This window comes from Streptomyces sp. NPDC059371 (genome assembly GCF_042751995.1).
In the GTDB taxonomy this organism is placed as follows: domain Bacteria; phylum Actinomycetota; class Actinomycetes; order Streptomycetales; family Streptomycetaceae; genus Streptomyces.
The window spans coordinates 39,381-88,989 of record NZ_JBHYXD010000007.1 but is presented as its reverse complement, the minus strand read 5'-3'; the positions used below and the strand labels follow the sequence as shown (position 1 = coordinate 88,989).

The following is a 49,609-nucleotide window of genomic DNA, read 5'->3' as shown; positions in this document are numbered from 1 at the left end:
GTTTTTGTGCCCGGGGGGCGGGGCGGCACTGCGGGGCGGGGGGGGGGGGGGGCCACGGGCGCCGGGGGGGGGGGGGGGGGGGGGGGGGCCGGCGCCCGCCCCGGGGCCGATGGGTGGTGCGGCGGGTCAGCCCAGTGCGAACTTCTGGGCGGCGGCTCCGTTGCAGTCCCAGATCTGCAGCCGGGTGCCGTTGGCCGTGGCGCCGTCGGGGGAGTTGAGGCAGCGGCCGGACTGTGGGTTGAGCAGCGAGCCGTCGGCCTGTTGCTGCCAGACCTGACCCCCGGCCCCGTTGCAGTCCCACAGTTCGACCTGGGTGCCGTTGGCGGTGCCGTTGCCGATGATGTCGAGGCAGCGGCCCAGCGTGTGCAGCCGGCCGTCCGAGCTGTGGAACCAGTGCTGGTCGACCGCGTACGACTGGCAGCTCCAGAGCTGTACGGCGGTCGCGTTGGAGCCGTTGTCGTCACCGGCCACGTCGGCGCAGGTACCGCCGGGCCCGATGACGGGCGCGCCCGCGTTGACCGCGAACCGCTGGGCCGCGGAGCCGTTGCAGTCCCAGATCCGCAGGCGGGTGCCGTTGGCCGTTGCGCCGTTGGGGGAGTCGAGGCAGCGGCCGGACTGCGGGTTGAACAGCGAACCGTCGGCGCGCTGCACCCACTTCTGGCCCCCGACCCTGTTGCAGTCCCACAGCTCGACCTGGGTGCCGTTGGCGGTGCCGTTGCCGATGATGTCGAGGCAGCGGCCGATGGTGCCGAGCGATCCGTTGGCGTTGTGCGTCCAGAACTGGTCCTCGGCGTACGACTGGCAGTTCCAGAGCTGTACGGCGGCGGCGTTCACCCCGGTGTCGTCCGCCGCGACGTCGACGCACTGGCCGCCGGGGCCGCCGACGGTGCTCTGCGGACCGTTGGGGACATTGGTCTGGCCCGCGTAGCCCACGGAGACGATGTTCGACTGGACGGCGTTCTCGGCCGCGTCGGTCGGATAGCCGGAGACCATGACGCCCTCGAAGAACGTGCCCATGTTCCAGTTGCTGTTGTCGCCGCCCGTGCCAAGGATGATGCCGCCTTCCTGCTGCATGGGCCGGTAGCCGCCTCGTGAGGGCAGTGCCCCGTCCCACCAGGTGGTCAGGCCCCCTGACTGCGAGTTGCCTCCCTTCAGCGCGTAGGTGGTCTGCCCGTTGTTCTTGAGGACGGCGGTCACATAGGTGCTGTTGTTGCCCTTGTTCGCGGTGTTGGAGCCGTTGTCGCCCTGGAACATGCCGTTCTCCAGGTCGGCCTCGATCCAGGGCCCGGATCCGCTGCACGGCGCGAAGTAGCAGGTGGTGGCGATGGACACGGCGTCCATGTGACCGTTGCCGGTGTCGGCCGGTGTGGCCTCGGCGTTGCCGTAGTCGAAGCAGCAGGCGGAGCCCACGTGGGTGCCGCTGGCGACCATGTAGGCGCCTTCCGCCTGGCCGTTGACCGCGGTGCCGGACGCGGCGCCGTGCGAGCGGTAGCCGACCCCGGGGGAGATCCAGATGCCGTAGACCTTGTGGCCGCCCGCCGTGACGGACAGTTCACCGGCGTCCGCACCCCGGTCGGCACCCATTCCGGCCGTGCCCGCGGGACCGGGGAACAGGTCGTTGTGACGGGACGTCTGGTCGTACACCTTCGAAATGCTGCACGTCGTGTTCGCGCAGAAGCTGTCCTGCTGGGCGGCGTTCGCGTAGCCGCCGGCCGCCAGCAGCCCGATGTCGCCGGTCGCGCCGTCGGAGACGCGGGTGACTTGATACAGCGGGCCGTTGTACGCCGAGAACAGCGCGCGTGTCGAGCTGTGGGCGGCGACGCACGGGGTGCCCGCGGCGGCGTAGATGTCGCAGGGCTGGGAACCCGCGGCCTGAGCGACGCCGGGCATGCCCACGAGGATGGTCACCAGGAGGCCGAGGACGGCTCCGACGGACAGCAGGGCGCGCTGCAGCCGGGGTAACGCACCAGCCGTGGCGGAGGGGAAGAGACGCGAGGAGGCAGATCTTCTTCTGCGCATGTGTGCTCCCGGAGTGGAGGGTGGAGCTACAACTCGCCCTCGGGACAGCCGAGTTCAGGGCTGCCTGGCGACTGAGACGGAAGTTACAAGCGCTGGTCGATTGCGTCAATATTTGTTGCTTTCCTTTCTGCTCGGCCCTCGACGGGTGTCCGAACGTGTGGCTTTGTGGCCCCCGGTGGTCCACGACGGCCCCCGCGCCGGTCCGCGCCGGCCCGGCCTCCTCACGCCGATGGGATGGGGGGCGAGGAGGACGTACGAGGTGCTACCGGCGCGTATCGCCATCGCGAGGCGACCCGTCAGGGGGGTCGGGTGGACCTACTTCGGCTGGATCATCCCGTTTCCCTCCAGGTCCCCGGCGTTCCTCCTGGACAGCGACGGGTGATCGGAATTTGAAAGGGATACGACGACCGAAAAACGCCGGTGGCGGCCCGCCGGAGTTTTTTCGACCGGCCCTGCTGTGCAACATTCGAGCGAGGTCGAGCACCACCCTCGGAGGGGAAACGCATTGTCGCCCACCACGGGATCCGAACACCGGTCCCCGCACGTCCTCACACCGTCCAGCGACGCATCCCTTATCACCGAATGGGCCGGCGGAAAAGGGAAGAACCTGCACACGCTGACCGCGTCCGGATTTCAAGTACCGCGCTGGTCGATCATCGGCCTGGACGTATTCGCCGAATTCAGCCGCGGCAGCGGACTGGACGGGCACCTGAAACGGCTGCTCGCCGACGGCTGGGAGCCGAAGGCGGGCCGGATCGCCGCCGAGATCGCCGGTCTGATCGAGGCCGCGCCGCTCGACGACCGCCTCACCGACGCCATCGGACTGGCCTACGGTCTGGCCGGCGGCGGCGCGGTGGCCGTGCGGTCGTCCGGAGCCCAGGAGGACGGCGCGCGCCACTCGTTCGCCGGCCAGTTCGACAGTTTCCTCAACGTCCGCGGTCTCGACGAGGTCGTCGCCCACGTCCGCCGCTGCTGGGCCTCGGCCTTCTGTGAACGCTCCCTGCGCTATCGCGAGCGGCACGGGCTGGCGATCGACACCGGCGGCGTCGCCGTCATCGTGCAGCGCATGGTGGCCGCCGAACTGAGCGGCGTGCTGTTCACCGCCGACCCGGCGAGCGGACGCGCCGACCGGCATGTCGTCAGCGCCGTCCACGGACTGGGGGAGGGGCTGGTCTCGGGCGCCGTCGACGCCGACACCGTCGTCCTGGACGCCGTCACCGGCGAGCCGCTGACCACGGTCATCGGCGACAAACAGGAGCGCTACGACGCCGGATCCGGCCCCGGCTGCCAGGTGTCACCCGTCGCCGACGAGGACCGCGAGCGACCCGCGCTGACGGCCGCCCAACTGGCCCGCCTGCACGCGGCCGGGGCGCGCGTCACCGCCCGGTACGGCGCCCCCCAGGACATCGAGTGGGCCATCGACGACGAGGCCCTGTGGATCCTGCAGAGCCGGCCCGTCACGACCCTCGCCGCGGCCGCCGGCGCCACGGCGGAGCCCGAACAGAACCTGCGGCTCTGGGACAACTCCAACATCATCGAGAGCTTCAGCGGTGTCGTCTCCCCGCTCACCTTCAGCTTCGCCGCCGACACCTACGCGAAGGTATACGACAGCTACGCCCGTGCCCTGGGAGTCCGTGGGGAGCGGCTGCGCGAGGTACGGGAGTGGACCCCGTACCTGCTCGGCCATGTCCACGGACGGGTCTACTACAACCTCTTCCACTGGTACCGCATGGTGCGTCTCGCACCGCTGTACCCGCTCAACCGGCGCGTCCTGGAGAAATCCCTGGGTGTCGCCGAGAGTATTTCCGACGAACTCGCCGACACACTCCATCCCTTCACGCCCCGGCCCGGACTGCGCGGTCACGCCGCGCGTCTGACACGTACGGTCATCTTTGCCGGAAGATTTCTCACCATCCGAAAATCCGTCGACACGTTTCATCGAGATTTCTATCGCGCATACGCGGTTTTCAACAACGTCGACTACGACGCATTGCCGGGGGACGAGACCTACCGCCGATTCCGGCGGCTCCAGCGGGAACTCATCGAAAAATGGGGCCCGATGCAGACCCTCGACGCGACGATCCTGCTTTCCGTCGGCCTCCTCGCCCTGCTCACCCGCAGATGGCTGCCCGAGGCGCCCGAGTGGTTCACCTGGGCCGCGGCGGCCCCCGGCGGCGCGGTCGAGTCCGCCGAACCGGTATGGGCCCTGCGCGAGTTGGCGGCCCAGGCGCGTGCCGACGCCGGGATCCTGGCGCTGCTGGAACGCACTCCCGACCCCGAGGCCCGCCAGGCGCTCCTCGACGCCGGGTACGCCGGCTTCCTGCGGTCCGTCGACGCGTACATCGCCGACTACGGCTACCGCAGCCCCGACGAACTCAAGCTGGAGGTCCCCGACCTGCGCGAGAACCCCGCGGGCGTCTTCACGCTGCTGCGCGACGTCCTGCCGGACCCCGGCGACGGCGGGGGAACACCGGACCGCGGCGGCGAGGCCGACGCCTACCTCGACGAGCACCTGAGCCGTCCGCGACGCCTGGTGTACGAACGGGTGCGGGGCAAGGCCCGCATCGCGCTCGCCGACCGGGAACGGCTCAGGTTCTGCCGCACCCGCGCCTTCGGAGCGGCCAAACGCATGCTGCGCGCCCTCGGCCGCGACCTCGCGAGGGCCGGCGCCATCGACACCTGGGACGACGTCTTCTTCCTGCGCCTGGAAGAGATCCAGGGCGCCTACGAAGGCATGATCGCCCACACCGAACTGCGGGACCTTGTCGTGCTGCGCCGCCGGCAACAGGCCGCCGACACCGCGTTGCACGCCCCGTCCCGCTTCACCACCCGCGGCGCGCCGTACTGGTGGGGCAACCTCGAAAGGGCCGGCTGGGGCGGCGGCCCGGCCACCCCCAGCGGAGCCCGCGAACTGCGCGGCGTCCCCTGCTGCCCCGGCGTCGCCGAAGGACCCGCCGTGGTCACCGACACCCCGCGCGACTTCGGCGGCGGCGTCCTGCTCACCTACCGCACCGACCCGGGATGGGTGACCGCGCTGTCCTCGGCCGCGGCCCTCGTCATCGAACGGGGCAGCCCGCTGACCCATGTAGCCGTCGTGGCAAGGGAGTTGGGTATCCCGACCGTGGTCCAGGTCAAGGGCGCCACCACCGAGATCCGCACCGGCACCCGGCTGCGCGTCGACGGGGCCGCCGGGACGGTCACGGTGCTCGCCGACCCGCCGCCCGACAGCACGGTCACCGTCCTCGCCGACCCGCCGCCCGCCGGCACGGCGGCCGTCCTCGCCGATCCGCACCCCGCCGGTACGGCCACCGTCATCGAGGACCCGCCCCCCGACCGCACGGCCGCCGCCGCGGACAGCCCCCGAACGGAGACGCACCCGTGATTCTCACCGAGGAACGGCTGCAGGACCTGCTCGACAAGTCCCTCGCCGAACTCCCCCCGGACACCGAATGGGCCGTGACCCTGGAAGGCTCCATAGCCGAAGGGTTCGGCAACCCCTCCTCCGACATCGACTTCCTGCTCGTGGGCCGCTCCGACGACGAGCTGCCGACCATGCCGTCCCTGCTGTTCGTGGACGGCAGGCGGGTGGAGATCCGCACCCGCTCGGTGCGCCAACTCGCCCACCAGTTCACGGCGGTGGAGCAAGGAGCCGGACGGCCGGGCCGACTCTCCGAGGACCTCCTCAACCGCTGCCAGCGCATCCTGCACAGCCATCCGCTGCGCGGCCACGCCCTCATCGAGGAGGTGAAGGCCCTACTGCCCGTCGAGCGGTTCCGCCGGATCACCGCCGACTGGTGGGCACACCGGGCCCGGCAGTCCCTGCGGCACGCGATGGCCCTGCAGTGCCTCGGCGAGAGCGACGAGGCCGTCGACTGGACCCGCGCCGCGCTCGTGCAGAGCGTCAAGTCCTGGGCGGCCGGCCTGGGCGAGACCTATCTCGAACCCAAGTGGCTGTCCATGCAGCTCGACCGGGCGGGACGGGCGGACGTACGCGACCGCTACTGGGAGCTGGAATCCGCCGTCGTCCGGCCCGGCGACGCCGATGCGGCGCAGGCCCACCTGACCTCCTGCCTCGACTTCGCCGAGGACCTCGGACTCGCCAAGGTCCCCCGGCGGCCCGAGCGGCTCACCGTCGAACGCGTCGCCCAGGTGACCACCTGGCAGACCGGCGAACGGATCCACGTCGTGCGCGGCCGACGCGACGTGTTCGCCCTCGGCGCCGACGCCGGAGCCGTCTGGCGCTCCCTCGTCCTCGGCAGGCCGCTGCCCCGCGTACTGGCCGAGAGCGCCGCCACCGGCGTCACCGACCCCGGCCCGCTGCTCGCCGCGTTCCTGCGCTACGGGCTGGTCCGGCTCGCCTGGAAGGGCGCCGGAACCGTCAGCCCCGCGCTCCCGCTCGCCGCCCCGCCCGGGCCCCTGACCCCGCCTCCCTCCACCGCCCAGCCACTGCTGTCGGTACGCGGCGCGGCCGTCGGCGCATCCCGCTCGGTCGACCTGATGCCCCTGCCCGCCGACCGGTTCGCCGCCGCCGCCATGGCCCTGGTGTGGTCCAACGTCGTGGTCGAGAACGCCGTCGAGGACCTGACCGGAGCACTGCAGCGCGGTCAGCGCCGGGTGGCCGAACTCACCGCACGCCGCGCCGTGCACGCCGCGCTGCGCGGACTGTTCAGCGCCCACGGGGTCAATCCGCTGCCCGCGGACGCCGATCTCGTACGCCGGATGGAGCTGCTGCCCGCAGCCACCCTGCCGATCGGCGCGCACGCCGTGGAACTGCTGGGGCGCGGCGTGGAGTCGGCGGAGGACGGCGACGCCCTCCGCGCGGAACTGCGCCGCTTCATCGCCCGGGTGCGCGGTGCCGTGGGCGCCGACTCCTTCCCGCTCTCGTTCGACTCCGCGTCCACCTGGCGGGCCACGCTGCAACTCGGCCACGACTGGCTGCGCATGGGCGCCCACCTCGGCGCGGAGCTGCCGATCGAGGAGGCCCGCGACCTGCTGGCCGGCAACGGGGCCCAGCCCCATCAGGCCCGGTGACGGCGCCGAGCGCCCGAGCATCCCATCCGACGTTCCGTGCGGAGGATCCACCGATGTCCGATCCGATGAACTCCGAATCCAAGGCGTCTCGTTCGAAGGCGGCCGAATCCAAGGCACCCGGCCCCGCGGTGCCCCACCCGATGGCGTCCAGCACCCCGGTGTCCGCGGCGTCCGTGCCGATGACCGTGCTGGTGACCGGCGCCAGCGGGTTCGTGGGCGCCGAGGTGACCGCCCGGCTCACCGCCGCCGGCCACACCGTCCTGGCCGTGCTGCACCGCAACGGCGACCTCGTCCGCAACAACGGCAGAAAGCTCGACCCGGGGCCGGGCACCCTCACCCGGATGACCGGCGACATCACCCACCCCGGTCTCGGGCTGAGCGGCGCCGACCGGCGGCTCGCCGCCACCGCCGACCGGATCGTCCACTGCGCCGCCGTCACCGACTTCGGACTGCCACCGGGCCGGTACGAGCGCGTCAACGTCGAGGGCACCCGCCACGTCCTGGGCCAAGCCCTGGCAGCCCGCACCCCCTTGGTCCACGTCGGCACCGCCTACGTGTGCGGCGAACGCGACGGCACCGCGTACGAGGACGAGCTCGACCTCGGTCAACGCCCCGGCAACGACTACGAGAAGAGCAAGCTGGCCGCCGAGACCCTGGTCCGCAAGGCGGCGGCGGACGGTCTGCCCGTCACCGTGGTCCGCCCGAGCATCGTCACCGGCGCCACCCGCACCGGCCGGGTCCGCGACCTCAAGACCATCTACCCCGTGCTCCGGGTGCTGACCAGGGGCCTGGTGCGCACGGTGCCCGGCCACCTGGACGCCGTCCTCGACCTGGTCCCGGTCGACCGGGTCGCCGACCTGGTGACCGAGGCCGCCACCCGTTTCCCGGACGCCGAGGGTCGCACCCTGCACGCCGTCGGCCACGAGCTGACCCTGCGGGACATGTCCGACGTCCTCGCCGAGTACCCGTCCCTCCACGTGCCGCGGTTCGTCCCCCCGTCCGCGTTCTCCGCCACGGCCCTGCCCGGCCGCGAACGCCCCTACTACGACCGGGTCGTCTCCCTGTACGCCCCCTACTTCCGGCGCCGCGTCCGCTTCGACACCACCCACGCCGAAGCCTTCGGCCACCGCCCGCCCGCGACGGGCGCGCACGCCTACCTGCGCCGCCTCCTCGACCACTGCCTCGCCACCGGCTATCTCGGCCCGCCCCCGCCCAGGGAGCCGGCCGCCCGACCCGACGGGAGCGCGAACCGATGACCACCGCCCACCTCGCCGAACCCTCGTACGGCATACCCGTCTCACCGCTGCTGACCTGCCACCCCGACAAGCGGCGGCTGTACGGCGCCGACACCTACTACCAGGAGAGCCACGGCCAACTCGCCGCCCTCACCGAAGACATCACCGGCTTCGCCCACCGGCACGCGCTGCTGCTGCTCAAGCCCGACGCCGTCGTGGCGCGCCGGCTGGAGGCGGCCGCGGACTGGCTGGCCGGGCAGGGCTTCAGGATCGTCGGCGCGGCCGTCACCCGGCTGACCCGCACCATGATCCGGTCCCTCTGGTACTTCCAGTGGAACCTCGCCACCCCCTACCGCAGGCGGCTGGCCGCACTCTTCCTGGAGGACGCCGACGCCCTCGTGCTCCTCGTCCGACCCGTCCATGACCTGGACGTGCCCGCCTCGGTCGAACTCACCAGGCTCAAGGGACCCACGGACCCGGACGCCCGCCGGCCCGGACAGCTCCGTCATCTCCTGGGCCGCTACAGCTACTTGCTGAACCTCGTGCACACCCCCGACGAACCGGCCGACGTGCTGCGCGAGTTGGCTGTCCACTTCGACGAGGCCGAGCGCGACCGCCTGTTCCGCTCCGCCCTCGCCGACGAGGACCGCACCGCGCACGCCCGCGAGTCGGCCGCTCTGCTGTACGCCGCCACGGAACCCCGGGACCTCGACTTCGATCCCGCCGTCGCCCGGCTGCGCGGCACCGTGGCCCGGCACCGGGGCGCCGACCCCTCCGCCACCCCGCGCACCCTGCTGGAGACCGCCTGGCGCCTGGGCGTCGACCTCGACCCGTGGGACGCCGTCATCGTCGGCTCGAAGGTGCTTCCCATGCGGCAGCCGGGCAGGGCGCCCGTGCTGGACGGAGCCGACGCCGACACCTGGCGCCACCACCTGGACACCGTCCGCGCCACCGCGAAGTGAGGAGCGGCCCATGCAGTTCACCCGGACACTCCCCAAGGAACTGGTGCACCGCTCGGCGGTCGCGGAGGTCTTCCTGACCGACGCCGAGCGCCGCGGCGAGGACGAGATGCTGCTGGCCGCACGCTTCCCCCGCCGTCACGCCTTCTACGACGACACCCTCGGCCCCGGCGACCGGCTCGACCCCTTCCTGCTCCTGGAGGCGTGCCGGCAGGGCATCTTCGTGGTGGCCCACCGCCACCTCGGCGTCCCGCTGGGGCACAAATTCCTGCTCCGGGCGATCGAGTTCGAGGTGCCGGACCCGACCACCCTCACCCGGGGCGACCGGCACACCGAGGCGGTCGTCGCCACCCGGATCGAGAGGCGGTTCCGGACCCAGGCCGGAGTGCGGGGTCTGCGGCTCCGCTTCGCCCTCTCCATCGGCGGCCGCCAGGCCCTGCTGGCCCGCATCGACTATTCCTGGATGGCGCCCGAGGACTGGACGAGGCTGCGGGCCGGACAGCGCGGCGCGCTCGGTCTGCCGACCGTGCCCGTCGCACTGCGCGGACCCCACGCCGAGCCCGCACTCGTCGGCCGGCGCACCCGGGCCAACACGGTGATCTCCCCGCCGCGCGCCGAGGAGGACGGCACCCACACAGCGCACCTGCTCGCCGAGACCGACCACCCCACCCTCTACGACCACTGGGTGGACCACGTGCCGGGCATGCTGGAACTGGAAGCCTTCCGCCAACTCGCCCTGCGCGCCTGCGTGTCCGCCGGAACCGTCCGCACGCCCAGCGCGCTGCCGGTCGCCCTGGCCGCGCGGTTCCGCCGTTTCGCCGAGATGGATCTGCCCCTGGAGTGCCGGACCGCTCCGGCCCTGCCGGGCGCCGACATCGCGTGCACCCTGCGCCAGCCCGGCACGCTGGCCGCGGAGGCCCGTATCAGGCTCGCCGACGCGGACGCCGGACCCGCGCGTGGCTTCGTGGCGCCAACCACCCACAGGGCCCCATGAGTTCGGCCCACCGAATCGACACGCACCCGACCGGAAGGTCTCCGGAGTGACCACCGTCGCCGCGCCGCACGTCCCCGCCCGACTGGGCCGGTTCGTGCTGCGCATGTTCCGGCCCCAGATCTACGTCACGTACGGACTGCTGTGGGTCCTCGCCCTGGAGGGCACGGCGGTGGCCGCGACGGGTACGGCCTGGCGTCCCTCCGGCGCCGCCGCGATCCGGGTCGTCAGCGTCGTGTTGGCCCTGCTGTTCCTGCGGATGCTGGACGAACAGAAGGACCTCGCCCACGACCGTGTCCACCACCCGGACAGGCCGCTCGTCACCGGCGCGATCACCGCGGGCGAACTGCGCGGCGCGATGGCGGTGATCACGGTGGTGGTGACCGGTCTGAACGCGGCCCGCTCGGCGGTCGACGCCCTGCTGATCCTCGCGGCCCTCGGATACGGGCTGCTCCTCGCCCTGCTGGAACGACTGTTCCCCGCGATGGGCGACCGGCTGCTGCTCGGCCTGGCGGTCACCTACCCGGTCCAACTCCTGCTCAGTGTCTACGTCTACGGGTCCCTCGCCACCGCCGGGACCGTCACCGCCGACTGGCGCGGCGCCGTGCTGCTAGCCCTGTGCGCCTGTGTCTTCCTGCACTTCGAGTTCGCCCGCAAGACCGCCTGGGAGGCGCCGCCGGGCGCCCGGCTGTACTCGGCCGAGCTCGGTCCGGGGCGTGCCGCGGCGGTGACGGTCGGCTTCGCGGCCGGTGCCGTCGTCTGCGAGGTTCTGCTGTTCGCCCCGCGCGGTCCGCTCGCGTTGCTGCCGTGCCTGGCGGCCGTCCTTCCCGCCCACGGCGCCCGGCGGTTCCTGGCCGCCGGGCGCGGCGCGTGGCCGCTGCCCGTCGCGATCGCCTTCGTCGTGGTCACCTATCTCGCGCTGGCCGTCCTGGCGGTGCTGCTGCCGTGACCGGCGAACCCTCCCTCACCTGCGAGGAGTTGCTGACCACCACGCGGTCCGTGCGGTATGGCCTCGACCTGGACCGGGCGGTGGAACCGGCACTCGTCGAGGACTGTCTGCGCATGGCCCTGCAGGCGCCGAACGGCAACAACCGGCAGAACTGGCGCTGGATCCTGCTCACCGACCCGCGCGTGCGGGCGAAGGTCGCCGAGGTGTACCGGACCGCTTTCTACGAACGCAACGCGGCCGGGCTCGACCGGCTGACGGAGTTGCCCGAGGCCTCGCGCTCGGTCCTCACCGGCGCCCGGACGCTGGCCGACCGGATGCACCGGGTACCGGCCCTGGTCATCCCGTGTCTCGAAGTGCCCGGCGGACGGCTGCCCACGGGCAATCAGGCCGGGCTGTGGGGTTCGCTGCTGCCGGCCGCCTGGAGCTACGCCCTGGCCGCCCGCAGCCGCGGCCTGGTCACCGCCTGGACGACCGTCCACCTGGACCGTGAACGGGAGGTCGCCGACCTGCTGGGTCTGCCGCCGACGGTCCGCCAGGGTGCGCTGCTGCCGACGGCCCACCCCCTCCGCAGCACCTTCCACCCGGGCCCGCGGCAACCCCTGGACCAGGTCCTGCACCACAACGGCTGGCAACCCGCGCACCTGAACTGACCCCGAGAAGCCGAACGCGGTCCCCACCGGTCACGCGAGAACGCGGTCGCCCCGTCGTGCGGTCCATCCACGGTCCGTCGCGGAATCCGGGCAGGAATCGGTGGGCATCCGGTGGCTGTCCCGGCACTCGGAGCCTGGCTGTGCCACATGCGCGGTTCCGGCAACGCCGGTGCAGGCGAGTCATCTCGTACCGCACGATGTGTCGGGAGCTGATGGCAGACAGGACGCTGTCCCCGAAATCCGGCACGGTGTCCCAGCGTTCGCCGCCGTCGGTCACAGGGAAGTGGCGGCGCGGACCAGCCCCGCGACCGCCGTTGAGCGGCTGTGTGGGGGCCAGGCGATGACCGTGGTGACGTGGGGGGCGTCGGGGACCGGTACGGCGGTGAGGTCCTCGCGCAGGCCGGTGCGGCCCGACTCCGGCACGACCGCGCAGGCGCGGCCGAGGGTGATGAGCTGGGTGAGTTGCGTGTGGTCGCGCACCTGCGGTCCGGGGCCGTCCTGGAAGGTGCCGTCAGGGCGAGGCCAGCGGGGCAGGGGCAGGTCGGGAAGGTCGGTGACCTCGGCGAGCCGCACGTGGGGGCGGGCGCTGAGAGGGTGGCCCGCCGGGAGGATCGCGACCTGGCCCTCGGAGTGCAGGTCCTCGGTGTCGAAGCCGGCCGTGTCGTCGAACGGCCGATGCAGCAGGGCTACGTCGGCCCGGCCGTCGTGCAGCAACCGTGCCTGCTCGCCCGGCCCGCACAGCACGACGTCCACGGCGACGGCGCCGGGCTCGGCGGCGTAGGCGTCGAGGAGCTTCGCCAGCAGTTCACCGGAGGCGCCCGCCTTCGCGGCCAGGACCACGGCGGGGCGGCCGGTCGCCGCGAGGGCGGCCCGGCGGGTGCGCCGTTCGGCGGCCTCGACGGCGTCCAGCGCCGCACGCGCCTCCCGCAGCAGCACCGCCCCTGCCCCGGTCAGGGCGACACCCCGGCTGCCGCGCTCCAACAGGAGGGTGCCCAGGCGCCGTTCGAGCCCGCCGATCGCCCGCGACAGCGGGGGCTGGGCGATCCCGAGACGCTGCGCGGCCCGGCCGAAGTGCAGCTCTTCGGCGACCGCGACGAAGTACCGCAGCTCACGTGTCTCCACCCCGCCAGCCTAACCGGGACGGCCAGGAGCGATACCCGGGCGGTATCGCCGTCCACCCAGTCGGTCTTGGACGCCCTGCCCGGCGGGGGAGAAGTATCGATGTCATGAGTGAGACGAACACCGTGAACCACCACAAGGTCGCGCTGGTGACCGGGGCCAACAAGGGCATCGGGTACGAGATCGCCGCCGGGCTCGGCGCCCTCGGCTGGTCCGTCGGAATCGGCGCGCGGAACGAGGAGCGGCGCGAGGCCGCCGTGGACAAGCTGCGTGCGGCCGGAGCCGACGCGTTCGGCGTGCCGCTGGATGTGACCGACGACGCCGGCGTGGCAGCGGCGGCTCGGCTGATGGAGGAGCGGGCCGGGCGGCTCGACGCGCTCGTCAACAACGCGGGGATCACCGGCGGTGGACCGCAGGAGCCCACCACGGTCGACGTGAACCGGGTACGGGCGGCCGTGGAGACCAACGTGATCGGCGTCATCCGCGTCACCAACGCCCTGCTCCCTCTGCTCCGCCGCTCGCCGTCACCGCGGATCGTGAACGTCTCCAGCAGCGTCGGCTCCCTCACACTCCAGACCACGCCTGGCGCCCTGACGGGCCCCATCGCCGTCGCCTACGCTCCGTCGAAGACGTTCCTCAACGCCGTCACCGTGCAGTACGCCAGGGAACTGGCCGACACCCACATCCTGATCAACGCTGTGTGCCCCGGCTTCACAGCGACCGACCTCAACGGCTTCCGGGGAGTGCGCACCCCCCAGCAGGGCGCGGCCGCCGCGATCCGGCTGGCCACCGTATCGGCCGACGGGCCGACGGGCCGCTTCTTCGACGACGAGGGAGAGGTGCCGTGGTGACGCGCTTTCAGTTCGTGCCACCCCGGGGAGATGGCGCATGCGCGTCCTCGTGACCGGTGCCGTCACGCCATGTCGGTACGGTCGTCGAGCCCGAGCCGCCGCGGACCACGAGGTGAGGGAAAGGCGCCGAGCGTCTGTGACAAGTAGCCTGCCTTCCAGGTGACAACCAGGCTGCTTCGGCCCGGCCCTTCTGCCGGCCTTTTCGGCTCCGCCGGTGACAACTGTCGAGCCTCGGCACGGTTGGACGGTTCAGCGAAGCGGCGAAGCTCCTGGTAGACGGGTTCTCGATCAAGATGACCCATGCCGCCAGGAGCTTCGCGTGCTTGTTCACCGTCGTCGATCGACCTGTCCCGTCGCACTCCCTCCGGCGATGTCCCCTCCCCGCGCGGCCGCCGTCGCCCCGGTCCCCTCTGCCGCCCGGTCCCGCTCGCCGCGCCGGTTCGTGACCGCCGCCCTACGCTCGGGGCATGCGACGCCGCCCGATGCACATGTCCGCCGAGGCCCAGGACGCTCTGCGCACCGCGCTGGAGGAACTCCGCGCGGAGCTGAAGGTCCCCCTGAGCTTCCCCAAGCGCGTACTCAAAGCGGCCGACAAGGCCGCGGATGAGGCGCGCCTGCCCGACAAGGACGCCACCCACCTGCCGTTCTTCACGATCGATCCGCCGACGTCGAAGGACCTCGACCAGGCCATGCACCTGGAACGGCGGCCCGGTGGCGGCTACCGCGTGTACTACGCCATCGCGGACGTGGCGACCTTCGTCAGGGCGGGCAGCCCTCTGGACATCGAGGCGCACGACAGGATCGAAACGCTGTACTTCCCCGACCTCAAGGTGCCCCTGCACCCGCCCGTCCTCTCCGAGGGCGCGGCCAGCCTGCTGCCGAACAAGGACCGCCCCGCCCTGTTGTGGCAGCACGACCTCGACGCCCACGGCAATCTGACCGACTCGTCCGTGAGCCGGGCCATGATCCGAAGTCGGGCCCAGCTCGACTACGCCGGCGCCCAGCAGGCCATCGAGAACGGCACTGCGGAGGAGTCCCTCGCCCTGCTGCGCGAGATCGGCGAGCTGCGGGAGGTCGTCGAAATCGCGCGCGGCGGCATCTCGGTGAATCTGCCGGACCAGGAGGTCACCCTCGAGGACGGATCGTTCCGGCTGCGCTACGTGGCGGCGCTGCCGGTCGAGGGCTGGAACGAGCAGATCTCCCTCATGACCGGGATGTCCGCGGCCCAGATCATGCTCGACACGGGTACCGGCATCCTGCGGACCCAGAAGGAGCAGGCCGATCAGAACGTGATCAAGCGCCTGCACGACATCGCGAAGGCCCTGGGCATCGTCTGGCGGCCCGGCATCTCGTACGCCACGCTGGTCCGCAAGCTCGATCCCCAGAACCAGCGGCACATGGCCTTCCTCACCGAGGCCACGAGCACGATGCTCAAGGCGGAGTACACCGTCTTCCGCGACAACCAGAAGCCGGCGTACACGATGCACGCGGCGATCGCGGCCCCGTACACCCATTGCACGGCTCCGCTGCGGCGCCTGGTCGACCGGTACACCGGTGAGCTGTGCGTGATGGCGTGCGCGGACAAGGACCCGCCGAACTGGGTGCTCGACGCCCTGTCCTGCATCCCGTGCGACACGGCACGGGGGAAGGGCGGCCTGGCGGACCGGCAGACCGTGGACCTGGCCGAGGCCGCGGTGCTCAAGGACCGAGTGGGCGAGGTGTTCGACGCCGCGGTCATCGACACCGACGCGGAGCGGGGCAGGCCGCGCGAGGGCAAAGTGTTCCTGGCCGACCCCGCCGTGCTGGCCAAGATCGTCTCCACCAACGGCCTGGATCTCCAGCTCGGATCCGGCATCAGGGCCAGGCTCAAGCAGGCGGACCCCGCCGCGGACGAGGACAAGGTCCTCTTCACCGTGCCTTAAGGGGTGTCCCGTAAAGATCTTGGAGCCGCCTCGGGCACGGCGGGCCGTCGTGCCACCTGCGACCTGTCCGGCGAGGGCGAGGTTGTGCATCCGGGCGATGCCGAGCATGGCGTGGTGGACGCCGTCGCCCTTGAGGCGGCAGTCGCGGAGGATCTTCCAGGTCTTCATGCGGGCGAAGACGTGCTCGACACGGGCTCGGACCTGTTTGTGGGTCCTGTTGTGGTCTTCTTTCCGGTGGACCAGATCTGCTCCATCACGCCGCAGCGTGGTCAGCAGCTCGCCGAAGCAGCGCGGGCTCAGCCCCGCGAACGGGGTTATCCAGGACGGCTCCGATGCCGTGATCACACTGGCGACAGCGTGATCATCACTCAGGAGGACCCAACGCCGAGACAATCCCACAGCTACGCGGATCGGGGCAGTCCACGGTGAGCAAGCCCCGGGGGAAACCGTGAACCAACCGCTGCTGTTCCTCGACGTGGACGGACCGCTCAACCGTGACGCGGCCCAGCCGGAGAGGCGCCCCGACGGCTACACCACACTCAGAGTTCCCCGGAACGACGCCCATGTGGACAACAGGGGCCTCTCGTCCCGACTCCCGACGACGCCTTCTACGTGTCTGGCTCAGCCCGGAGCGCGGACGAATCCTGCTGCGGCTCGGCTTCGAGCTGCGCTGGGCCACCACATGGATGGACGACGCCAACCGGTGGATCGCACCGGTCCTCGGCCTTCCGGAACTACCCTTCGTCGACTTCCGCGACACCCTGCTCCAAGAACGCCCTGATGGAGTCCACTGGAAGACCGGACCGTTGGTGAACTACGCCAACGGCCGCCTTCGCCTGGGTGGACGACGAGCAGAGCGAGCTGGAGCAGACGTACATGACCGCCCACCACCAAGGGCCCGGGCTCCTGCACCACGTCAACCTCCTGGTTCCCTCCGTGCTGAGTCCGGCACGGGCATCGTCGACGCACACCGGGGCAGAGGTTCCAGGTTTTGGCGGGGCACGGCACAGGCTCCGGAGTACGGGTGATCACGGCCGCACCACAAGCGCACCAGATCGAGTGGGGGAACGACGGGGAACCACGGTGAAAGCCGCCGAGGCCGAGAGGACAACGCCCAGGACGTTCGCCAGGCCGGCGGACAGGCGGGCCTCGAATGCTCGCAGCTTCCCCAGCTGATGGTCCGGAAGCTCAGTACGGCCGCGGAATCTCGTGCTCGCCCAACACTGCCTCGTACCGTGCCAGCAGAGCATCCAGGTTCGCCAGAAGAAGGCCGGCAGACTCCCGAGCTTCATCCAGGTCGCCCCGCTCGCACGCCTCCGCCACCTCGGCCACGTCACCGCGGAGGATGTGGAGGGAGTCTCCCTGCACCACGACCCCGGGGAACCGCCTACCCGGCATGCGAACCACGGCGTCACTGCCGCCATCTGTGAACAGCTCAGCCTCGACGCGCTCCATCGGCCCATCCAACCTGACATCACCAGTTGACATCAACGGTGCTGGACGCAGGTGGCCTTGAGCGAACCACCACACTCCACCGACAGCACGGCGAGGGCGATCCGAGATACGCGGGAACGAACTCCTGAAGCGGGTGTCGCAGGTTCGAATCCTGCCGGGGGCACAGCCGGAAGGGCCGGCTCAGGAGGGGTTCCTCCCGGGCCGGCCCTTCGGCGTTTCCGGTGCCGTGCCACTCGCGTGCCGCTACGTCCGGGGTTCAGTCGTTGCCGTCCTGGTCGGAGAGGCCTCCCCACCGTCACGGATCACGGCGCCGAGGCCGTGAGCCACCCCGGGGATCGAACCGCGGCTCAGGTCCGCCTCCGGCCCGGTGCCGGTCCTTGCCTGTTGGGACATCTGTGCCCGGCTGAGCAGCCTGGCCCGTCCGGACCTGGTTGCTCAGTCCGCAAGCCAGTTGCCGTGGAAGCCGTACGGAACGCGGGCCGGCAGATGAATGGTTGCGACCGGGGCGGCGGCGAGGTCGCCCGCGTCCAGGATGACCAGGTCGCTGCGGTCGGTGCCGGAGTCGTAGACGTACGTCATGAGCCAGCCGGGGCCGTCCGCCGCGTCGTCGGCCGGGGCGAAGGCGGCCTCGCCGGGCGTGCGGCGGGGCCCGAAGTCGTGCGCCGTCGCCGCGCCACTGCCCAGCTCGTACCGGACCAGTGAGCTGCCGCAGGTCACGTGCCCGTACGCGGCGTCCAGACCGGTCAGCCGGTCGTCGACCCGGGGGAACTCACCGGGACGGTCGTCGCACTGCTCCTCGCGGACCGTCCCGGTGGCCGGATCGATCGTCCACTTCCAGAGCACGGCCTCCTGCCTGCGGTCGACGACGTCGCCGGTGCGCCGCCACAACTCCGGGTAGCGCATGACGTGCAGCACGATGGTGCCGTCCGGCGCGTCGTAGGCGTTGAGCGCGTGGAAGACGTAGCACGGGTCGATGGCGAACCAGCGCACCTCGCCGTACGGGTCGTTGCGGCGCAGCACCCCCAGCCGGGCGCCGTAGCCGTCGTCCCAGTGGTAGGGCATGGTCCCGACCATGGCCAGGTCCCGGTCGAAGACGACGGGCAGGTCCATGAAGACGACGTGCTCCGCGGTGACATTGAAGTCGTGCATCATCGTCGGCCCGGGCACTTCGACCGGCCTGCTGATCACCAGCTCGCCCGAGGCGTCCGCCCGGTGGTAGGTGAGATACGGGGTTTCCAGCATCCCGTAGCCGAAGAAGTGCAGCTCCCCGGTGGCCGGGCACACCTTCGGGTGCGCGGTCACCGCGGTGTCCAGCTTCCCGCCGAAGTCGTATGCGCCGACCGTGTCCAGGTCGCGGGTGAGCTCGTAGGGCAGGGCCGTCTCGACCAGAGCGAGGGTCCGGCCCGCGTGCCGGATGACGTGGGTGTTGGCCGGGCCCGCGGTGAGGTCGCGGTGGCCCTGGTCGTCGTAGGTCCGGGCCCCGTCGGTGAAACTGCGGGTGCGTACCCAGCGGTTGCGGTACGAGACGGCCCGGCCGCCCTCCAGCCGGACGCCGTGGATCATGCCGTCGCCGAAGAACCAGTGTCCGGAGGCGGCGGCGGCCGGGTTCGGCCCGTTGCGGAGGTACCAGCCGGCCAGCTCGGCCGGGATTTGTCCGGTCACCGGCAGGTCGTACGCGGTGAGTTCTTCGCCGACCGGGGCGTAGTTGCCCGCCAGGTGTGGCCGGGCCTGCTGCGCGGAGGTCACCGGGCACCGGCCTTGGCCTGGACGTGGGCGACGTAGCGGACGGTGAAGATCATCGGGAGGGCGAATCCGGTGACCTGGATGAGCGTGGCGAGGGTCGAGTGGGCGTTTCCGGCGTGCGCCACGAAGGCGAGCACGACAGCGGTCAGGGCGAAGGCCGCGGTCCAGACGCCGGTGATGACGACGTTGGTCCGGATGAACGGCTTGAGCCCCCAGACCTCGCGCGGGGTGGTGCGCTTGGCAATGCCCAAGGTGAAGGGCTTGCCGATGGCCAGGGAGACCCCGGCGATGACCGCCAGCGTCCCCGCCGACAGGGCCGCCGAGTAGCCGTGCACGCCCGAGTCCGGGTCGGCGAAGGCGATGCCGGCCAGCGCGGCGAAGAAGACCGCGGAACCGATCTCGATGATCAGCCCGTCCGGTCCGACGCCGGACCGTATCTGCTGGACGATCACGGCCACCGCGACCACTAAGGCGGCCAGCGCCGCCCACTGCCAGTCACCCGAGGGCAGCGCGGCGAAGACGATCCAGGGGAGGAAGGTGCGCAGGTAGGACATGAGGTCTCCGCTTGCTTCAGTTATCTGTTCTGACATGTCGAAAGTAGAAGGTCTAGTAGTGACATGTCAAGAGTGGAATGTAGACTGGAGGCATGAGCCTTCGACACGCGCTGCTCGGGCTCCTCTCCGAGCGCCCCGCCAGCGGCTACGACCTGTTGAAACTGTTCGAGACATCGCTGGCCACCGTCTGGCCGGCGACCCAGAGTCAGATCTACACCGAGCTGACCAAGCTGGCGGGCACAGGACTGATCAAGGTGGCGGCCGAGGGTCCGCGAGGCCGCAAGGAGTACGTCCTCACCGACGAGGGACTGGCCGAACTGCGGCGCTGGCTGACCGAGACCAAGCCGCAGCGGAACACCCGCAGCGACATTCTCCTGCGGGTGTTCTTTCTCGGGGTGCTGACGCCCGAGCAGGCACACGGCTACCTGGCCGAGCTCATCGAGCTGTCCGATCAGGGGTACCAGAGTCTGCGTCGGCTGGAAGAGTCCGTCGACTGGGATGACGACAGTCTTTCGGTCTACGGCCGGATCGCCCTGGAGTACGGACTGCGGTTCAACGCCATGCGCCGCGAGTGGGCCGAGTGGGCGGCCGGCCAGATCACCTGACGACCGGCGGACCGACGGGAGCGCTGCGGGGCCGGACTTCACCGTGGAACCGCCCGCGGCGACGGCGTCGAGCGCATCGGTCATGGACCACCGGCTGAGCTCGCATTCTGCTTCGGCGGGAGTGAGTTCCTGGAAACCGCGTGCGCGTTCATGGGCTGCTTGGAGAAGTCGCACCACAAGCGCGCCGGATCAAGCAGGGAAGTGCGGGGAATCACGGTGAAGGTGACTGAACCCGACGAGGCCGCACCTCGCCCGTCCGCCCAGCCCAGCGCCCCGACCAGCAGTAGACGCGCGCAGCTTCCCGAACTGATGGCGGTAAACCGGGGCCGGCCTCGACGCGGACGAGTCCAACCCCTGCATGGGTGGAGTAACGACGACGGTGGAGAACGGCTCCTCCTCGTCGTGCGCCACCTCGTCGATGAGTTCCACGCCATCGGCCCAGGTGGCCTCCCGTACATCCGTCAAGCCGAGGACTTTCACCACTTCCGCCTGATCGGCGGACTCAACGGCGAGCCATGAGAGCCAACAAGCGCGTATGAGCGGTGTGGAATCAGTGGTTTCGCCTCCAGAAGACTCAATCTTCCCAAGGCGAGAGCTCAGGCCGTTGTGACGGGCCGGCCGTCACGGCTTGCGGTGGTCGACGGCACCGACGGCGTGACTGAGGCCTGTGGGGGCGGAGCGAGGCATACGCGTGCGTAGTCAGGCGGCGCACCCGCCATAGTGGCTGACTGTCTTCGGCTGAGGTTCAGACGGCGCGCATCGAAGCTACCGGCCGTCAGTCGAGCGCGCCAAAGCTGGGCCGTCTCTGGGCCGTCCGAGGTTGCTCAACAGTGGCCAAGGACAACCAACGACGACGACCAGGCGCACGAGCCCACCGCCCCTGAGCTGGGAAGCAGCAGGTCGCCAAGATCCCCGGCAAGACCCAGGGCAACAAGAAGACGAGGCCAGAACAGCAATCGGCCAGCCAGGACGTCTCGTTGCTCCCATGATGGACGCATGGACAGGTTGCAGCACAGCGCTTGGCAGTATGCGGCGGAAATACTCCCATCCGAGGAGCTCCCGATGCTCGCTGCTCATGCACTCGTCGACGGGTGCGATTCCCCCGCCCTGCGCGAACTGGCCGGCCTGCCACGCAGGAGCGACAACGCCGAGATCCGTGAACTGTACGTTCAAGCCCTGCACGAACTCGGCATACCCCTTCCCGATGAGGAGACAGCCGGCCGCTGTCTCCTCGTGAACCTTGCGTTCGGTCTCGTGAACGGCGAACTGAGCCCCAAGGACGTGGCCGACCGGCTGTCGACGACGGTCGCAGCCCGCACCTCGGAGGAGACACACTTCCTCTCCGCCGCAGCGGACTACAGCAAATGGATCAGCTTCGACGAGCTCCCGGCATGGGAGAACGATCTCAGGACCGCGGCCCACTCGTTGACCGCCGCCACCGACCTCGGATCCCGAGCCGTCCACGGCTGATTGAGCAGCCCGAGAACCATCGATGACCTTCCCGCCGAGAGTTCGCATCGAAAGGTGCCGACTGGGCAGAGTGGCTCAGTCATTTTCCGCGACCAGTGGACCTACGCCCCCGCCTCACTCCCCACCGGCCACACGCCGGGTCAGACCGGGCAGCGGTCTTGGACCGTTGCTCATCAGGCCTATGACCTGCGATGATCCGAGGCCGAACCATGATCACGCGGGAGTCCGGGCATGCGCCCTTTGAAGCCAGGCAGTCACCTTAGTGCCTCGTGTCGGAGCAGGAAACGACCGCGCACTTCGCTGATGGCCACGCTGGCCATCGCCGCCATCTCCGTTACGGGATGCGGCAGTTCCGACGACGAAGGACTGCCGGTGCGGGTGGTCAATGAGTCGGTATGGGATGCCCACATAGTTGGCTGTCCGCTGTGTGGAGAGAGCAGCGTTCTGCTCCAGGGGGATCCCGACCGAACGCCGGGCGAGGGCGGCGGTATGTACTTCGGGTGGACCGAAAAACGTCCGTGGCCTGTGACGTACAAGATTGTCGTCCGGGGAGCGGAGTCGGTTTGTCCGGTCATCGATCCCGAGCCCGGCAAGACGGAGGACCCAGACAATGTGGGCACCCGTGACGTGATCTACGTAGTGGACGAGAACGGGAAATGCGTCGCGGGCCCAGGGGACATGGACGCCTTCTGACGAGTGAACCCCAGCGGTTTCTGACCAACTGCGCTCACACCGGCCGCACAGCCCGGTTCCAGGATTCGGGGTCAAGGCCCGTCTAGACTTCCGAGACCGACCGACGGAAGGCTGGCGCTGTGCGGAGACTGCTCTACGGCATGAACCTGTCCCTGGACGGCTATGTCGCCGCGCCCGGCGACGACCTCAGCTGGAGCGAGCCGAGCGACGAGCTGTTCCAGTGGTGGCTCGACCAGGAGCGGGCGATCAGCCTGTTCCTGTACGGGCGCAAGCTGTGGGAGACCATGAGCGCCTACTGGCCGACCGGCGACCAGCAACCGGACGTCACCCCGGCGCAGATCGAGTTCGCGCGGAACTGGCGGGACACACCGAAGGTGGTGTTCTCCTCGACGGTCGACAAGGTCGACTGGAACACCCGCCTGGTCACCGGCGACGCGGTCGCGGAGATCACTCGGCTCAAGGCCGGGGACGGTGGGCCGATGAGGGTCGGTGGCGCAGCGCTCGCCGGGGCGGCTATGCGGGCCGGACTGATCGACGAGTACGAGATCGTCACCCATCCGGTCCTTGTGGGTAGCGGCACACCGTTCTTCACCGCGCTGGACGGCTGGGCGAACCTGAACCTGATGGAGACACGGACGTTTCCCGGCGGCGTGGTCCTGACCAGGTACGAGACGAGGCGCTGAGCGCGCTGGTCGAGCGGTTGGACAGCGACGCCGACCATCGACGGATCGGGTCACGTCCCGAGACCGTAGGCGAGCAGTTCGCGGTCGAACGGCCGCTGCGGGTATCGGAGCGGGTGCGGACGCTGTTGCGGGTCACGCCGCACGCGGTCGCCCGTGACGGCGCGGTGCGGCAGCCGGCCTGAATCTCAGCGGGAGGGGTGTTCACGCGCGAGCCCGCTCGCCCTCGGACATGACCTGATGATCACCCGCACACCGGCCCCGCGGACGGGACGCCGAGGTGCACGACATGTGACCGGCCGGCCCACGCGCCGTCGACGGATTCCTCGTCGCCCGGCGCGGAGCGGTGGCCGAAGGCCCTTGCTCCGCACCGGGGTTCGGTGCCTGGGTCAGCCGACCGTCGGGCTGGGAGTCGGGCTGTTGGTGTTCACGTTGAGGTCGGGGCGCGGTGTCAGGACGACGATCGGGGCACCCGGCTGCGGCGCGGGCGGCGTGAGCTGGTCCTTGGGGAGCGTCGGCGGGGCGCTCTGCTGGGCGAGGACCGCGGGGAAGTCGATGGTGCCGGTCTTCTCCATCATGGTGATGTGGTCGAGCACCGTGTCGTTGGCGAGGTTCGCGAGCTCTCGTACAAGGGAGTTGTTGGTGTTGGCGCGCACCTTGGCGATCACCGAGAAGATGGAACCGTGCGTGACGCGCAGGATGTTCGCGGTGGTCCTGTCGAACTCCTTGCCGCTCAGTGCCGCGGAGGTCGCCACGAACTGCTGCTGCTGCGGAGACGCCTGGTTGGGCAGGGTGATGTTGAGCTGGATGGCGACCTTGCGGTCCAGCTCATCCAGGCGGGCGTGACCCACGATCAGGTGCTTGCCGGCCTCCCGCATCGCCGGAGTCGAGCCCTTCTTCAGCGCGATCTCGCCCAAGGGGTACTCCCACAGCCCGGCCGCGCGCACCTTGACGACGAAGTCACGGTCCCCTTCGGTGAGCGGGCCCCACTGGGTGTCCTCGATGACGCGGGTCTGGGCGCTGGACGTGGTCTGGAAGCCGAGCATGGTCGGGTATGCCAACGCGGCGAGAGTCAGAGTCACCGCGCCGCCCACGAAGACCGTTCCTGCCAAGTTGCGTGAGACGGGCATGATGCCTCCTGACGTATCGATCAGATTTCACAAGGGGTACGGATGCCACGGCCCCGTTGATCATTCTGCTGGGTAAAAACTGACCGCTGCTGTGTGTCGTGCGTCACAGTCGACGCGCAGGTTGAGGGCCCGGCGCGGTCGGAGAGCGTGCTCCCCCGGCGCGCGCCAAGTCGTCTCCATCAATCGATTGATCGAGGCGTCCTGGCGGCATATTCTCCCCGCCATGTCCGACTCTCCACCGGCCTCACCGCCCCCCGTCCCATCGCCCGCCGACGCCAGCCGCGAACGCATCATCGCCGCCGCCACCGCCCTCTTCGCCGACCACGGCTACGACGGCACGAGCACCCGGCGGATCGCCGCCGAGGCCGGGCTGAACATGGCCACCGTCGCGTACCACGTCGGCGGGAAGCCGGACCTCTACCGGGAGGTCATGCTCCGCGCCCACCTCGCCGAACAGCGGGTGCTGACGGACGCGCTGGCCGCGTTCCGGAAACTCGCGCCCACCGATCCGGTCGCGGCCGTCACCGGCCTGGTCGACCGGTACCTCGACTTCTGTCTCGACCAGCCGCACATCCCGGCCCTGTGGATGCGCCGCTGGCTCTCGGACGCCGCCGAGTTCGCCGATCTGGAGGCCGCGTACGCACGGCCGCTCATCGAGTCGGTCCGCGACACGGTGCGCGAGGTCGTCCCCTCCGTACGGTCCACCGGGCCCGCAGACGTCGAGGCCACCGGGCCCGCAGACGTCGAGGCCACCGGGCTCGTCGATGTCGAGATGACCGTCTATACGGTGCTGTGGAACACCCACGGCTTCTGCCGCTCGGGCATCCGCGCCCAGGTCCCGCGCTTCCGCGCCCACCTGCGCGCCCTCGTCCTGCGCGAACTGGGACTCGCCGCCCCGCGGCCGCGCGACCAGGAGCGCGGATGACGACCGCCCTGGTCCCCCCGACCGCCGTCGGCGAACTCACCCGGCGCCGCCTGTTCGTCTACGGACTCGGCTCGGTCGGCACCGGCATCTTCTCCACCGTTCCCGGCCTGCTGCTCCTCTACTTCATGACCGACGCGCTCGGCGTTCCCGCAGGCGTCGCCGGACTCGTCGTCGCCCTGCCCAAGGCATGGGACGCCGTGTTCAACCCGGTGGTCGGGGCCGCGAGCGACCGTGAGGCCGTCCGCACCGGCCGGCGGACCCGGCTGCTCGTCGCCGGCGGGCTCGCGCTGCCCGCCGCGTTCGCGGCGATGTTCCTGACCCCGATGACCGGCACCGGTGCGGCGGTGTGGGTGACGGTCACCTTCGTCCTGGCCGCCAGCGCCTTCTCGCTCTTCCAGGTGCCGTACGTCGCCCTGCCCGCCGAGATGTCCTCCGTGCCGTCCGTCCGCACCCGGATCATGGTCTGGCGGATCGTCTTCCTGACCCTGGGCATCCTCGTCGCCGGCGGCGCGGCACCCCTCGTGGTCGACGCCGCGGGCGGAGGCCGCAAGGGGTACGCGACGATGGGCCTGACCGTGGGCCTCGTCATCGCGGCGGTCCTGCTGGTGCCCGCGCTCGGCACCCGCTGGGTGCGCTCACGGCCCGGACCCGAACCCCTCGGTCTCGTGGCCGCCTTCCGTACCGCACGCGGCAACCGCGCCTTCTTCGCGCTGCTACTCTCCTTCGTGCTCCAGGCCGCCGCCGTCGCGATCATGCTCGCCGCCGCGCCGTACGTCGCCACCTACCGGCTCGGCGGCTACGGACTGACCTCGATGCTCTTCGTCTGTCTGGTCGCGCCCAGCGCCGTCGCCGTCCCGCTCTGGGCCAGGGCCGCCGGGCGGTGGGGACGGCTGCGCTGCCTCACCGTCGCCACCTGCGGCTACGCCCTCGGCGCCGCGGCCCTGCTCCCGGCCGCCGGAAGCGGCAGCGGCACCGTCGCGGTCGCCGCGACCCTCGCGGTCTGCGGGCTGCTCGGCGTCTGCTACGCGGCCCTGCAGGTCCTGCCGCTCGCCCTGCTGCCCGACACGGTGCACGCCGACACGGCGCGGACCGGACAGGTCCAGTCGGGCGCGTTCACCGGACTGTGGACAGCCGGGGAGACCGTCGGCCTCGCGGCCGGACCCGGCGCCTACTCGATCGCCCTGGCCGCCACCGGCTTCGTCTCCTCGACCCTGGACCACCCGGTCGCCCAGACCGCCACCGCGCGCACCGGCATCCTCCTCGGCTTCAGCCTCGTTCCCGCCCTGCTCATGCTGCTCTCCCTGCCCGCCCTGCGCGCCTACGGCCGCCGCCGCGTCGTACGAGAAACGGAAACCCCCTGATGACGACTCCCCAGCAGACCGCCGCCGACTCCCCGGCCGCCCACCCGGGCCTGCCCGAGACGGGCCGCTCCGGAGCCGACCTTCTCGCCGAACTCGCCGTCCTCACCGCCGCCGACCTGCCCACCCGGGGCGGCAACACCACGGCTTACGTCTACGACAGCGGCCGCCCCGAGGTTCGCGAGGCCGCCGAACAGGCCTACCTGACGATGATGGAGGTCAACGGCCTGGACCCGACCGCGTTCCCCAGCATCGTCACGCTCGAACGCCAGGTCGTCGGCGCCACCGCCGCCCGCCTCGGCGGCGACGACACCACCCCGGGCATCTTCACCAGCGGCGGCACCGAGTCGATCATCCTCGCGGTGAAGGCCGCCCGGGACGCCCGCCCGGACGTCCTCGCCCCGGAGATCGTCGTCCCCGTCACCGCCCACGCCGCCTTCCACAAGGCCGGCAGCTACCTTCGGGTCACCGTGCGCAGCGCGCCCGTCGACCCCGTGACCTACCGCGCCGACCCGGCCGCGATGGCCGAACTCTGCAACGAGAACACGGTCCTCGTCGTCGCCTCCGCCCCGTCGTACGCCCATGGCGTCATCGACCCCGCCGCCGAGATAGCCGCCGACGCCGCCGCCCGCGGTATCCCCTGCCACGTCGACGCGTGCGTCGGGGGCTGGCTGCTGCCCTGGCTCGCCGAGGCCGGCGCGCCCGTTCCGCCCTTCGACCTCTCCGTCCCCGGCGTCACCTCCCTCTCCTGCGACCTGCACAAGTTCGGCTACGCCCCCAAGGGCGCCTCGGTCCTGCTGTTCCGTGACGAGGCCCTGCGCCTCGACGCCTACTACGCCTGCGCCACCTGGCCCGGCTACAGCGTCGTCAACTCCACGATCCAGAGCAGCAAGGGAGCCGGTCCGCTCGCCGGGGCCTGGGCCACCCTGCAGGCCCTCGGCGCCGACGGCTACCGCGAACTGGGCCGCGCCGCCCTGTCCGCGACCCGCACACTGATCAGCGGAGTCGAGGAGATCGACGGCCTCACCGTCCTCGGCACCCCCGAGGCCACCTTGGTCGCGATCGGCACCGACCCGGCGGCCGAGATCCCGCTCGACCTCTTCGCCCTCGCCGACGAGACCCGCGCCCGGGGCTTCTTCCTCCAGCCGCAACTCAGCCTGGACGGCCTGCCGGCCAACCTGCATCTGACGCTCACCGGAGTCAGTGAGCGAGGGGTCGAGGAACTGCTCGCCGTCCTGCGCGAGTGCGTCGACGTCGTCCGTCCGCTCGGACCGCCGACTCCGCCCGCGGACATCGTCGACCTGCTCGGGCAGGTGGACCTGACCGAACTCGACAACGCGTCCTTCGCGGCGCTGCTCCCGGCGGCGGGTGTCGACCTGAGTGGCGACAACGCGGCCCGGATGGCCCCGGTCAACCGTCTCCTGGACGCCCTCCCGGCGGCGACCCGAGAGGTGATCGTCACCCGTTTCCTGTCCGCTCTCTACAGCCCGTACCTCGGGGAGTGACCCGCCGGGCCGGGGCGAGGGGGGTGTCGGTCGTGCCACGGCGACCGGGCCGCGTCGGCCGGGGCGGGTGTCGCGCTCACCGCGCGACGCGCTGCTTCCGGCCGCCGCGGCGCAGGCGCGCGCCCGCGTAGACGAGATCGGCGAGGAGGACGACGACGCCGATGACCAGCAGGTAGAACAGGCCGTGGGCGGTGACTCCGATGATGCCCAGCACGACGGCCACGAGGATCAGGAACAGGAACAGGCTCATCGGTCCTCCTGGGGTTCTCGGCGCGGGTCAGCGACGGGCGAGGCGGCGCTCGCCCTGGAGGCCCGGCGCGTACTTGAGCTCGTAGTGTGCGAAGACCTCCGGCTCGTCCGTCGCGGGCAGCACGCCGTCCGTGTCGATGGAGGGGGCACTCTTCACCAGATTGCGGTCATGGGCGACCCTGAGGTAGCCAGGGCCGACGGTCGCGCGGTTCAGGGGTACGAACACGAGGCGCCGGCGCGTGGGCAGGCCTATGGTCACGGTGGCGAAGGAGGGATCGTCGGTGGCCGTGTCGACGTAGACGGACTCCAGGGTGCCGATCTTGTGGCCGTCGGGATCCACCACGTCGTGACCACGCCATTCTCGGATGTCGCCTGCCTCGAACATCATGCTCCTCCGGTGCGGGGGGTTCTTTGCGGGGGTACCCCCGATCGCGGGTCTGATGCCCGGCAGCTCCGATGCCCGGTGGCCCGGCAGTCCTGGGTGTTCTCCCGGCGACCGCCGGTTCCCTCAGGAATCGACCTCGTCGGAGGGTTCTCCTGTCGGCCGGTCGGGCCCGGTGACAGCGCTCATGCCGAGCGCGGGGGCCGGGGCTGCCCTCGGGATCCACTGGTCGATGCCCGCCCGGTGCGGTCGGAATGGCCGGATGCGCCGTCTCGTGGTCATCGACGCCCCGTCCAATCTCGGCCTCCGGCCGCCCGACGAGGGCACTGTGCCCGGGTGTTACAAGCTCGCGGGCGCGCTGCGCGAACAACGGCTGGTGCAGCGGCTCGGGGCGTACGAGGGCGGAGTCGTCGTGCCGCCCCGCTACGACCGCGGCGGCTGGAGGGAGGGCGACGGCGTGTTCAACGCCGAGGCGATCGCCACGTACAGCCGCAAGCTCGCGGACCGCGTCGAGCACCATGTCCGGGCGGGTGACTTCCCGGTCGTCCTGGGCGGGGACTGTTCCATCCAGCTCGGCGCCTCGCTCGCCCTCCGCCGGATCGGGCGGTACGGGCTCGTCGTCATCGACGGATCCGCGGACTTCCGGCACCCCGGCAACTCCGACCGTGTCGGCGCCGCCGGCGGCGAGGAACTGGCCCTCGCGACCGGCAGCGGCCAACGGGACCTGACGGATCTCGAAGGGCTGCGACCGTACGTCAAGGACGAGGACGTACGGGTCCTCGGTATCCGGGACCACGACGACGAGCGGGCCGAACTCACCGAACTGAAGATCATGAACGCGACGGTCGGCGAGATCAGGGAGTGGGGCACCGAGGAACTGGCGGGCGCGGTGCTGCGGACGCTCGAAGTTCCCGTGACCCAGGGGTTCTGGGTTCATCTGGACGCGGACGTACTGGACCCGTCCGTGATGCCCGCCGTCGACAGCTCCGACCCCGGCGGACTCCTGCCCGGCGAACTCGCCGCGCTGCTGCGGCCGTTGGTGCGATCGAAGCGGTGGGTCGGCTTCAACCTCACCATCTACGACCCGATCTCGACCAGGACGGCACCTGCGCGGCCCTCCTCGCCGACCTCCTCCAGACCGCCTTCACCGGCACTTGATCGGCACCTGACCGGCACTTGACCGGAACGGGCCCGCACGGCCCACGTGCCCTCGGAGCCGAGGCCGCGCGGAGGCAGGCTCAGCCGGCCGAGGCGTGGGCCGGGGACAGCGTGCCGGCGGGGCACGGTTCACCGGCCGGCTCCGGATGGTCCGAGCGCGCCGGCCGCGGTCGCGTGTCCGCGGAGTCGAGACGGAGCATGGCGGTCTCGTCCAGGGTGCCGGGTGCCGCCTGGTAGACCACCATCCGCTGGCCCCCCGTGCGGGCCAGCCGCATGACCTCGTAGGTCAGGGTCATCGCTCCGACCCGCGGATGCCGGAAGGACTTCTGCCCGCCCCCGCGTTCGCAGACGTCGTACCGCTCCCAGAGCCGCGCGAACTCCGGTGACTTCAAGACCAGTTCACCGACGAGGGTGGTCAGCTCGGGGTCGTCCGGGTCCGCTCCGGCGACCGCCCGCAGATGGGCCACCGAGAGCGCGACCGTCTCCTCCCACGGCTCGTAGAGCGTCCGGCCGACCGGGTGGAGGAAGAGGTACCGGGTCAGATTGCGCTGCTCCTGGGGCCAGTCCCAGAGTCCGGGCAGCAGCCGCCGGCCGGGCGGATTCGCGGCCAGGACACGGTTGAAGCGGCTCACCACGTAGGCGGGGAGCGGACGCACCGACTCCAGCATCCGCGACACCGAGTCACGAACCGTGTGGTCGGCGGAGGCGGGCAGCTCACCGACCCGCCCGGACGCCAACTCCACCAGCTCGTAGAGACGTTCGTAACCGTCGCCGCGCAGCCGCAGGGCACGGCCGAGGCCGTCCACGACGGCGGGGGAGGGATTGGTCTCCCGGCCACGCTCCAGGCGGATGTAGTAGTCGACGCTCACTCCGGCCAGCGCCGCCAGCTCCTCCCGGCGCAGTCCGGGAGTGCGGCGCAGCCCCGCGCCGGCCGGCAGGCCGACGTCCTCCGGCCGGACCTGCGCCCTGCGGGCCTTCAGATATCTGCCGAGTTCGGTGCCCCGCGCGTCAGTTGCTGCCATTCGGCCCATTCTGGCAGGCCGACCGGGAGCGTGGGGGGCCCTGTCAGACCCTGGAACGCCGCACCCCGGGAACAGGCCGGTCTGCCGGACCGCCGCGCGGAGGCGGAGAGTTGATTCCGAAGCGGGCGGCCCGACCGCCGAGGCCCAGGGCGTGCGAGGCACAGGACCGCGGCCCCGGCAGTCCGGAGCCGCCCGCCGGCTCCCTCCCCGACCACCGTCGATTCTTTTTGCCTGCCCAGGAGTTCATCATGCGCACCCCTGTCCCTTCAGCGGCCCCTGTCCCTTCAGCCGCCGCCGCGACGGCCCGCGGCCACGATCCGCGGTCGTCGACGTCCACTCTCCGGCAGAAAAGGCCGCACCGGTCCCGACCAGCGAAGCCGGCCGTCGGCGTGGCCACCGTGCCGCCGCGTGGCGGCGGCGCCCTGATCGCCGCGCTGCTCGGCTTCACGGTGATCACCATCGACGTCTCGGCCGTCAACATCGCCCTGCCCGCCATCGGCACGTCCCTCAGCGGCGGGATGACCGGACTGCAATGGGTGGTGGACGCGTACACCCTGATGTTCGCGGCGCTGATGATCTCCGCAGGCGCCCTCGCCGACCATGCGGGCGCCCGTCGCGCCTACGCCTGGGGCGTGGCCCTGTTCACGCTCGCCTCCCTCGGCTGCGCACTGGCGCCCGGCATCGGCGTGCTGGTCGCCGCGCGCGTGGCGCAGGGCGCCGCCGCCGCGATCGTGATGCCGGCCTCGCTGGCACTGGTCCGCCAGGCATACGACGACGCCCGGGCGCGTGCCCGCGCCATCGCGCTGTGGACCGTCGGCGGTTCGGTGGCGATGGCCGCGGGTCCGGTGCTGGGCGGGCTGCTCACCGACTCGGCCGGCTGGCGAGCGGTCTTCCTCCTCAACCTCCCCGTGGGCGCGGTGATCCTGGGCCTGCTGGTCCGGGTGCCGCGTTCCGCGCGCCGGCCCGCCGCGGTGGACGCCGGAGGACAACTCACCGCCATACTGGCCCTCGCCGGGCTGGCCTTCGCGGTGATCGAGGGCGGCCACCTGGGCTGGACCAGCGGCCCCGTGGCGGCGGCCGCCACGCTCGCCGTAGCCTCCGGGTGCGCCTTCGTCATGGTGGAGGCCCGGCACCGTCGGCCCATGGTCCCGCTGGGCATGCTGACGGACCGCAGGGTGGCCGTCCCGCTGGCGGTCGGCTTCGCCGTCAACGCCGCCTTCTACGGCGGGATCTTCCTTCTCGGCCTGTACTACCAGCAGTTGCGCGCAATGTCGGCGATCGAAGCGGGGCTGATGTTCGTCCCGATGTCCGCGGTGGTGACGGCGACCAACCTCGTCTCACCGCGACTGGCGGAGCGCGTCGGGCGTCGGCCGGTGATCGTCGCCGGTCAGTTGATCTTCACGGGAGCGATGCTGGCCATGCTGCCGCTCGCCGCGCACACCCCCGTATGGCTGGTACTGGTCCTACTGCTGCCGCTGAGCATCGGCGGGGCGCTCGTGGTGCCCGCGTTGACCGCACTGCTGATGGACGCCGTCCCCGGAGAACGCGCGGGGACGGCGTCGGGACTGCTCAACTCCTTCCGCCAGACCGGCGGTGCCCTCGCCGTCGCCCTCTTCGGCGGCCTGCTCTCCGGCTCCGGCGCGGACTTCTCCCTGCCGGGCATGCGCATCGGCCTGCTCGCCGTCGCCGCCCTCCTCATCGCCACCGCCGCGCTGTCCCGCCTCCTCCTGCCCCGCGACTGACCGGAGTTGGAGACGCGGGACGGCCGGATCATCGCGAAAGGCTCGACAGGAGTTCTTCACGACTGTTGACACCCGTCTTTCGATAGATCGCCTTGAAATGATCGTTGACGGTGTGCAGAGAAAGATTCAGGCTGCGCGCGATCTGTTTGACGGCCAGTCCGTCGAGAGCCCGCCTGATCACCTCCTGTTCCCGTGAGGTGATCCCGTACAGAACGGCCGCGGCGGGCAGCAGTACGTCGGAGGAGGCGGATTGGATGGTCACCGCGACACCGCCGAGATCCGAATCGTCGAGCCGCTGGGCCTCCAGCACGATCCACCCGTCGGGGCCGGGGATACGGCTCAGTGCCTGACGGCCTGGCTGCCGTGCCATGAGGGCTATGTTCCAGACGTGCGCGAATATCTCGCTCTCGTCAGCGGTCTCGGCATCCTGTACGAGTTTGCTCACCCATTCATGGCCGGTTCGGGTCACCGCCCTTATCGTGTCGCTGCCGTCGATCACCACAATTCCGGGTGGGGGCGCGCTGCGAACGGGACGCAGAAAACGACCGGCGACATACTGCTTCAGCGCCTCCGCCAGAGGGCCGGCCAGGCGGCCGGCGTTCACCGCGTCGGCCGTCGAGAAGGGTCTGCTGCCTCTCGCTCTCAGCAGTACCAGCAAACCCCAGGTCAGCCCTTTGAGGGTCAGGGCGACCCGCATCTCGCTGCCGACGTCGGTCGTGTTCATGATCTCCTGGTGCCGGACACGGTGTCGTCCGCCCGGTGAGTCGGACGCGAGGACCGCGACGGGACGGCCACGTCCGACCAACGCGGTCAAGGTGTGCTGCCCGTGGCCGAGGATTTCCGCGGATTCCAGTTCGCGATAGAAGTCTGCCGCGTAACCATGTTCCTTGGTGAGGAAACATGCCGCGCCCGTGATCGGGTCGACTCCTCTCAGCATGTATCCGTCGTGCGGTACGAGTTCCGCGATCTGCCGTGAGATCACCGAACCCAGTTCAGGGATTGTCGTGGCCCCCGCCACCGCGGGCGCCAACGTGCGGACTGTCTGTTCCACGTCCGGATTCATGGAAGGAGTGTGAATCCGCACCACTCGACGAGCACGGATTCGCGGCACGTTGGCCGAGAGATGACACTCCTTGGCGTGTATACGGCAGCCGTCGAGAAATCGCAATTGGAACTTTCTATTCCCGTCCTTTCCGCAATTTCCGCGCGTCGCCCGGTCCTGAGTGGCCACGGACCGGGCGACCGGGTTCATTCCGTCAGCACTCCCGAATGGCCCCGTCGTGGAATGCCTCGTTGCCGTCCACGTACGCCCCGTAGGTCCACCCCGTGACGAAGAGTTCCTGGCCGGTGGTGGCGGTGTACCGCTCGGACACCGTGTGGTACCAGACGTTTCCGCGGTTGTCGATGTTGTCACCGCGGTCCCAGCAGTCGGCGACGACGGCGTCGCCGAACCTCAGGTCCGGCACTCCCACCTTGCCGCCGCGGGTGTGCGGGGTGTTGAAGACGCCCGCGCTATCACCCACGTGGATCAGCGCGTTCGCGGCGGACGCGCTGCCGACCCCCAGGAACAGCACGCCGGCGCTCAGCGCCGCGACGACCGTGCTACGACGCGGCAGGACACTCTTCATCATCATTTCCCCCTGATTGTTCGCCGGCAATGCGCTGCCGGGCGGATGCACCGTGGTCCGGAGCACACCGAGGACGATGCCCTGGCCGGAATGCCGAGTGAATCCCCCAGAAACAGGGGGGTGACAAGAGAGTGCCGGTGAGCATGCCGGCCCGAACCCGGCCCGAACCCGGCCCGAACCCGGCCCGAACCCGGCCCGAACCCGGCCCGAACCCGGCCCGAACCCGGCCCGAACCCGGCCCGAAGCGGGCGGCGACGTGGTCTCGGCGCGGGGTGTACTGTCGGAGCACTGGAAGTAGAAACGTGCGTTCACCGCAGGACATCGACTCGATTCGATGGAGCCGGGGACACACGCGCATACGCGGTACCGGACGGGCCGCCACTTCTTCACATCGAAGGAGTGCGCAGTGAATGTCCGTCGTCCTGGAGCCGTCGAGAAGGCCGGTGCTCCCGCCGGAGCCTCCCGTTCGCCACGTTCCCTCCATGAACCGTCGCAGGGCTCCCTCAGCCAAGCCCCGCCACGCTCCCTCCGCGAGGCGGGGGTAGCCCTCGCCGGGTTGTCAGCGGTGTTCCTGTTCGAGATGCTCGACAACTCGATCCTCAACGTCGCGTTGCCGACCATCGGCCGCGAACTGTCGGCGTCGACGACTGTTCTGCAGTGGGTCACGGGCGTGTACGCCGTCGTGTTCGGCGGGCTGATGCTGGCCCTCGGCGCGCTGGCCGACCGGGTCGGTCGCCGCAAGGTCATGCTGGTCGGGCTGGTGCTGCTGGGTGGGGCAAGTCTGGCGACCGCGTTCGTCACGACGGCGGAGCAACTCATCGCCGTCCGGGCGGCCATGGGCGTCGCGGCCGCGATGACGACGCCGGGTTCCCTCGCGCTGGCGTTCCGCCTGTTCGACGAGGACGCGCTCCGCGTCCGTGCGACCACGCTGATCTCGACCGTCGGCCTGGTCGGACTCGCGATAGGGCCCACGGCCGGTGGCTTCGTGCTCGCGTTCGCTCCGTGGCAGATGCTGCTGCTGGTGAACGTGCCGATCGCCGCACTCGCGTTCATCGGCATCCGGCGCGGTATCCCCGCCGACAAGGCGGACGAGCTGCACAGGGAACCGATCGACGGTACGGGTGCCCTGCTCGGTACGGCCGCGATCGTGCTGACGCTCGTCGCGCCCACGCTGTTCGTCGACGCGGGTACCGCGTCGCTGCTCCCGTGGCTGACCACGGCGGCGGCCGCCCTGACGGCCGTGCTGTTCGTCGTCCGTCAGCGTGTCGCCCGCCATCCGCTGCTCGACCTCGAACTCGTCGCCCGCCCCCTCGTGTCGAGCGGCCTGGCCTTCAAGGCCGCCGCGAGCCTCGCGACCGCCGGACTCGGCTACCTCGTGACCCTGCAGCTCCAGCTCGACCTGGGCTGGACACCCGCCCAGGCGGCCCTGGGCATGCTGCCGCAGGTGGTCGTGCTCATCGTGGGCGGTGCGCTCATCGGCCCGTTGGTCACGCGTGTCGGCCTCGACAAGGCCTCCTGGCTCAGCGCGGGAGCCGTCGTATGCGGGCTCGCCGTCTACGGGCTCCTGGGCCGCTTCGGCTACGGGTGGATCGCCCTCGCACTCATGCTCGTCGCCGCCGGTATGCGCGTCGTGGGTGTCGTCGCCGGGACCAACGTGATGCGCGGCCTCCCGGCCAACCGCACCACCATCGGATCGGCGCTGGTGGACACCGCGGGCGAAGTCACCACCGGCATCGGCATCGCGGTCGGCGGGACCATCCTCGCGGCACTCTTCACCGGCGACATCGCCACGTCGCACTGGAGCACTCACCAGACCGCACAGTTCCACGACGCGATCACCTGGGCCGGCCTCGCTCTCACGCTCCTGACCGCGGCGCTGGTGGGATGGGGCATCACACGGGCCCGCCGCGGACCTGTCGGCCGAACGCAGCCGCCGCCGCACCGTCTAGGAGCTCACCGCCCCCGGATAGGCTGCCGCCGTGGAACGGATCTTGGTGGTGGGGGTCACGGGCGCGGGCAAGTCCACGCTCGCGCGCACTCTCGGCGAGCGGCTGGGTCTGGCGTACCACGAGATGGACGCGCTCTACTACGACGGCCCCGGCTGGGCCGTGAACGGCTCGTTCGCCGAGGACGTGGCGCGGTTCGGCGCGAGGCCCCGCTGGGTGGTGGACTCGCTCGGCTACCCGGAGGTCCGCGATCTCCTGTGGGGCAGGGCGGACACGGTGGTGTGGCTCGACTACCCGAGGCGCGTGGTCGCGCCCCGTGTGGTGCGCCGCTCCCTGCGGCGCTCAGCCCGTCGCGAGGTCCTCTTCGGCGGCAACCGGGAGACCTGGCGGGGGTGGCTGAGCCGGGAGCATCCTGTCTGGTGGTCCTGGTCCCAGTACGTGTCCCGCCGCCAGGAGATCGAACGCCGGATCCGTGACCCCCGCTTCTCCCCGCTCGCCACCGTGCGCTTCGCCCACCCCGACGAGACCGCCGCCTGGCTCGCGACCCTCTGACGTGCAGTGACGGTCCCTCTCAACCGCCCTTCCGAGCTCTATGACCGACGAGTGGTGCCCAAAGCGGAGCGGACGGAGTGGACCTATGAGGCGGGTTCGGCGATCAGCGCCGTACCGATCTCGCGGAACCCGAGTCGGGCGTAGATCCGCGCGACGTCGTCGTCACCGGCCGACAGGAAGACGGTGTCCGCTCCCCGTGACCGGGCGTCGGCCACCAGGGCCGCGGTGACCGCGCGGGCGAGACCGCGACGGCGAGCCGAGGGAAGCGTTCCCACGCCGACGATCTCGCTGATTCCCGCGAGCGGTTGGTGCTGGCCCGCGGACAGTGCCGACCCTTGCTCGACGGCCGCGACGACCACCGTCAGACCTGCCCGGACACGCAGCATCGCGCGTTCCACCGATCCGTCGGCGACACAGGCGTCGGCCGCTTCCGCCAACTGCGGTGTTCCCGCGAGACCCACATGGGTTCCAGGCTCGGCGAAGGCGAGGTGAGGAACGGCCAGGGCGCTGGGCAGCATCGGATCGTCCGCGCCGACGATCCGTACCGACCGGGTGCCGGACGGCCTCTCCACCGGCGCTGCCGGAACCCATGGATCGAGCACCATCAGCGGATGTTCGTGGACCACGAGTCCCGACTCCTCGACCGCCGCCCGCAGCGTCGGCGTGGTCTCGGCGACCCACTCGAAACTTTCAGGGATCCCCAGTTCCCGCTGACGGGCACGGACCTTGCGCACGTCGGCCGCCTCCAGCGGCCCGGACCATCCCCGTGCGGGACGTGCGTAGAACGGCCAGCCCGGTCCCTCCCGCACGAACAGGGTGAGCGGCCCGATGTCCTCGGCACGGGCGCCGTGGCGCGGGACCGCGTCGTAGTACTCCTCGAGCCGGTTCAGCAGCGCCCGCTCAGGGTGATCGTCAAAGTCGGCAGAAGTCACGTCGGGCATCCAAACAACTGGGCATCACCGACGCCACCTCATTTCGCTCGGTCCGGGCTGTCGACCGCATCGCCTGCCCATCCCGGGCCGGCTCGTACGCCTGCGGCTGGAATCTCCCCCAAGGGGAGGTCCTACCGTCCTGACCGACCGCACGCGATGCTTCGAAAGAGGTCTGTGATGACGACGTTTCTGCTGGTCCCGGGACTTTTCATGGGTGGCTGGGCCTGGGAGGCGGTGGCCGCCGAGCTGACCGCGCGAGGGCACCGGGCACTTCCGGTCACCCTGCCTGGCACGGCCGAACGGGCGGGGGAGGACCCCGCAGGTGTCGGACTGGGCGAGCACACCGATGCCGTGGCGGCACTGCTGGACGCGGAGGGCCCGGGGATCGTGCTGGTGGCGCACAGCTACGGCATCTTCCCCGCCCTCGCGGCGGCCGACCGGTACCCCGGACAGGTCGCCCGGGTGGTGTTCGTGGACACCGGCTTCCCGGAGCCGGGCGAGTCGCTGGTGGCGCAGATGCCACAGCTCGGCCTGCTCGACCGCGCCCTCGACGGCGTCATCCCGGTGCCCGAGGAGATCCCGGCGCTGCACGCCGTTCCGCCGGCGGAGCTGGCGCGCTACCACCGTCTGGCCACCCCGCAGCCGGTCCGGACCGTCACGGAGCCGATCGAGCTGACCGGCGCCTGGCTCAAGCTCCCGACCACCGGGGTCTTCTGCCTCGCGAACGGCCTCAGCCTGGAGCTCGCCCGCACACTGCACGGTACCGGTCTGCCACGGTTCGCCAAGCTCGCCGAGCCCGGAGTCACCTTCTTCGAACTGCCCACCGGCCACTACCCGATGCTCTCCACCCCGGTGGAGCTGGCAGACGTACTGACGCGTGCGGCGACCGGCGGGGGCGCCGGGCTGTACGAGAGCTGAGCGCTGAATACCGGCCTCCACGCCGTCATCGGGCCGGGCGGAGCAGCGGGGGAGTGCCGGGAGTGGTGAGGGTGCCGGGCGTGGTGAGGGTGACGGGGAAGACGGTCTTGCTCGGCCACGCCTCGGGGCTCATCATGATGTGGCCCAAATGCTGCGGCTGGGGGAGGAGTTGGAGAGATGTGGTTCTCTCGCGGCAGACCGGACGACGGTCCCGCCGGGGCCTCCGTCGACCTGGTGGCCGCCGTACAGGCACTCCGTGCACAGATCACGGAGGCGGCCGCGTCCGACCCCGACTCGGATATCCGATTCCAAGTCGGCCCGATCCAGCTTGAGTTCACCGTCGCGCTGACCCGTGACCGGACCGTCAAGGGCGGGGTCAAGGCGTGGGTCGTCACCGCCGACGCGGAGCGCAAGCGGTCCACGGCGCACACTCATCGGGTGACGCTCAACCTCACGCCCGTGTCGGCCACCACCGGCGAGAGCCCCGAGATCCGCAACACCGACTCCGGCCACCGCATCGTCCGATGACCGCCGCCGTCCGGCACCCCAGCCGCCTCCACCTGGTCGCCCTGATGACGGGAGACGACCAGGTGCGCGGCAGCGGCTACCTCCTCAACAGCCGTGTGGTCGTGACCGCGGGCCACGTCGTGGACGACATTCCCGCTGAGGACCTGCGTGTGTGCCGGCTGCACACCCTGCGCGTGACGACCGCGGAAGTCGTGCGGATCGAGAAGGACATCGCCGTACTCCTTGCGGCCGAGGATCTTGCCGCACCGGGTGAGCTGGCTGTCGTGCCGCTGCGCGAGCTGGCGTCCGACGCGCGCTTCGACTCCTGCTCGGCCCTCGGTCTGCCGGCGGTGATGACCCGGGTGACCGCCGGTGTCGCCCCGCTCGAGGCCGCGTTCAAGGTGGCACCCAACAGCGCGGACAACCACGGCTACCTCTCCCTCGAACTCGACGGACACGCGCCGACGGGCCCGGAACCCTGGAGAGGGATGTCGGGTGCGCCGGTGTTCCACGCGGGCCGGTGGCTGATCGGTGTCGTCGTGCGCGACTCGACGGGCTGGAACCACTCCCGGCTGGAGGCGAGCCGCATCAGCGCCCTGTTCGAGGGGGCGCCGCTCGCCGACGCGCTGTTCCGAGTCCGGCCCTCACCGCCGCTCACGGAGTCGGACGCGCGCGACGCCGCGTTCCTGGACACGTACCGCAGCGACACGATCCGCCGTTACGGGCACATCGAGTTGTTCGGGCTCGGTCTCCAGGGCCACCTCGCGGACGACATCGGCATCGACCACGCGTACGTGAGTCTGCGCGCGGGCGTCCCGTCGCTCCGCCTGTCGTCGAACGCCGAGCAGACCAGACCGGTCGAGCCCCTGATCGCGAAGAACACGCGGTTGCTGCTGAGAGGCAGCCCGGGAGCGGGGAAGTCCACCCTGCTCGAGTGGCTTGCCGTCTCCATGGCCCGCGGCTCGTGCAAGGGCGAACTCGCGCCGTTCAACGACCGGATTCCCTTCCTGCTGCGCCTGCGAGACATGTACGCGCCGCGATGGAAACGGGTCGAGGGACGCGATGGAGTCCCTCCGCGGATCGGGCAGTTCCTCGAGTTCAGCGGGATGGCGAGTGACGTCGCCCCGCCGGACGGGTGGATTCGCCGGATGCTCGGTCAGGAGCGGGCGCTCCTGCTCGTGGACGGCCTCGACGAGGTGCTGGAGGGCCACCGGGACGGCGTACTGCGCTGGATCAGCGATCTTCTGCGCGAGTTCCCCGCTCTGCATGTCATCGTCACGGGACGCCCGGAGGCGCTGCAGAACTGGTCCCCGCCCGCCAGCCTCGGTTTCGTGGAGCTCAAGCTCGTCGAACTCGACGCCGGCCAACGGGCGGAGCTCATCCACAAGTGGCACCGGGCTGCCATCCTCGGGGTCAGCGCGTCGCGGCTCGCGGACGAGGAGCGCGAACGGCGCATCGACCGTCTGTCCTCGTACGAGATTTCCCTGACCCGCCACATCAACGCGTCGTCGGATCTCTCCGCGCTCGCCGCGACCCCGCTCCTCTGCGCCGTGTTGTGCAAGCTTCACGAGGTGCACGGCACCCGGCTTCCGCGGTTCCGGCAGGAGTTGTACGCGCGGACCGTCGACATGATGCTCGGACTGCGCGACGCGGACCGCGAGGTGCCCGAGCCGCTGCCGGGCCTGGACATCGATCAACGCAGGGCGGTTCTCTCCTGGATCGCCGGCTACCTGACGGCGGAAGGCGAACGGGAGATCACCCTGACGCGCTTCGACGAGAAGGTGCAGAGCCGGCTGCCGAGTCTGGGGCGGGAGCCCGGCGCCCATACCCCCGGTGAGATCCGCAAGGCCTTGCACGAGCGGAGCGGGCTTCTCGTCGCCCCGGCCGAGGACACTCTGCGCTTCAGCCACCGCACCTTCCAGGACTACCTCGCTGCCACGGATCTGGTCGCTCAGCGATCCTTCGGTCAACTCGCCGGCCACGCCGGGGAGGAGATGTGGGACGACGTACTGCGCTTCGCCATGAGCCAGTGCAACCTCGCCGACACCCGCGAGTTCGCCGCTCAACTGCGGCGCAAGGCGAGACTGGTGACCAACCGGACCCAGCGTGCCCGAATGCGGCTGGCCGCGGCATCGTGCATTCCCTACGCGGTACAGATGGAGGAGGAGGACCGTGGGGCCCTGATCGCGGGCGTCGCGAAAACCTTCCGGGCCGCCGCGAAGGAGGAGAGCAAGTCACTTACCGCAGGGCCGGAGAAGACTCCGACACAGCCCACGGGGTCGCAGGACGAGGGCCTCCCGCACGAGACCGACCAGTACGCCTCGGTCGGGCCCGACCTGCTCTCCGCTCTGCAGCGCGACTTCGACTGGCAGGACATGGACCTCTGCCGGAGCGCCGCCCAGTTGGCCGGCAGACTGGGCGGCTCCGAGGCTCTCGCCTTTCTGTCACAGATGCCGTTCGAGCAGCGGAAGAAACTCGCCTCGGTACTCGTCGGGATCTGGGAGACCTGTCCCGGGCAGGAATACGCCGATGCCGTGCTCGCCGGTCTGGACGTCTCCCGGCTCGTGGCCGACTCGACCGCGCAGCTCGCCCAGGCACGCGTCCTGGGTTCGGTCGAGGGACTGGCGGTACGCGTGGCCATGCCGCTCGACGAGGTCGTCGACTTCGCCAACAGCCATCGGACCAGCCTGTTGAACTGGACGCCCACGGCTCTCAGGTACACCAAGTCCTTCGACCTTCTCGGCGAGGTACGAGGGCTGACCAGTCTTCTTCTCGGCATCGCCCCGACCACGAGTGACCCGCTGTTCCTCGCCTCCATGATTCTCAGGCCCCATCGGCGGTACGAGAAGCTCCGGTTCACCCTGCCCGCGCTGCCCGGGGTACGGGATCTGGCGCTCACGTCCATGCCCCTCGACTGGCAGGCCCATGTGGCCGAGTGGACGAGTCTGAGCCAGGTCTGGCTCACCGGCTCCGCGATCGAAGGGATCGGCATGCTCGGCGCGCTGCCTGCCCTCACGCAGTTGTCCGTCTCCTGCGAGGCGCGGGAGTTCAGCCTGCCCTCGGGTCTCGGCCACGGCGGAGTGAACCACCTCGGGCTCATGGTGCACGCGGATCATGGGTTCAAGGAGATCGACCTGACCCTCCTGCCGACCGCGTTTCCGGCCCTGCGCCGCCTCACGCTCGGCGTCACCGGCCTCGGCTGGGAGGCCGATCTGACGGGGCTCGAGCGCATGCCGGACCTGCGGATCCAGCTCGTCGGCACACCGCGGAACCATCCCGGTATTCGCGGTGCCGAGAACTTTTCCAGGGATCGGATCAAGTGGGGCTGACGCCGTCGGCTTTCCAGGGATCGGATCAAATGGGGCTGACGCCCGTCGGCGCCTCGTCTCAGGTGAGATCGCGCCAGCCGCTGTCGAGCAGGTCGAAGGCTCTCGTGATGACCTGCTGGGGGTCGTCGTGGGCGCGGGCGGCGTGGGGTGCTTCGAGGGCGAAGTGGGCCAGGGCTGTACAGGCCGGATCGCCCGCGGGGAGGCCGCTCTCTTCGGCGATCACCTCGGCGAGCGCGGCGGTGTGGCGTAGCCACATGGCCTGGTGGTAATCGCGCAGGGCCGGGGTGCTGTTCACCAGGTCGAGAAAGGTCGTGAAGCGGGGATCGCTGTCGGCGCCCCCTCTGCGGTGGCTCATTGCGTGCTCGCGCAGGGCGTTCGGGATGGACCGGCCGGGGGGCCGCTCGCGTACGGCGGCGATGAGGCCGGCCTCCTGATCGGCCTCCTCGTCGAAGACCAGCGCCTCTTTGACGGGGAAGTGCTTGAACAGCGTGGTGGTCGACACGTCCGCGGCGTCGGCGATCTCGCGGATGCCGACGTCGTCGTAGCCGCGCTCGAGGAACAGGCGCAGGGCGGCGTCGGCGATGGCCTGGCGGGTGGCCGCCTTCTTGCGCTCGCGGCGCCCTACGGGGGCAGGGGCGTCATCGCTCCGGCGGGTGGCTTCGGGCGTGGAGGCGGCTTCGGGCATAGGGCTAATCTACACCACTAGTTGCCTCGTCCAAAAAGTTGAGTCGTTGCACTTATTGATCCGGTGTGCTTTTCTGTTGTGGTGGCCGCGAGGCGATGCCCGGCCCCGACACCCGCACCTCACCGCACCTCACTCACTCCTGTCCGAACGGAGCGATCAGCCATGTCCACGGCCGGTCCCCACTCCCATGAACGGAGCACCACCATGAACACCCGACGCACCCCCCGAATCGCCATCATCGGAGCTGGTCCAGGCGGTCTGACCTGCGCCCGCATCCTCCAGCAGTACGGCATCGACGCCACCGTCCACGATCGCGAAGCCGGCCCGGAGTCACGCGACCAGGGCGGCACGCTCGACCTGCACGAGGACAACGGCCAGATCGCCCTGCGCGAGGCCGGGCTGCTGGACGACTTCTTCCGCCTCTCCCGCGCCGAAGGGCAGGAGATGCGCCGACTGGACCACGCGGCAGGCACGATCGGTTTCCACCACGTCCCTGAGGAAGGAGAGCGCTTCAAGCCCGAGATCGACCGCGGACAGCTACGCGACCTCCTCCTGAACTCGCTCCAGCCCCACACCGTGCGCTGGGGCCACACCCTGCGTTCCGTCGACGGACCCTCCCAGGGAACCCGCCTGCTGCACTTCACCGACGGCACGAGCGTCGAGGCCGATCTCGTCGTCGGAGCCGACGGCGCCTGGTCCAAGGTGCGCCGCGTCCTCTCCGACGCCACCCCCCAGTACACCGGAATCAGCTTCCTCGAAGCGTGGTTCCACGACGTCGACAACCGGCACCCCGACATCGCCGGACTCGTCGGACAGGGCAGCGCCGCGGCAGCCGACGGCGAGCGCGGGCTGTTCGCCCAGCGCAACAGCGGCGACCACATCCGCGTCTACGTCATCCAGCGGGTCCCCGCCGACTGGATCACCGCCGCCGGCCTCACCGCCGAGGACACCGGCGGCATCCGGGACATCCTCCTCGACCGCTACCGAGGCTGGTCCCCCCGTCTGAGGCAGATGCTCCGCGACAACGACGGCCTCTACGTCGACCGCCCTCTGCACGCGCTTCCCGTCCCCCACACCTGGGAACACGACGCCACCGTCACCCTGCTCGGGGATGCCGCACACCTCATGCCCCCGCTCGGAGTCGGCGTGAACCTCGCCATGCTCGACGCCTGCGAACTCGCCCTGGCCCTCGCCCGCCACGAGACCATCGACGACGCCGTCCGCGCCTACGAGAAGACCATGCTGCCCCGCTCCACCGAAATGCAGCACGCACTCGACGGCCACGCCCACGACCTGCTCTCCGACGAACCCCACTACCCCGACGAGGACGCCACCCCCTGACCGAACGCCCCACCGCCGAACGCCCCACCGTCGTACGGTCCGTGACCTGTTGACGAAGGGTGTGAGCAAGGAAGTGCTGTCCGCGCTGCCGATAGCCTTCCCGTCGTGATCCAGGATGAGGGCAGCAGCCGAGCCGGAGACGGACGTGAGGCGCGAGGGTGGGGCGCCACGCGGTCGTGGGTGGAGAAGCGACTCGCCCCGGGTCAGCGGATAGCGGGTGCCGAGCGCCTGCGAGGCGGTTGGACCTCGCACATGCGCAGGCTCCGGATCTCCGGGCCGGACGGTCAACGGGCTCTGGTGTTGCGCTCCTTCGAGAAGCCGTTCTACGTTCGGCACGCGAACGGCTTGCTGTCCCGCGAAGCCGCGATTCTGCGTCTGCTCGGGAAGACGGGTGTGCCCGCGGCCGAACTCGTGGACGTGGACGCGTCCGGCACGTACTGCGACTACCCGTCCTTGCTGATGTCGTCGCTGCCCGGGTCCGTCCGTCTGGACGATCGGGATGCCGAGCGCCGGGCCGATCTGCTGGCCGCGCAATTGCTGAGCGTTCATCGGATCGAGGTCTCCGAGGAGGCGAGGCCGCGGACTTGGCAGGCCTGGGCCTCACCGGAGCGGGTGACGCTCCCCGAGTCCACGGTACGGCCGGAGTTGTGGCAGCGCGCCGTGGACGTCATCCGGAAGGATCCCCCGCATCACCAACCTTGTTTCCTGCACCGGGACTTCCACCCGGGCAATGTTCTCTTCGAGGGCGACGGGAACGACGTACGTCTCAGCGGTGTGGTCGACTGGGTGGAGACCTCATGGGACCGGCCGACCTCGACGTGGCCCACTGCTCAACAGCCCTGGCCCTGCTGCACGGTGTCCCCCTGGGCATGAGCTTCGCGGACCGGTACCTCGCCGCTGGAGGGCGACTTGCGGGACGGCGCGACGCCCATCTGTACTGGCGGCTCGTCGACGCCCTGGCCTTCGCCCCGGACGCGGAGAAGGTCGCCGTCCCCTGGCGCGAACTCGGCCGCACGGATCTGACCCCCGCCCTTCTGGCCGGCAGGCTGGAGGAATACGTCGTCGCCCTGTTCGAGCGCTACGCGTAGGTTTCCTCCCCGTCGCCCACCCGCACGGCAGTGTTCGAACGGGTAATGTCGCCGCCGCGCCAGGCACATTGATTCACGGGAGAGCGGGGCAGTGATGTACGTCCTGGAGCCGGGGGATCCCCGGCGGATCGGGGACTTCGCGCTGATCGGCAGGCTGGGTGCCGGCGGTATGGGGCAGGTCTTCCTGGGACGTTCCGCGGGCGGGCGGGCCGCGGCGGTGAAGGTGGTCAAGGCCGAACTGGCCGAAGAACCCGAGTTCCGGGCCCGGTTCCGCCAGGAAGTCGCCGCGCTGCACCGGGTGGGCGGTGAGTGGACGGCTCCTGTGCTCGGCGCCGACACCGAGGCCGCGGCACCGTGGGTGGCCACCGAGTACGTACCTGGCCCCTCCCTGCAGCAGGTCGTCGACTCCGGCTACGGGCCGCTCCCCGAAGCCACCCTGCGTTCCCTGGCCGGGCGCCTCTCGCGGGCGTTGCGCGCCATCCACGGCGCGGGGCTGGTGCACCGTGACCTCAAGCCGTCGAACATCCTGCTGACCGTCGACGGCCCGCGGATCATCGACTTCGGCATCGCCCGCGCACTCGACACCGTGGCGGGCAGCCTGCGCACCTCGACCGGGCTGGTCATCGGCTCCCCGGCCTTCATGTCGCCGGAGCAGGTACGAGGCCATCGGGTGACACCTGCCTCGGACGTGTTCAGTCTCGGGTCGGTGCTGGTGTACGCGGCGACGGGGCGACTGCCGTTCGGCTCCGCCGAAGTGGGCCTGCACGCCTTGATGTTCCGTATCGCCGAGGAGGAGCCGGACCTCACCGGGGTGCCACACGCCCTGACCGGTCTGGTCGCCGCCTGCCTGGACAAAGACCCACAGCGGCGGCCCACCGCCGAGCAGATCGCCGCCGACACCCGTACCGACGCGGCCGATCCGTGGCTGCCCGCGGAACTGCTCGCCGATCTCGGCAGGCTCGCCGCCAGACTGCTCACCGCGGAGACGCCGCCGCAGGGTTCACCGACGCTGACACGGTCCGGGCGGCGGTGGAAGCCGCTGCTCGCGGGAGTGCTGGCACTCGCCGCGGTGGCCACGGGCACGGGGCTGGTCCTCCACTACAACGGTGACACGGATGCCGGGGCGAACGGCAAACCCTCCGGGACCCGTTCGGCCTCCGGCACATCGGCGTCGAAAGGTGCCGGACCGAGTGTCGCGAAGGACTTCGTCGGCGCCTGGGAGGGCGTACTCAAGGGTGATGTCGACTTCCCGAGGCGGGTGTTGCGCCTGGACATCTCGACCGGCAGGCAGGGCGACAAGGTCGCTGCCTACATCGACACCGACGGCTACGCGCAGTGCACCGGGCGCGCCAAGCTGGTCTCCGCCGATACCGACTCGCTGGTCGTCGGCAAGAGTCAGGTGACGGCGGAGGTCCCGCGGGGTCGGTGCAAGCCGTTGTCGCAGCAGAGTCTCACCGTGCGGTCGAAGGACGTGCTGATCTGGAAGTCCGGCGACTCGACGACCGAGCTCTACCGGTCGTCCGAGGGACGGAAAGCGGTGCCGGACGAATACGTCGGCGTCTGGGTGCCGGCGATCGAGGGCAATCGGGACAAGGGGATGCTCCGGATCACCCAGGGCCCGGTCGGCGGCCGCCTGGTGCAGATCTGGGACACGGGTGCGGCGGAGGACGGCTCGGAGAACTGCGACAACACCTTCATCGTCGGCGCCGTTTCCCCGGTGCTGGCCTTGAGCCCCGCGATGTACGCCGCGGACGCGGGCAAGGACTGCCGTCAGCCCGACTCGCTCTTCTTCACGATCGACCGCGATGGTCATCTGCTGCAATTCAGCATGGCGGTGGACGCCGAACCGGGGGAGTGGGTACGGAAGTAGCGCCACCCGTCCCGGACCCGACTTCCAAGCATTTCACCGGTGCCGGTGCGAGTGCTGTCCGGACTTGTTTCACCCTTCGTCGCGATGGGTGAGACGGCCGTCGGCAAGTCGCCAGTAGTGCTGGTGCGGCGTCAGTTGCCAGGTCTCGTCGGCGGCGATGGCCTGCGTGATCCATGTGTGGAGTTGGGGGAGGGCGCTGGCTTTCAGGACCGCGCGTGTGGCGGCACGTTCAGTGGCATCCACCGGGTGAATGTCTATACGGAAGCCGACCGTCTCCGGGTGGATGCCGCGGCCGTAGTTGCGCGGGAGGGGAGCGACCCATGCCGCTCCCAGGACGATGGGTCCACTGTCCCGTCCCGCGAGGAAACGCAGGTCCGACACACGGCTCATGTACGGGCCGAGGCATTCGTTGATGTCGGTGGTGTTCAAGGGCCAGGAACGGTGTCGAGGCAGCTTTCGATTTCGCGCGGACATGGCACGCAGAATGACAGAAGGCCACTGCCGGCTCCCACAGGTTTGCGGCCGAGGCGTGCAGGGGCGCCGGCGCACCATCGAGAATTACCGGCCGTCGTCCCCGTCCAGCAGTCGCCGTAGCTTCCACGACGTGCCGGGGTCGGGCAGGACGAATCCGCCCGGTGCCTGCGAGGAGTACGACAGCTTCCGCAGGGCGGTCGACGGGAACGGCCAGCAGGTTTCGACGGACCAGTGCACACCGCTCAGGTCCGCGCCCGCGAGGTCGGTGCCCCGCAGGTCGGCGCCCGACAGATCGGCGCCCCTCAACCGGGCTTCGCGGAGTGAGGCTCCGTGCAGGACCGCGCCGCGCAGGTCGGCGCCCTTCAGGTCGGCGTCGGACAGCACCGCGGACACGAGGTTGGCCTCTGCCAGATGGGCCCCCGCCAGGTTCGCTTCCGTGAGATGGGTCGTGTAGAGCTGCGCGTTCGACAGGTCGGCGCCCGCCAGGTTCGCCGAGCCGAGGTAGGTGCCCGCGAGGTCCGCACCGACGAGGTGCGCCTCGCGCAGATCGGCGAACGGCATCAGGGCGAAGGAGAGTTGAGTGCCCGTCAGCCGAGCCCCGGCCAGTCTCCCCTGGATGAGGACGGCACTGTCGAGGTTCAGGCCGGAGAGGTCGATGTGGGCCAGCAGACCTGCCGGGAGGTAGACCAGATCCTCGACGAGGTGGCGCAGTTCCTTGACGGCGGGCGTGCGCGGGTCGCGGCATGCCTCCGGATGCCCACGCTGCCAGTCGGCCAGTTCGCGAACGCGGTCGAGGCCGGACATGGACATCGGCATGACCCGCGTCCGGGGCGCCGGACCGCCCTGTCCGGGGGAGGGCGCCACGGCGTCCAGGAGGACGGTCTGGTCGTACGGAGAAGGCGCGCCGGGCGTGCCTCCAGGACCACCGCCGCTGTTACCGGGCCACGCGGGCGCGCCGGACCCGAGGCCGGCCGGGCCGTGCGTCCTGCTCCACGCGTCCATCGCGGCCCCGACCATGGCGCACGCCGTTCCCGCGTCGGCGGGCCGGTCCGCCCGCTCCGGGGCGAGAAGCGCGAGGACGAGTCCGTCGACCTCGGGAGGCAGCGGCTCGCGGGAATGGAGGGAGGGCGGGGGCGGCAGCTTCCTCTCGTAGAGGCCGCCGCAGTCGGGGCGGGCGCCGGTCAGCAGTTCGTACAGCACACAGCCCAGCGCGTACAGATCGGCCCTGCCGTCGGTCGTTCCGGGCGCGCCGAGCTGTTCGGGTGCCATGTAGGCGGGCGTTCCGACCGCCTGGCCCGCGAGGGTGAGCGGGTGTGCCTCGTCCGGCTCCCGGACGAACCGGGCGATGCCGAAGTCCAGGAGCTTGACGGTTCCCGTGGGGGTGACCATCACATTGCCGGGCTTGATGTCACGGTGCAGCAGTCCGGCGGCGTGCGTGACCTCCAGTGCCCGGCAGATCTGTCCGGCCCAGTCCAGGATCAAGGGCACCGACGCACCGGCGGCCGCCCGGTCCAGGGTGTGACCGGCGACCAGTTCCATGACCACGAACACCGTGCCGTCCGCGTCCTGCCCGTAGTCGAGTACGGCCACCACCCGCGGGTCCCATATCCGCCCGAGCGCTCTCGCCTCCGACGCGAGCCGTTCCTGCGCGGCCGGCACGCCGTATGCGGACGGCAGCACCTTCAGCGCGACCGTCCGGCCGATCCGCTCGTCCTCCGCGCGCCAGACGACCCCCATGCCGCCGCGCCCCAGCACGTCCTTGAGCCGGTACCGCCCGGCGAGCAGTGCCTGTGTCATGGCTCCCCCTCGGAACAAGTAACGCCGCATCACATGACGTCACAACAAATAGCGTCGGGGCGGGCCAAATTATCGTGAGTGGGGGCCCAGAGCGCGGGGGGGGGGCCGCGGCCCGCCCCGAGGGGTCGGGGGGGGGGGGGGCCCC

At 70.7% G+C, this 49,609-nt stretch carries 38 protein-coding genes and 4 pseudogenes; 26 read left to right on the top strand and 16 right to left on the bottom strand.

Going from position 1 to position 49,609, the window contains the following annotated elements:
• Positions 1-126: 126 nt before the first annotated feature.
• Positions 127-2,019: an arabinofuranosidase catalytic domain-containing protein gene (locus tag ACFXGX_RS06610; protein WP_384785536.1), complete on the bottom strand. Its 1,893-nt coding sequence runs from the start codon at positions 2,017-2,019 to the stop codon at positions 127-129.
• A 505-nt stretch (positions 2,020-2,524) separates the two neighbouring features.
• Between ACFXGX_RS06610 and ACFXGX_RS06605 the strand changes: the two genes are divergently transcribed.
• Genes ACFXGX_RS06605 through ACFXGX_RS06575 form a run of 7 tightly spaced genes read left to right on the top strand, consistent with a single transcriptional unit; the run spans position 2,525 to position 11,834 of the window.
• The gene (locus ACFXGX_RS06605) at positions 2,525-5,401 is read left to right on the top strand and encodes a phosphoenolpyruvate synthase (RefSeq protein ID WP_384785533.1); all 2,877 of its coding nucleotides are present in this window, start codon (positions 2,525-2,527) and stop codon (positions 5,399-5,401) included.
• The gene (locus ACFXGX_RS06600; protein WP_384785530.1) at positions 5,398-7,050 is read left to right on the top strand and encodes a hypothetical protein; all 1,653 of its coding nucleotides are present in this window, start codon (positions 5,398-5,400) and stop codon (positions 7,048-7,050) included. The genes ACFXGX_RS06605 and ACFXGX_RS06600 overlap by 4 nt, the downstream gene beginning before the upstream one ends.
• A 53-nt stretch (positions 7,051-7,103) precedes the next feature.
• A complete protein-coding gene (locus ACFXGX_RS06595; protein WP_384785527.1) occupies positions 7,104-8,306 on the top strand; it encodes an SDR family oxidoreductase in 1,203 nt (400 codons plus the stop codon).
• Complete coding sequence (locus tag ACFXGX_RS06590) at positions 8,303-9,247, top strand: nucleoside-diphosphate kinase (protein ID WP_384785524.1); 945 nt, start codon at positions 8,303-8,305, stop codon at positions 9,245-9,247. Before ACFXGX_RS06595 ends, ACFXGX_RS06590 begins: the two co-directional genes overlap by 4 nt.
• A 10-nt stretch (positions 9,248-9,257) precedes the next feature.
• Positions 9,258-10,238 carry a ScbA/BarX family gamma-butyrolactone biosynthesis protein gene (locus tag ACFXGX_RS06585; RefSeq protein WP_384785520.1) on the top strand — a complete coding sequence of 327 codons (981 nt, stop codon included), beginning with the start codon at positions 9,258-9,260 and terminating at the stop codon, positions 10,236-10,238.
• 46 nt (positions 10,239-10,284) lie between these two features.
• Positions 10,285-11,184: a hypothetical protein gene (locus ACFXGX_RS06580; RefSeq protein ID WP_384785517.1), complete on the top strand. Its 900-nt coding sequence runs from the start codon at positions 10,285-10,287 to the stop codon at positions 11,182-11,184.
• A complete protein-coding gene (locus tag ACFXGX_RS06575) occupies positions 11,181-11,834 on the top strand; it encodes a nitroreductase family protein (protein ID WP_384785514.1) in 654 nt (217 codons plus the stop codon). The genes ACFXGX_RS06580 and ACFXGX_RS06575 overlap by 4 nt, the downstream gene beginning before the upstream one ends.
• A gap of 273 nt (positions 11,835-12,107) precedes the next feature.
• Here the strand turns inward: ACFXGX_RS06575 and ACFXGX_RS06570 are convergent, their stop codons facing one another.
• Positions 12,108-12,956, bottom strand: coding sequence for a LysR family transcriptional regulator (locus ACFXGX_RS06570; RefSeq protein WP_384785511.1), 849 nt, complete (start codon positions 12,954-12,956; stop codon positions 12,108-12,110).
• A 104-nt stretch (positions 12,957-13,060) separates the two neighbouring features.
• On the opposite strand from ACFXGX_RS06570, the gene ACFXGX_RS06565 reads away from it, so the two are divergent.
• Positions 13,061-13,804 (top strand): SDR family oxidoreductase, encoded by a 744-nt coding sequence (locus tag ACFXGX_RS06565; RefSeq protein ID WP_384785508.1) that lies wholly within the window; start codon positions 13,061-13,063, stop codon positions 13,802-13,804.
• A gap of 467 nt (positions 13,805-14,271) precedes the next feature.
• Entirely contained in the window at positions 14,272-15,726 is a 1,455-nt protein-coding gene (locus ACFXGX_RS06560) for an RNB domain-containing ribonuclease (protein ID WP_384785503.1), read from the top strand.
• A 66-nt stretch (positions 15,727-15,792) separates the two neighbouring features.
• Here the strand turns inward: ACFXGX_RS06560 and ACFXGX_RS06555 are convergent.
• Positions 15,793-15,963 (bottom strand): annotated as a pseudogene (locus ACFXGX_RS06555) (transposase); the annotation flags it as partial.
• Between the two features lie 211 nt (positions 15,964-16,174).
• Here ACFXGX_RS06555 and ACFXGX_RS06550 point away from each other — a divergent pair.
• Positions 16,175-16,647: pseudogene (locus ACFXGX_RS06550) on the top strand (hypothetical protein); the annotation flags it as partial.
• Positions 16,648-16,914: 267 nt separating this feature from the next.
• Here the strand turns inward: ACFXGX_RS06550 and ACFXGX_RS06545 are convergent.
• The 3 genes from ACFXGX_RS06545 to ACFXGX_RS06535 all read right to left on the bottom strand — a co-directional run bounded on the left by ACFXGX_RS06545 (position 16,915) and on the right by ACFXGX_RS06535 (position 19,514).
• Positions 16,915-17,181 carry a DUF6959 family protein gene (locus tag ACFXGX_RS06545; protein ID WP_384785500.1) on the bottom strand — a complete coding sequence of 89 codons (267 nt, stop codon included), beginning with the start codon at positions 17,179-17,181 and terminating at the stop codon, positions 16,915-16,917.
• 435 nt (positions 17,182-17,616) lie between these two features.
• Entirely contained in the window at positions 17,617-18,927 is a 1,311-nt protein-coding gene (locus ACFXGX_RS06540; RefSeq protein WP_384785496.1) for a carotenoid oxygenase family protein, read from the bottom strand.
• Entirely contained in the window at positions 18,924-19,514 is a 591-nt protein-coding gene (locus ACFXGX_RS06535; RefSeq protein WP_384785493.1) for a hypothetical protein, read from the bottom strand. The genes ACFXGX_RS06540 and ACFXGX_RS06535 overlap by 4 nt, the downstream gene beginning before the upstream one ends.
• A gap of 56 nt (positions 19,515-19,570) precedes the next feature.
• Between ACFXGX_RS06535 and ACFXGX_RS06530 the strand changes: the two genes are divergently transcribed.
• From ACFXGX_RS06530 to ACFXGX_RS06515, 4 genes are all read left to right on the top strand, one after another.
• Positions 19,571-20,083 carry a PadR family transcriptional regulator gene (locus ACFXGX_RS06530; RefSeq protein WP_384785490.1) on the top strand — a complete coding sequence of 171 codons (513 nt, stop codon included), beginning with the start codon at positions 19,571-19,573 and terminating at the stop codon, positions 20,081-20,083.
• Positions 20,084-21,079: 996 nt separating this feature from the next.
• Complete coding sequence (locus tag ACFXGX_RS06525; protein WP_384785487.1) at positions 21,080-21,553, top strand: hypothetical protein; 474 nt, start codon at positions 21,080-21,082, stop codon at positions 21,551-21,553.
• A 303-nt stretch (positions 21,554-21,856) separates the two neighbouring features.
• The gene (locus ACFXGX_RS06520) at positions 21,857-22,246 is read left to right on the top strand and encodes a hypothetical protein (RefSeq protein WP_384785483.1); all 390 of its coding nucleotides are present in this window, start codon (positions 21,857-21,859) and stop codon (positions 22,244-22,246) included.
• A gap of 119 nt (positions 22,247-22,365) precedes the next feature.
• Positions 22,366-22,929 carry a dihydrofolate reductase family protein gene (locus tag ACFXGX_RS06515; RefSeq protein WP_384785480.1) on the top strand — a complete coding sequence of 188 codons (564 nt, stop codon included), beginning with the start codon at positions 22,366-22,368 and terminating at the stop codon, positions 22,927-22,929.
• Between the two features lie 386 nt (positions 22,930-23,315).
• On the opposite strand, the gene ACFXGX_RS06510 is transcribed toward ACFXGX_RS06515, so the two are convergent.
• Positions 23,316-24,056, bottom strand: coding sequence for a DUF4142 domain-containing protein (locus ACFXGX_RS06510; protein WP_384785477.1), 741 nt, complete (start codon positions 24,054-24,056; stop codon positions 23,316-23,318).
• A gap of 223 nt (positions 24,057-24,279) precedes the next feature.
• Between ACFXGX_RS06510 and ACFXGX_RS06505 the strand changes: the two genes are divergently transcribed.
• Genes ACFXGX_RS06505 through ACFXGX_RS06495 form a run of 3 tightly spaced genes read left to right on the top strand, consistent with a single transcriptional unit; the run spans position 24,280 to position 27,844 of the window.
• Positions 24,280-24,981 carry a TetR/AcrR family transcriptional regulator gene (locus tag ACFXGX_RS06505; protein ID WP_384785474.1) on the top strand — a complete coding sequence of 234 codons (702 nt, stop codon included), beginning with the start codon at positions 24,280-24,282 and terminating at the stop codon, positions 24,979-24,981.
• Positions 24,978-26,342, top strand: a complete 1,365-nt coding sequence (locus ACFXGX_RS06500) for an MFS transporter (protein WP_384785471.1) — start codon at positions 24,978-24,980, stop codon at positions 26,340-26,342. Before ACFXGX_RS06505 ends, ACFXGX_RS06500 begins: the two co-directional genes overlap by 4 nt.
• Complete coding sequence (locus tag ACFXGX_RS06495; protein WP_384785468.1) at positions 26,342-27,844, top strand: pyridoxal phosphate-dependent decarboxylase family protein; 1,503 nt, start codon at positions 26,342-26,344, stop codon at positions 27,842-27,844. Before ACFXGX_RS06500 ends, ACFXGX_RS06495 begins: the two co-directional genes overlap by 1 nt.
• A 76-nt stretch (positions 27,845-27,920) precedes the next feature.
• Here ACFXGX_RS06495 and ACFXGX_RS06490 read toward each other — a convergent pair whose 3' ends face one another.
• On the bottom strand, positions 27,921-28,094 hold the full coding sequence (locus ACFXGX_RS06490; protein WP_384785465.1) for a hypothetical protein: 174 nt from the start codon (positions 28,092-28,094) through the stop codon (positions 27,921-27,923).
• Between the two features lie 27 nt (positions 28,095-28,121).
• Complete coding sequence (locus tag ACFXGX_RS06485; RefSeq protein ID WP_384785723.1) at positions 28,122-28,478, bottom strand: PRC-barrel domain-containing protein; 357 nt, start codon at positions 28,476-28,478, stop codon at positions 28,122-28,124.
• A gap of 259 nt (positions 28,479-28,737) precedes the next feature.
• Between ACFXGX_RS06485 and ACFXGX_RS06480 the strand changes: the two are divergent.
• Positions 28,738-29,633, top strand: a pseudogene (locus tag ACFXGX_RS06480) (arginase family protein).
• Between the two features lie 80 nt (positions 29,634-29,713).
• Here ACFXGX_RS06480 and ACFXGX_RS06475 read toward each other — a convergent pair.
• On the bottom strand, positions 29,714-30,655 hold the full coding sequence (locus ACFXGX_RS06475) for a helix-turn-helix domain-containing protein (RefSeq protein ID WP_384785462.1): 942 nt from the start codon (positions 30,653-30,655) through the stop codon (positions 29,714-29,716).
• 389 nt (positions 30,656-31,044) lie between these two features.
• On the opposite strand from ACFXGX_RS06475, the gene ACFXGX_RS06470 reads away from it, so the two are divergent.
• Positions 31,045-32,397: an MFS transporter gene (locus ACFXGX_RS06470; protein WP_384785459.1), complete on the top strand. Its 1,353-nt coding sequence runs from the start codon at positions 31,045-31,047 to the stop codon at positions 32,395-32,397.
• A gap of 28 nt (positions 32,398-32,425) precedes the next feature.
• On the opposite strand, the gene ACFXGX_RS06465 is transcribed toward ACFXGX_RS06470, so the two are convergent.
• Together ACFXGX_RS06465 and ACFXGX_RS06460 are read right to left on the bottom strand one after the other, a co-directional pair.
• Complete coding sequence (locus ACFXGX_RS06465) at positions 32,426-33,460, bottom strand: helix-turn-helix transcriptional regulator (RefSeq protein WP_384785457.1); 1,035 nt, start codon at positions 33,458-33,460, stop codon at positions 32,426-32,428.
• A 193-nt stretch (positions 33,461-33,653) separates the two neighbouring features.
• Positions 33,654-34,031, bottom strand: coding sequence for a hypothetical protein (locus tag ACFXGX_RS06460; protein WP_384785454.1), 378 nt, complete (start codon positions 34,029-34,031; stop codon positions 33,654-33,656).
• 559 nt (positions 34,032-34,590) lie between these two features.
• On the opposite strand from ACFXGX_RS06460, the gene ACFXGX_RS06455 reads away from it, so the two are divergent.
• Entirely contained in the window at positions 34,591-36,447 is a 1,857-nt protein-coding gene (locus ACFXGX_RS06455) for an MFS transporter (protein WP_384785451.1), read from the top strand.
• 159 nt (positions 36,448-36,606) lie between these two features.
• On the opposite strand, the gene ACFXGX_RS06450 is transcribed toward ACFXGX_RS06455, so the two are convergent.
• Positions 36,607-37,464, bottom strand: coding sequence for a GNAT family N-acetyltransferase (locus ACFXGX_RS06450; RefSeq protein ID WP_384785448.1), 858 nt, complete (start codon positions 37,462-37,464; stop codon positions 36,607-36,609).
• A gap of 168 nt (positions 37,465-37,632) precedes the next feature.
• Here ACFXGX_RS06450 and ACFXGX_RS06445 point away from each other — a divergent pair, with 168 nt between their 5' ends.
• The 3 genes from ACFXGX_RS06445 (at position 37,633) to ACFXGX_RS06435 (ending at position 42,209) form a co-directional block, all read left to right on the top strand.
• Positions 37,633-38,373: an alpha/beta fold hydrolase gene (locus tag ACFXGX_RS06445; protein ID WP_384785445.1), complete on the top strand. Its 741-nt coding sequence runs from the start codon at positions 37,633-37,635 to the stop codon at positions 38,371-38,373.
• A 177-nt stretch (positions 38,374-38,550) separates the two neighbouring features.
• Complete coding sequence (locus ACFXGX_RS06440; RefSeq protein ID WP_384785442.1) at positions 38,551-38,901, top strand: trypco2 family protein; 351 nt, start codon at positions 38,551-38,553, stop codon at positions 38,899-38,901.
• A complete protein-coding gene (locus ACFXGX_RS06435) occupies positions 38,898-42,209 on the top strand; it encodes an NACHT domain-containing protein (protein WP_384785438.1) in 3,312 nt (1,103 codons plus the stop codon). Before ACFXGX_RS06440 ends, ACFXGX_RS06435 begins: the two co-directional genes overlap by 4 nt.
• A 58-nt stretch (positions 42,210-42,267) precedes the next feature.
• On the opposite strand, the gene ACFXGX_RS06430 is transcribed toward ACFXGX_RS06435, so the two are convergent.
• Complete coding sequence (locus tag ACFXGX_RS06430) at positions 42,268-42,894, bottom strand: TetR/AcrR family transcriptional regulator (protein WP_384785436.1); 627 nt, start codon at positions 42,892-42,894, stop codon at positions 42,268-42,270.
• 204 nt (positions 42,895-43,098) lie between these two features.
• Here ACFXGX_RS06430 and ACFXGX_RS06425 point away from each other — a divergent pair, with 204 nt between their 5' ends.
• From ACFXGX_RS06425 to ACFXGX_RS06415, 3 genes and pseudogenes are all read left to right on the top strand, one after another.
• Positions 43,099-44,235 (top strand): FAD-dependent oxidoreductase, encoded by a 1,137-nt coding sequence (locus tag ACFXGX_RS06425; protein WP_384785433.1) that lies wholly within the window; start codon positions 43,099-43,101, stop codon positions 44,233-44,235.
• A 180-nt stretch (positions 44,236-44,415) separates the two neighbouring features.
• Positions 44,416-45,323 (top strand): annotated as a pseudogene (locus ACFXGX_RS06420) (phosphotransferase family protein).
• A 94-nt stretch (positions 45,324-45,417) separates the two neighbouring features.
• Positions 45,418-47,193, top strand: coding sequence for a serine/threonine-protein kinase (locus tag ACFXGX_RS06415; RefSeq protein WP_384785720.1), 1,776 nt, complete (start codon positions 45,418-45,420; stop codon positions 47,191-47,193).
• A 69-nt stretch (positions 47,194-47,262) separates the two neighbouring features.
• Here ACFXGX_RS06415 and ACFXGX_RS06410 read toward each other — a convergent pair whose 3' ends face one another.
• Both ACFXGX_RS06410 and ACFXGX_RS06405 read right to left on the bottom strand, forming a co-directional pair.
• Positions 47,263-47,622: a hypothetical protein gene (locus tag ACFXGX_RS06410; protein ID WP_384785430.1), complete on the bottom strand. Its 360-nt coding sequence runs from the start codon at positions 47,620-47,622 to the stop codon at positions 47,263-47,265.
• A 129-nt stretch (positions 47,623-47,751) separates the two neighbouring features.
• Positions 47,752-49,464 carry a serine/threonine-protein kinase gene (locus tag ACFXGX_RS06405; protein WP_384785427.1) on the bottom strand — a complete coding sequence of 571 codons (1,713 nt, stop codon included), beginning with the start codon at positions 49,462-49,464 and terminating at the stop codon, positions 47,752-47,754.
• Positions 49,465-49,609: the final 145 nt, after the last annotated feature.

Coding starts and splice junctions, on each gene's coding strand:
- ACFXGX_RS06450 (WP_384785448.1), bottom strand. CDS start 37,464: ATGCCCGACGTGACTTCTGCCGACTTTGACGATCACCCTGAGCGGGCG.
- ACFXGX_RS06440 (WP_384785442.1), top strand. CDS start 38,551: ATGTGGTTCTCTCGCGGCAGACCGGACGACGGTCCCGCCGGGGCCTCC.
- ACFXGX_RS06505 (WP_384785474.1), top strand. CDS start 24,280: ATGTCCGACTCTCCACCGGCCTCACCGCCCCCCGTCCCATCGCCCGCC.
- ACFXGX_RS06585 (WP_384785520.1), top strand. CDS start 9,258: ATGCAGTTCACCCGGACACTCCCCAAGGAACTGGTGCACCGCTCGGCG.
- ACFXGX_RS06430 (WP_384785436.1), bottom strand. CDS start 42,894: ATGCCCGAAGCCGCCTCCACGCCCGAAGCCACCCGCCGGAGCGATGAC.
- ACFXGX_RS06525 (WP_384785487.1), top strand. CDS start 21,080: ATGGACAGGTTGCAGCACAGCGCTTGGCAGTATGCGGCGGAAATACTC.
- ACFXGX_RS06595 (WP_384785527.1), top strand. CDS start 7,104: ATGTCCGATCCGATGAACTCCGAATCCAAGGCGTCTCGTTCGAAGGCG.
- ACFXGX_RS06475 (WP_384785462.1), bottom strand. CDS start 30,655: ATGGCAGCAACTGACGCGCGGGGCACCGAACTCGGCAGATATCTGAAG.
- ACFXGX_RS06425 (WP_384785433.1), top strand. CDS start 43,099: ATGAACACCCGACGCACCCCCCGAATCGCCATCATCGGAGCTGGTCCA.
- ACFXGX_RS06490 (WP_384785465.1), bottom strand. CDS start 28,094: ATGAGCCTGTTCCTGTTCCTGATCCTCGTGGCCGTCGTGCTGGGCATC.
- ACFXGX_RS06535 (WP_384785493.1), bottom strand. CDS start 19,514: ATGTCAGAACAGATAACTGAAGCAAGCGGAGACCTCATGTCCTACCTG.
- ACFXGX_RS06465 (WP_384785457.1), bottom strand. CDS start 33,460: ATGAATCCGGACGTGGAACAGACAGTCCGCACGTTGGCGCCCGCGGTG.
- ACFXGX_RS06500 (WP_384785471.1), top strand. CDS start 24,978: ATGACGACCGCCCTGGTCCCCCCGACCGCCGTCGGCGAACTCACCCGG.
- ACFXGX_RS06415 (WP_384785720.1), top strand. CDS start 45,418: ATGTACGTCCTGGAGCCGGGGGATCCCCGGCGGATCGGGGACTTCGCG.
- ACFXGX_RS06460 (WP_384785454.1), bottom strand. CDS start 34,031: ATGATGATGAAGAGTGTCCTGCCGCGTCGTAGCACGGTCGTCGCGGCG.
- ACFXGX_RS06405 (WP_384785427.1), bottom strand. CDS start 49,464: ATGACACAGGCACTGCTCGCCGGGCGGTACCGGCTCAAGGACGTGCTG.
- ACFXGX_RS06590 (WP_384785524.1), top strand. CDS start 8,303: ATGACCACCGCCCACCTCGCCGAACCCTCGTACGGCATACCCGTCTCA.
- ACFXGX_RS06565 (WP_384785508.1), top strand. CDS start 13,061: ATGAGTGAGACGAACACCGTGAACCACCACAAGGTCGCGCTGGTGACC.
- ACFXGX_RS06510 (WP_384785477.1), bottom strand. CDS start 24,056: ATGCCCGTCTCACGCAACTTGGCAGGAACGGTCTTCGTGGGCGGCGCG.
- ACFXGX_RS06610 (WP_384785536.1), bottom strand. CDS start 2,019: ATGCGCAGAAGAAGATCTGCCTCCTCGCGTCTCTTCCCCTCCGCCACG.
- ACFXGX_RS06485 (WP_384785723.1), bottom strand. CDS start 28,478: ATGTTCGAGGCAGGCGACATCCGAGAATGGCGTGGTCACGACGTGGTG.
- ACFXGX_RS06435 (WP_384785438.1), top strand. CDS start 38,898: ATGACCGCCGCCGTCCGGCACCCCAGCCGCCTCCACCTGGTCGCCCTG.
- ACFXGX_RS06520 (WP_384785483.1), top strand. CDS start 21,857: ATGGCCACGCTGGCCATCGCCGCCATCTCCGTTACGGGATGCGGCAGT.
- ACFXGX_RS06545 (WP_384785500.1), bottom strand. CDS start 17,181: ATGGAGCGCGTCGAGGCTGAGCTGTTCACAGATGGCGGCAGTGACGCC.
- ACFXGX_RS06445 (WP_384785445.1), top strand. CDS start 37,633: ATGACGACGTTTCTGCTGGTCCCGGGACTTTTCATGGGTGGCTGGGCC.
- ACFXGX_RS06495 (WP_384785468.1), top strand. CDS start 26,342: ATGACGACTCCCCAGCAGACCGCCGCCGACTCCCCGGCCGCCCACCCG.
- ACFXGX_RS06560 (WP_384785503.1), top strand. CDS start 14,272: ATGCGACGCCGCCCGATGCACATGTCCGCCGAGGCCCAGGACGCTCTG.
- ACFXGX_RS06530 (WP_384785490.1), top strand. CDS start 19,571: ATGAGCCTTCGACACGCGCTGCTCGGGCTCCTCTCCGAGCGCCCCGCC.